Source organism: Georgenia subflava (assembly GCF_009193155.1).
Classification (GTDB): Bacteria; Actinomycetota; Actinomycetes; order Actinomycetales; family Actinomycetaceae; genus Georgenia; species Georgenia subflava.
This window is the reverse complement of record NZ_VUKD01000001.1, coordinates 229153-286823: the sequence shown is the minus strand read 5'-3', so window position 1 is coordinate 286823 and position 57671 is coordinate 229153. Positions and strand designations below refer to the sequence as shown.

The window sequence follows — 57671 nt, the reverse complement described above, 5'->3', positions numbered from 1 at the left end:
CGTCAGCGACGACCTGGCGCGGGGCGTGGCCCAGGAGGCGCTCATGATGGCGCCGGTGCGGCCGACCCTGCTGCACGCCGGCAGCCGGCCTCTCGACGGGGCGCAGGACTTCGAGACCGTGGTGGCCGCGGCCGACCCCACGGCGCCCGGCGTCGAGGTGGCCGAGTCCGACCCGAGCGTCATGCTCTACACCTCCGGCACGACGGCGAAGCCCAAGGGGGTGCCGCGCAGCCAGCGCAACGAGTTCGCGGCGTCGGCCGCGCACGTGATGCAGTGCCAGTACGGCTACGGCGAGGCGACCCTCGGCGCCATGCCGATGTATCACACCATGGGCCTGCGCTCGCTGCTGTCGATGGTCATCGTCGGCGGCAAGTTCGTCGAGATGCCCGTGTACAACGCCGAGCAGGCCGTCGAGCTGATCGAGTCCGAGGGCGTCACCGCCCTCTATCTCGTCCCGACGGCGTTCTGGGCGCTGGCGGCGACCGGGCAGCTCGACCGCGTGGGCCCCACGGTCCGCAAGCTCGCCTTCGCCGGGGCGGCGATGACGTCCACGCTGTGCGAGCAGCTCGAGCAGGAGATCCGTCCCGACGTCTTCGTCAACCACTACGGCTCGAGCGAGGTCTACACCTTCGCCATCGAGGAACGTGCGTCCCGCAAGCCGGGCAGCGCCGGCCGGCCGGGCCTCTACTCGCGGCTGCGGGTCGTCAGTCCGGACCCCGACGCCGCGCACGACCCCCTGCCCCGCGGGGTCGTGGGGGAGATCGTCGCCTCCCTCGACTCCGACGAGGCGTTCCAGGGCTACTGGAACCGGCCCGACGCCGACGCCAAGGCCATCCGGGGCCGCTGGTACCACACCGGGGACCTCGGACACCTCGACGAGGACGGCGACCTGTGGGTCGACGGTCGCGTCGACGACATGATCATCACCGGCGGCGAGAACGTCCACCCCATCGAGGTCGAGGACGTGCTCTCGCGCCACCCCGACGTCGCCGAGGTGGCGGTCGTGGGGCTCAAGGACGAGAAGTGGGGCCAGGCCGTCACCGCCTTCGTCGTGCCGGCCCGCGACGACGAGGACCCCACCGAGCTCGCCCGGCGACTGCAGGAGTGGACCCGCAACGAGGCACCGCTCTCGCAGTACAAGCGCCCGAAGAAGGTGCTCGTCATCTCCGCGATCCCGAAGAGCCCGGTGGGGAAGATCCTGCGCCGCAAGCTCATCGCCGGCGACTACACGCTGCGCGCGACCAAGGACGACGCGGGCGCCCCGGGCCGGCCGGCCGCCCCGACCGGGGAGTCCGTCGCCCGCCCCTGACGCGTCCGGCGGAGGACGCAACCCACGACGGCACTCGTACCGATTGAAACCAAAGGTGGATTCAATGAACAACAAGACAGCCGGGTCGACGCAGAGCACCACCGGAACCGGGCGGAGTCCGCTCGCCGCGGCGTTCGCGTCGGTCATGGGGTGGGCGTTCGACCTGTTCGACCTCTTCATCCTGCTGTACGTGGCCGGCCCGGTCGGCCACCAGATCTTCCCCGTGGAGAGCGAGACCCTCAGCCTCGCGCTGGTCTTCGTCTCGTTCGCCGTCAGCATCGTCATGCGGCCCGGCGGGGCGGCCATCTTCGGCGGGTTCGCCGACAAGGTCGGCCGCAAGCGGATCATGGTCGTGGTGCTGGCGGGCGTCGGTCTGTCCACGGCAGCGATGGGCCTCGTCCCCTCGTACGCGGCAGCCGGCATGCTCGCGCCGATCCTGTTCCTCGCGCTGCGCGTGGTCCAGGGCATCTTCGTCGGCGGGGTCACCGCCGTCACCCACACCCTCGGCACCGAGAGCGTCCCGCCCCGCTACCGCGGCATGATGTCCGGTCTCATCGGCGGCGGCGGCGCCGGGCTCGGCGCGGCCATGGCGAGCGTCGCGTTCATCATCATCAGCGCGATCTTCCCCGGCGACGCCTTCACCGAGACCGGTTGGCGCTACATGTTCTTCACGGGCCTGCTCGGTGCCGTGCTGAGCCTCTTCGTCCTCCGCAAGGTGGAGGAGTCGCCGGTCTGGCTCGCGGCGAAGGCGGAGAAGGCCTCCGGCAGGCAGACCACGAAGCCGCTGAGCTTCAAGGACCTCGTCACCGGCCGGTACGGCCGGATCACGATCCTCAACATCGCCGTCGCGGCAGGCGCCGGTGCGCAGTACTACCTCACCTCCGGGTTCCTGCCGACCTACCTCGACGTCGTCACCCCCGTCGACGAGGACGTGCGCGGATGGGTGCTGCTCGTGGCCAGCCTCATCGTGGTCGTCGCGGCCACGGGGGCCGGTCACCTGAGCGAGCGGCTGGGGCGGCGCCGGACGATGCTGGTGATCGGTGCCGTGAACCTGGTGGCCCTGCCGGTCATCCTTCTGGTCATCGCCCGGACGGACCCCGGCGCCACGGTGACCATCGTGCTCCTGTGCTGCCTGCTCGCGACCCTCGCCAACGCGGCCTACGCGCCGGTGATGATCTTCCTCAACGAGCGGTACCCGACCGAGATCCGCTCGCGCGGCACCGCGGTGTCGTGGAACACCGGCTTCATGCTCGGTGGTCTGCTGCCGACCTTCGTCACGCTGCTGAGCCCGACGACGGAGGACATCCCGAGCCGGCTCATGATCTTCGTCGCCGGCGCCGTCCTCGTCTTCATCATCGCGGTGGTACGGAGCCCGGAGACCCGCGGAGCCATCGAGCGGGGCTGACCCGCTCTCCCCTTTCAGCCGACCAGCAAGGAGACAACGCCATGCGCAACACCTACGAGGGCCGTTCGGTCCTGCTCACCGGGGTCGCCGGAGACATCGGCCGTACCTACCTCCACCAGTTCGTCAAGGCCGGTGCGCAGGTCGTGGCCACCGACCTCGAGAACACGACCGACACGGCGGAGTCCGCCGTCGCCGAGGCCAACACGCTCGGCGCCGGCCGGGCGGTGTTCGTGCCCGCCGACATCACGGCCGCCGGCGACATGGCCAAGGCCGTGCGCACGGCGACGGACACGTTCGGCCGCCTGGACGCGCTGGTGAACAACGCCGCGATCTACCACGGCCTCGGGCCGAAGCGCCCGCTCACGGAGCTCACCGAGCAGGACTGGGAGCGGGTGCTGCGCGTGAACGTCGTCGGCACCTGGCAGGCGATCCGCGCCGCCGCCCCGGCGCTCGCCGACGGCGGCGGAGGACGCATCGTCAACGTCGCCTCGGTCGTGACCCGGAACGGTGCGGCCGGCTTCGCCCACTACGTCGCCTCCAAGGCCGCCGTCGAGGGGCTGACCAGGTCCGCGGCACGCGAGCTCGGCGCCGCCGGCACCACGGTCAACGCCGTCTCGCCCGGCCTCGTCGACGACACCGGCTCGCGCGCCGTCAACACCGACGAGTACATGGAGCGCGTCGCCGCCACCAGGTCGATCCAGCGCGCCATGCTGCCCGACGACCTCGTCAGCGCCGTCATGTGGCTCGCGGGCCCCGACTCCGGGTTCGTCTCCGGCCAGACGGTGATCGTCGACGGCGGTGGGGTCTTCGCATGAGCACCCTGCTGCTCCCGCTCAGCCAGACCGAGGTGGAGATCCCGGCCGACGCGACCGCGGCCGAGATCGAGGCCGCCGTCACCGCCTCGGTCGGGGCCGCCGGCGGCCCGTGGCCGCGGGACCACAAGCGCCGCGCGGCGGTGATGCTCGCCTGGGCCGACCGCATCGAGGCGGAGCAGGACGACCTGGTCGAGCAGCTGGTCCGCGAGACCGGGAAGATCGTCGGCGAGGCCAGGGCCGAGATCGCCGGGAGCATCGACGCGCTGCGGTTCAACGCCGGCCTGTGCCGGCTGCCGCTGGGGCGCGCCGGGACCTTGTGGGACGGCAGCGAGTCGCACCTCGTGCGCGAGCCGGTCGGCCCCACGGTGTTTATCACGCCGTGGAACTGGCCCGTGCTCCTGCTGCTGCGCGACCTCGCCCCGGCGTTCGCCGCCGGTGTCACCGCCTTGGTGAAGCCCAGCCCGCAGACTCATCGCGTGACCGAGCGGGTGATCCGCCTCGGGCACGAGTCCGGCGTGGGCGAGGACGTCCTGCAGTGCCTGGCCGGCGGGGCCGAGGTCGGTTCCGCGCTCGTGCGTCACCCCGGGACCGCGGCGGTCGCCATCACCGGGTCGACGGCCGCGGGCCAGGCCGTGATGCGCGACGCCGCCGAGACCATGACCCGGCCGCTGCTCGAGCTCGGCGGCAAGGCCTCGATGCTCGTCCTGCCCGACGGTGACCTGGACCAGGCCCTCGGCCTCGCGGCACGCGCCTCGGTCACGACCGCCGGACAGATGTGCATGGCGTGCACACGCGTCCTCGTGCACCAGGACCAGCTGGCCGAGGCGCGCTCGCGGCTGTCCGCGCTCGTCGGTGGCCTGCGCGCCGGCGACCCGCACGACCCCGGGTCGGACCTCGGGCCCCTGATATCGGCCGACGCGTTCGACAAGGTCACCTCGTACGTCGACCTCGCGCGGCGCGACGCCACGGTCGTCGTCGGCGGCGAGCGTCTGCGGCCCGAGGGCACGGAGGGGTACTTCCTCTCGCCCGCCCTCGTGACGGACGTCGACCCGACCTCGGCGATCGTCCAGGACGACATCTTCGGCCCCGTGCTGACGGTCGAGTCCTACCGCGACGAGCCGGCCGCGCTCGACCTGGTCAACGCCACCCCGTTCGGCCTCGCGTCCTCGGTGTGGAGCCGGGACCTCGGCCGTGCCCTCGCGGTGGCCCGCGGCGTCAAGGCCGGCACGGTCTGGGTCAACGGGTACAACCGCTCCTACGCGGAGGCGCCGTCGGGCGGGTTCCGGATGTCCGGGCTCGGTCGCACGCGCGGCTTCGAGGGGGTCGAGCAGTTCACCGAGGTCAAGCACGTGCACTTCTCGCTGTAGGCGCACGAAAGAATTCCCTGGCCTCCCGGAAAAATCGTCCACGGCGGTCCATCACGAATTCTGATAACGCGTATCAGAAATCCGTGTTGGACCGCCACGACTCCTGGTTCGTAGGCTCGTGGAGCCCCTTCCGAGGGGGAGCCGCAGGGCCAACGAGGGATTCCTGCCGGTCGATCGAGGGAGAAGAGACATGAGTTTCCCCGCAATTGTTCTCGGCGTCACCGGAATCTACATCGCCGCCACAATTGTCATCAGCCTCGCCGTGCGGAGGCACTCGCAGGACGCCGAGAGCTTCACCACCGGCGGTCGTGCGTTCCCCGCGGTCCTCATCGGCATCCTGATGGCGTCGGAGTTCATCGGGACGAGCGCGAGCCTGGGGACGGCCCAGGGGGCGTACGAGTACGGCATCTCCGCCGCCTGGAACCTCGTCGCGCTCGGCGTCGGCTTCGTGCTGTTCTCGTTCTTCCTGGCGAACCGGTACAAGAAGCTCGGCCACAACACCATCTCCGCCGTCCTCAAGCACGGGTACGGCGAGCGGGTCCGCCTCGCGACGTCGGTGATCATGATCGCCGCGCTCGCCACCGTCGCCGTCGCGGTCTTCGCCGGCGGCAGCGCGGTGTTCACCAGCCTGCTCGGGATCGACAAGACCACGGCGACCGTGGTCACCGGGCTGCTGGCACTGGTGTACGTGGCCGTCGGCGGGATGCGCTCCGTCGTCTACACGAACTTCCTCCACGCCGCGATCATGCTGGTCGGGATCGCGCTCGCCGCCCTGCTGCCGATGCAGCGGATCGGCGGGTTCTCGGCGCTCCAGGACGCACTGCCCGCCACGTTCTTCGACCCGGTCGGGGTCGGTCTCGGCCAGATCGGCGCGTGGCTCGTCGCCGGTGCCGGCGCGACCTTCGCGACGCAGTACATCGTGCAGGCGATCACCTCGGTCTCGGACGAGCGCCGGGCACGCCGCTCGAGCGTCTACTCGGCGCTCCTGCTCGTCCCGTACGGCATCTTCGCCGCGATCGCCGGCATGTGCGCGCGGGTGCTCTTCCCCGAGATCGACTCCCTCCAGGCGCTGCCCGAGCTCGTCGTCAACATGAACGCCGTCACCGCCGGGATCGTCATCTCCGGGCTCGCCGCCGCGCTCTTCGGGACGATCAGCGCCATCACCCTGGCGATCTCGACCCTGCTCCTCAAGGACTTCTACCGGCCCTACTTCAACAAGGACGAGAACCCGCGCAAGGACGTGCGGTTCATCCGGCTCGCCACCGTCGTCGTCGGCATCCTGCCGATGTTCCTGGCGCTGTACGCCAGCGACGTCCTGGCCGTGACGTTCCTCGGCAAGGCGCTGCGGTCCACCCTGGCGGTGCTGGTGCTCCTCATGTTCTACGCCCCCCGCTTCGGCACCCGGTCCGGCGCCCTGGTGAGCATCATCGGCTCGCTCGTCGCCACGGTGGGATGGTTCCTCGCGGGCGACCCGCTCGGGATCGACAACGCGTACATCGCCATCATGGTGCCGATCGTGGTCATGACCGTCAGCAACCTCACGCGCCGTGCAGGCGCCCACCGGGACGACGTCCCCGACCTGGAGAAGGCAGGTGTCCGATGAGTGCACAGACCGACAGCTCACCGATCACGTCCTCGACGACGGTGCGAGAGGCGTCAGACCTGCCGCCGGGCAGCAGCCTCCGGGGCTGGCTCGACCACCTCCAGGCACGGCAGCGCCTCTCCGTCGCGCGACCCGACGTCGACCTGCGGTTCGGCGTGGCGGGGGTGGCCAACCGGCTGGACGGCACGAGCGCGTCGCTCTTCCCCCGCCCGGGCGGCCACGACGTGCCGGTGGTGTCCGGCCTGCTCTCGCAACGGGCGTGGATGGCCGAGGCGGTCGGGGTCAGCGAGAACCAGCTGATCTCCACCTTCGAGACCGCCTGCCAGGAACCCGTGCCGTGGCAGGAGACGACCACCGCAGCCTGCCAGGAGGTCGTGCACACCGACGTCGACCTCGAACGCATCCTCCCGATCCCGACGCACAACGAGCACGACTCGGGCAGCTACATCACCGCCGGCCTGCTCATCGCCAGGCAGCGCAGCACCGGCGCCCAGAACGTCTCGATCCACCGGCTCCAGGTGAGCGGGCCCGACCGGCTCGGCGCCCTGCTCCTGCCGCGGCACACGCTCGAGTTCTTCAACGAGCGCGAGGTGGCGGGGGAGGACCTGGAGATCGCCGTCGTGATCGGCGTCGACCCGCTCACCCTGATGGCGTCCCAGGCGATCGTGCCGATCGGGCAGGACGAGCTGGAGATCTCCGGCGCGCTGCGCGGGGCTCCGCTGCCGGTCGTCAAGTGCCAGACCAACGACGTCCGCGTGCCCGCCGACGCCGAGATCGTGATCGAGGGCAGGCTGCTGGCCGACCGGCGTGAGCCGGAAGGCCCGTTCGGCGAGTTCCCGCAGTACTACGGCGAGCGGGCCGAGCGCCACGTCATCGAGGTGGACCGGGTCACGCACCGCTCCGACCCGATCTACCACACCATCGTCGGCGGCGGGCTCGAGCACCTGCTGCTCGGCGGCATACCCCGCGAGGCGTCGTTCCTGTCGCACCTGCGCCGCAGCTTTCCGTGCGTCCGGGACGTCCACCTCTCGCAGGGAGGCGTGTGCCGCTACCACCTGTACGTCCAGGTCGACTCACCCCGGCCGGGGGAGGCGAAGAACGTCATCCTCGGCGCGCTCGCCACCCACTACGACATCAAGCACGTCACGGTCGTCGACACCGACGTGGACGTCCACGACCCGCGGGAGGTCGAGTGGGCCGTCGCCACCCGGTTCCAGGCGGACCGGGACCTCGTGCTGGTCGGCGCAACCCAGGGCTCCAAGCTGGACCCGTCGACGGCGGACGGGGTGGGCGCGAAGCTCGGCCTCGACGCCACCGTGCCGGTCGGGGCGCCGCCCATGAAGTTCCTCCGGATCCGGGTCCCCGGCGAGGACGAGATCGACCTCGGCAGCGTCGTCGACGAGACGGTGGACGACTGGCGCGCTGCCGTCGTCGACGTCTGAGCCACGGCCGGACCATGGAGCTCCGTCAGCTCAGCTACTTCGTGTGCCTCTACCGCGAGGGCACCGTCACCCGAGCGGCGCAGCGCCTGAACATCGTCCAGCCGGCGCTGTCGGCCCAGATCGCCAAGCTCGAGAGCGAGCTGGGCCACGAGCTCTTCGAGCGGACCGCCCGGGGGATGGTCCCGACCCGCGCCGGCGAGCGTGCCTACGCGGCGTTCGCGCCGCTGCTGGAGCAGTTCCTCCGGGCTCGCAGCGCCGTGCGGGAGAACGTGGAGGAGAACGTCGACCTGCGTGTCGGCGTCATCGCCTCCGCGACCGACTCGGCGCTGATCGACACGGTCACGCGGATGGTCGACACCCACCCCGGCATGCGGCTGAAGATCATCCCCGGCTTCAGCGCCGATCTCGTCGCGCGCCTGCGGGCCGGCGAGTTCGACACCGTGGTCATCAACCAGACGTTCCGGCACGACGGGCTGGTCGCGCGGGACCTCGTCGACGAAGAGCTCGTGCTTGCGGCCTCCCCGGTGGCGCCGGCTCCCGAGGTCGTGCCCGTCCCGCTCCACCGGCTCGCGACCACCGACCTCGTCGTCCCGTCGCAGGCGCACGGGCTGCGACGGGTCGTGGACCACGTGCTGCAGGCGCACGGCCTGGCCGTCCGCCCGCTGATCGAGATAGACGACGCGAGCATCATCGTCGACCTGCTGCGTCGACGTCCGTGGTTCTCGGTGCTGCCGGTCAGCCAGGTCAGCCGGGAGGTGGGCGGCGGGGACCTCGTCGCGTACCCCCTCGCGGCGCCGGGGATCTCGCGGCGCATCGTCAGCGTCCGTGACCCGTCGCGGCCGCCGACGCGCACGGAGACCGCCTTCGTCGACATGCTGGAGACCAGACTCAAGACGCTCGGCACCGTAGGAGCCGGGTCCGCACAGACCGACCCCGGGAGGGAACATGAAACTGCCTGACATGACGCCGAGGCTGATCGTCGGCATCTCGGGAGCCTCCGGCGCCGCGTACGGCGTGCGGATCCTCGAGGTGCTGCAGGACACGCCCGTCGAGACGCACCTGGTCATCAGCAAGGCGGGTCGACTGACCCTCGCGCAGGAGACCGGGCTGCAGCTCGGCGACCTGGAACGGATGGCGGACGTCGTCCACCCCAACCACGACATCGGGGCGACGATCTCGAGCGGGTCGTTCCGCACGATGGGCATGGTCGTCGCACCCTGCTCGGTCAAGACGATGTCGGAGATCGCCTCGGGGATGACAGCCTCGCTGATGTCGCGGGCGGCGGACGTCGTGCTCAAGGAGCGCCGGCGCCTCGTCCTCATGGTGCGTGAGACGCCCCTGCACCGGAACCACCTGCGCACGATGGGCGAGCTGAGCGAGCTCGGTGCCGTCATCGCACCCCCGGTGCCCGCCCTGTACACGCACCCCGAGTCTGTGCAGGACGTCGTCGACCACACGGTCGGGCGCGTGCTGGACCTCTTCGACATCGAGGTGGGTCTGGCGGAGCGGTGGCCGGGGATCGCGGCGGACGTCAGCGCGCGGCACCGCTGAGCTCATTGACACCCTGCTTGCCGCCCCGTAGGTTCATAGTCCAGATCAGACGATCCATGACAGATCGTTGCACCGCAGCTGGCGATCGGCCCGGACCCGAGGCGGCCGAGGCCACAGCAGGACACGGAGGGCGATCGTGCAGGACATCCTCGAGCAGGTCCGGGACTGGGCCGAGCCGTACGCGGTGGCCACCGTCGTGCGCACCTGGCGGTCCTCGCCACGCCAGCCGGGGGCCGCGATGGCCGTGGACGTGGCGGGCAAGGTGGTCGGCAGCGTCTCGGGCGGCTGCGTCGAGGGGGACCTGTACCTGCGGTGCCAGGACGTCCTCGCCACCGGCGAGGCTCAGCTGGCGCACTACGGCGTGAGCGACGACGACGCGTTCGCCGTCGGTCTCACCTGCGGGGGAGAGCTCGAGGTGCTGGTCCACCGGGTCGACCCCACCGGGCCGGTCAAGCACCTGGCGGACGCCGTCGCGCACCGGGAACCGGCGGCTCTGGCGACTGTGGTGCGCGGACCGCAGCCGGGAGCCCAGCTGCTCGTTGTCGACGGCGAGCGACGCGGCACGACCGGGAACCCGCAGCTGGACCGCGCCGTCGTCACCGACGCGCTCGGCCTCCTCGAGCACGGCAGCAACCGGATGATCCACCTCGGTCTGGACGGCGAGGGTCGCAAGGAAGAGGTGGCCGTGTTCGTGGAGTCCTACGCGCCGCCGCCGCGGATGCTGATCTTCGGGGCGATCGACTTCGCCGCCGCGCTGGCGCGGCTCGGCACCTTCCTCGGCTACCACGTCACCGTGTGCGACGCCCGGTCCGTCTTCGCGACCGCCGCGCGGTTCCCGGAGGCCGACGAGGTCGTCGTCGCCTGGCCGCACGACTACCTGGCGGCGACGGACGTCGACGCGCGGACCGTGATCTGCGTCCTCACCCACGACCCGAAGTTCGACGTCCCGGTCCTCGAGGAGGCCCTCCGCACGGACGCCGCCTACATCGGGGTGATGGGGAGCCGGCGCACCCACGACGACCGCAACGCGCGGCTGCGGGAGCGTGGCCTGGACGAGGAGCAGCTGGCGCGCCTGCGCTCGCCCATCGGGCTGGACCTCGGCGGGCGGACCCCGGAGGAGACCGCCGTCTCCATCGGCGCCGAGATCATCGCCTCGCGCTGGGGCGGCAGCGGGCTGCCGCTGTCGCAGATCGCCACCCCGATCCACGGCGACCACGTGAGGTCCCGGCGCCGGCCCATGCCGGCCGGGGCCTGAGGGCCGCGCGAGCGAGCCGTGACTGGCGCCATGTCCTCGGACCCCGAGGAAGGGCCACGGGCCTCCGAGCCGGAGGAAGCGTCTCGTGCCCACGCGGCGACCGGGCTGCTGCTGGCCGCCGGCGCCGGACGCCGGTACGGCACGCCCAAGATCCTCGTCCCCGGCTGGCTGGAGCACGGGGTGGGCGCACTGCGTGCGGGTGGTTGCGACGTCGTCCACGTCGTCACGGGAGCCGCCCGGCCACCGCTGCCGGACGACGTCAGCGAGATCCACTGCCCCGAGTGGGAGCGCGGGATCGGTGCCTCGCTGCGTCACGGGCTCGAGGTGCTGGGCACGGAGCACGCGCGGGTGGTCATCCACCTCGTCGACTATCCCGACATCGGCCCCGACGTGGTCGTGCGCGTGCTCGACCGCGCGGGCGACGCCCTGGCGCGCGCCGTGTTCGACGGTCGGCCGGGACACCCCGTCGTCGTGCCGAAGAGCCACCTGGAGCCGCTCGTCGCCTCTCTCCACGACGACGACGGCGCCGGCCCCTACCTGCGCCGGCACGGCGCGCTGCGCATCGAGTGCGGCGACCTCGCCACCGGGCTCGACATGGACGTCCCGGCTCCGGCGTAGGCCGCCTACGTCGCCGTCGGCACCAGTGCCGTGCGCGGCGTGGCCATCCGGGTCAGAGCCAGTCCTTGCGCCGGAAGATCGTGTACAGGCCCAGGCACACGCCGAGCATCAGGATGACGGCCAACGGGTAGCCCAGCGCCCAGTGGAGCTCGGGCATGACGTCGAAGTTCATCCCGTACACCGAGCTGACGACGGTCGGCGCGAACAGGATCGCCGCCCACGCAGAGATGCGCTTCATCTGCTCGCCCTGGGCCACCGAGGCCTGGGTGAGACGCTGCGTCTCCTCGTTCTGGCGCTGGGCGACCAGCGTGGCGTTGACCGTGAGGATGTTCTGCAGCAGTGCGCGCAGGGCGGTGACCCGGCCGACGACACGGGTGACGTGGTCGGCGACGTCCCGCAGCCGCCGCTGCAGCTCGGTCGGCACCTCGTGCGCCTCGAACCCCGCCCGCAGCTGCTCGAGGATGCCGATGAGCGGTTCGGTGGCCCGCTCGAACTCGATGACCTCCCGGCTGAGCGAGTAGATGCGACGCGAGACCGCCGGGTCGCCGCCGAAGACCTCGTCCTCGATCTCGTCGATGTCGTTCTGCAGACCGGCGACGACGGGCGCGTACTCGTCGACCACCTCGTCGAGGATCGCGTAGAGCACCGCCTCCGGTCCCAGCGCGAGCAGCTCGGGCTGGGCCTCGGTGCGCCGTCGGACCCGTGCCAGGTCCGGCGACTCGGCGTGCCGGACGGTGACCACGAAGTTCCTCCCGGTGAGGACGTGCAGCTCGCCGAACTCGACCCGCTCCTCGTCCTCGAGGTACCGGGCCGGCCTGAGCACGGTGAACAGGACGTCGCCGTAGCGCTCGAACTTGGGCCGCTGGTGAGCCGAGACCGTGTCCTCCACGGCGAGGTGGTGGACGTCGAACTCGTCGGCGATCGCGTCCACCTCCGCCCGGCTCGGGCGGTACAGGCCGATCCACGCCATCCCGTGGACCTCGTCCATGAGGTCGAACGTGCGGTCCAGGGACTCCGGCTCGGCGTGCCTGCGGCCGTCCACGTACACGGCGTTGTCGACGACGGTCATCCGTACCTCCCTGAGCCGATCCGAAGTGTAGGTCGCGATCAGGCCGTGGGCTGGCGCGTCGCGGCGGCCGGCGCGGCCAGCAGGAGGAACGCCCGGGCCGCGGGGGAGAGGTCGACGTGGCGGTGCACGATCAGGATCTCGAGGTGCTCGTCGGTCGTGAGGTCGTGGACCACGAGCCCGGCCTCCCGGGCGAGGCTGCGCCACGGCGCGGCCATGATGGCGACGCCGGTCCCGGCGAGGACCATCGGCAGGATCGCCTCGCGGTGCTCGGTCTCGACGACGGCGACCGTCGACCGGTTCGCGGCGATCACCTGCTCCGCGACGCGGCGCATCCCGGTGCCCGGCTGACCGATGATGAGCCGCTGCCCCTCGAGCTGGTCGTACGTCAGCGGCCCCCGCGTCGGCAGGTTCGCGTCGCGTGAGGAGACGACGACGAACCCCTGCCGCACCACGGGATGGACGACCACGTCGGACGTGTCCGGCATGGCCGTGACCGCCATGACGCCGAGCTCGACGCCGCCGGTGCGGACCAGGGCCAGCACGTCCTGCGGGGTGCCGGCCGCCCGGATCGAGATCTGCACCATCGGGTACTTCCCGACGAACGTGTCGATGACAGCAGGTATCGGGTCCACCGCCTGCGACGGCATGGTGGCGATGACCAGCCGGCCGGTCCGCAGGCCGGTGACCGCCTCGACGTGCGCGCGGGAGAGGTCCATCCAGTGCAGCACCTGACGGGCGGGCGCGATCAGCGCCTCGCCGGCCGCCGTCAGCTGCAGCCGCCTCCCGGTGCGGGTGAACAGCTCCGCGCCGAGGTCGCGCTGGAGCGCCCTCAGCGACTGCGACACCGAGGGCTGGGCGACGAACAGCTTCTCGGCAGCGGCATGCACCCCGCCCTCGTCGACGACGGCGAGGAAGTACTGCAGGTGCCGCACGTCCATGCCGGCCAGGGTAACGGGAGATAGGCCGGACCCTGCCGATCCAGCGTCCGTCCGGGGCTTACGCGCAGGTGGGGACGATGCGGCCACCTCAACACATAGGCGCCGCCTATCCGTCTCATCAGGGGTTGGTCTTAGACACCCGCCCCGCATCACCGGTTCACTCGGCTAGGCCGACAGCCCACGAACCGGAGACACACATGAGCGACCGAGTCCCCACCTTCCGCATCGCGACCATCCCCGGCGACGGCGTCGGCCGCGAGGTCGTCGACGCGGGCCGGGCCGTCCTGGACGAGGCAGCCCGCCTGACCGGTGGCGCCTTCGCCCTCGACTGGCAGGAGCTGCCCTGGGGCTCGGCGTACTACGGCGAGACGGGCCGGATGATGCCCGAGGACGGCCTGGAGGTCCTCAAGGGCTTCGACGCCGTCTACTTCGGTGCCGTCGGCTGGCCCGGCGTGCCCGACCACGTCAGCCTGTGGGGCCTGCGCCTGGCCATCTGCCAGGGGTTCGACCAGTGGGCCAACGTCCGGCCGGTGCGGTTCCACCCCGGGGTGACGAGCCCGCTGCGCAAGGCCGACGACACCGAGCTCGACTGGGTCGTGGTCCGCGAGAACAGCGAGGGCGAGTACGCCGGCCTCGGCGGGCGCAACCTCTCGGCACGCACCGGCGGTGAGGTGGCGGTCCAGTCCTCCCTGTTCACCGAGGTCGGCTGCGAGCGCATCATGCGCTTCGCCTTCGACCTGGCGCGCACCCGCACCACCAAGAAGGTCACGTCCGTGACCAAGTCCAACGCCCAGCAGTACGGCATGGTGCTGTGGGACGACGTCTTCCGCCGCGTCGCCGGCGACTACCCCGACGTCGAGACCGAGTCCGTCCTCGTCGACGCCATGGCCGCCCGGTTCGTCCTCAGCCCCGAGAACCTCTCGGTCGTCGTCGCCTCGAACCTCAACGCCGACATCCTCTCCGACCTCGGCAGCGCGCTCGCCGGCAGCCTCGGCCTCGCGGCGAGCGCCAACCTCAACCCGGAGCGGCGCTACCCGTCGATGTTCGAGCCCGTGCACGGGTCCGCTCCCGACATCGCGGGCACCGGCGTCGCCAACCCGATCGGCGCGATCCTCAGCGGCGCCCTGATGCTCGACCACCTCGGGCAGCCCGCCGCCGCCGAGGCGGTGCGCACGGCCGTCGACGCCGTCACCGCGTCCGGCACCCTGCCCAGGGACCTCGGCGGCACCGCCACGACGGCGGACGTCACCGCCGCGACCGTCGCCGCCCTGGGCGAGACCCTCAGCTCCTCGCGCCCCGAGGAGGTCCACGCCGCCCGATAGGCACGCCCCTGAAGAACCCCGGCACGAAGGACCGATCCAATGGAGGATCACCGATGAAGCGTTTCAAGACCGCACTGCCCCTCCTCGCCGCCGGCGCGATGCTCGCCGCCTGCAGCGGAGCCGGCGGGGGAGGTGGCGGCGCCACCGAGGACGCGGCCGCGAGCTACCCCGAACGACCCATCGACTACGTCGTCGCGTTCGACGCCGGTGGCGAGTCCGACATCACCGCCCGCCTGCAGCAGCAGCCCCTCCAGGAGGCGCTGGGCACGGAGGTCTCGATCTCCTACCAGCCCGGCGGCGGCGGCGCGCTCGCCTGGTCCGAGCTGACCCGCACCGAGGGCGACGGCTACACGATCATGGGGCACAACCTGCCCCACATCATCCTCCAGCCGATGATGCGCGAGGACGCCGGGTACGAGACCGAGGACCTCAAGCAGGTCTACATCTTCCAGTCCACGCCGAACATCCTCGCCGTCCGCGCCGACAGCGAGTACGAGACCCTCGACGACTTCATCGCCGCGGCGAAGGAGAACCCCGGGGCGATCTCCGTCGGCGGCAGCGGCGACTTCAGCGCCAACCACGTCGGCACGCTCCTGCTCAACGACGAGGCGGGCATCGAGACGACGTACACCCCCTTCTCCGGGACGGGTGCCGCCGTGCCGGCGCTGCTCGGCGGGCACGTCGACGCGCTGATGACCTACACCCCGATGATCGGCCAGCTCGGCGACCAGATCCGTGTCCTCGGCATCGCGACCGAGGAGCCGATGGAGGGCCTGGAGGACCACCCGACCTTCGTCGACCAGGGCATCGAGCTCGTCGACGGCGCCTACCGGGGCGTGGCCGTCCCGCCCGAGACCCCGGACGCGATCGTCGACAAGCTGGCCGAGACGATCGCCGGGATCAACGAGGACCCCGAGTTCGTCGAGCAGTTCAAGGAGCAGGCGTTCGTCGTGGAGAACATGGGCCCGGAGGAGGCGACCGAGTTCACGGCCGAGCGCAAGGAGGTCTACCAGGACCTCTTCGAGCGTCTCGGCCTGCTCTGACCGCCTCCCTCGTCTGACGACGGTGCCCCGCCCCCGCATGGGCGGGGCACCGCGGAAGGGAACCACCCATGTTCGAACTCCTCGGCAGCGGCGTCCTGGCCAACCTCGCCCCGTCCATGCTCCTGCTCGTCCTCGTCGGCACCGCGGCCGGCATGGCCATCGGCGCGATGCCCGGCCTGAGCGCGACGATGGGCCTGGCCCTCCTCGTCCCGTTCACCTTCGTGATGGACCCCACCCGGGCCCTCGTCCTTCTCGGCGCCTTCTACATGGGCGCCATCTACGGCGGCTCGTTCACCGCCATCCTCGTCAACGCCCCAGGTACCCCCTCGTCGGTCGCCACGGCGCTCGAGGGGTACCAGATGACCAAGAAGGGCAAGAGCGAGCTCGCCATCGTCGGTGCCACGTTCGGCTCCCTCGTCGGCGGCATCGTCGGCGTCGTCGCCCTGATCTTCCTCGCCCCGCCGCTGGCGGAGTTCTCGCTGCGCTTCGGTCCCCAGGAGTACTTCTGGGTCGCGATCTTCGGGCTCACGATCATCATCTCGATGGCGTCGGGCTCGCTGCTCAAGGGCCTCATCGGCGGCGTCATCGGTCTGCTGCTCGCCACCGTCGGCATCGCCCCGGTCGGCGGCGAGGTCCGGTTCACCTTCGGCGAGCCGATGCTGCAGGGCGGCGTCCCGCTCGTCCCCGCGATGGTCGGCCTGTTCACGATCCCCGAGGTCATCCGCCTCGTCGCCCGCAAGGGGCGCGGCGACGCGGAGCTGATCGACGGGCGCGAGCACCGCGAGAGCCTCGGGTCGATGGTGCGGCAGATCTTCTCCAAGCCGGTCAACCTGATCCGGTCGAGCATCATCGGCACGGTCGTCGGTATCCTGCCGGGCGCCGGCGGCAGCGTCGCGAACCTCGTCGCCTACAGCGAGGCCAAGCGCTCCTCCAAGCACCCGGAGACCTACGGCAAGGGTGAGATCGACGGCGTCGTCGCCGCCGAGTCCGCGAACAACGCCACCGTCGGCGGCGGGATGATCCCGACCCTGACGATCGGCGTCCCCGGCACCCCGCCGGACGCCATCATCATCGGGGTGCTCCTCCTGCACGGGCTGCGTCCCGGGGCAGAGCTGTTCAGCACCTCGGGCGACCTCGTCTACACGTTCATCATCGCCCTGGCCGTCTCCGCCGTGATGATGGTCCCGGTCGGCCTCATCGGCGGGCGCGCCCTCCAGCGCGGCGTCGTCGCCATGCCGGCCCGCTACCTCGCGCCGGGCATCACGGTGCTGACCATCGTCGGGGCCTACGCGGTGCGCAACTCCGTCGTGGACGTCTTCATCATGCTCGTGCTCGGCGTGCTCGCCTACTTCCTCTCCCTCGCGGGGATCAGCTCGGCGCCTATCGTGCTCGGCCTCATCCTGGGCTCGATCGCCGAGACCGGGCTCGTCCAGGGCCTGCTCACGGCGCAGGGCGAGGCGCAGCCGTGGCTGACCTTCTTCACCCGGCCGCTCAGCCTCGTCCTCATCGCGATGACGCTGATCTCGCTGCTGTGGCCGCTCGTGCGGCAGTGGCGGCAGCGGCGCTCGACCTCCGAGGAGAAGACGCCCGAGGAGCTCCTCGCCGAGACCCTGAGGAAGGACTGACATGGCCGCACCTGCCACCACAGCCGACAAGATCAACGTCGCCGTCGGCGCCCTCACCATCGCCGTCGCCGGCGTCTTCTGGGTCCAGCGCAGCTACACCACCCAGTACGGCGGGACGTTCCCCGATCCCGTCATCATCGTGCTCGCCCTCCTCGGAGCGGTCCTCCTCGTCCTCGGGCTGACCCGCAAGGCGGTCGGCCAGGGGACCGAGGAGGAGGAGCGGATGCCCGTGCGCGGGCTCCTGATCGCCGTGGTCCTCCTCGCCGCGTGGGTCGCCGCCCTGCCGTACCTGGGATACCTGGTCGGCGGCGTCATCTTCTTCGCCCTCATGGCGGTGCTGATGCGCACCGGGCGGCCGAGCCTGCGCGGCCTCCTCCTCGACGTCGTCATCGCCGTCGCCGTCGTGGCGTTCTTCTACGTGATCTTCACCGAGGTGCTGTACGTGCGCCTGCCCGAGCTCGCGTTCTGAGCGACCCAGACCAGACCTCCAGCACAGATATGCCGGACTTCCCCGGCGTCCCCACCGACTCCCCGAGGAGACGCACCCGACATGAACAGGTACCGGATCGCCACGATCCCCGGTGACGGCATCGGCAACGAGGTGGTGCCGGCCGCCCAGCAGGTCCTCGAGCGGGCCGGCAGCCACTTCGGCATCACGCTCGAGTGGAACGAGCTCGAGTGGTCGTGCGAGTACTACGCCCGCACCGGCAGGATGATGCCGGCGAACGGGCTGGACACCCTCGCCGAGCACGACCAGATCTTCCTCGGTGCCGTCGGCTACCCGGGGGTGCCGGACCACGTCTCGCTGTGGGGCCTGCTCATCCCGATCCGCCGGGCGTTCCGGCAGTACGTCAACCTCCGGCCGGTCACGCTCCTGCCTGGCATCGACAGCCCGCTGCGCGCGGTCCCCGAGGGCGGCATCGACTTCGTCGTCGTCCGGGAGAACAACGAGGGCGAGTACTCCGAGGTCGGCGGGCGGATGTACCGCGGCACCCCGGACGAGCTCGCCGTCCAGGAGGCGGTGTTCACCCGGCGGGGGATCGAGCGGGTCATGCGCTACGCGTTCGACCTCGCCGGGCGCCGCGCCGGCCGGCTCGCCTCGGCGACGAAGTCCAACGGCATCATCCACTCGATGCCGTTCTGGGACGAGATCTTCCGCGAGCTCGGCTCCGAGCACCCGGGCGTGGAGACGAGCGAGTACCACATCGACGCCCTCGCGGCCCTGTTCGTGCTCGACCCCGCCCGGTTCGACGTCGTCGTCGCCTCGAACCTCTTCGGCGACATCCTCACCGACCTCGGCGCCGCCATCATCGGCAGCATCGGGATCGCCCCCTCGGCGAACCTCAACCCCGAGGGCGACTTCCCCTCGATGTTCGAGCCGGTCCACGGCTCCGCGCCGGACATCGCCGGCACCGGCCGGGCCAACCCGCTCGGGCAGGTCTGGGCCGGGGCGATGATGCTCGAGCACCTCGGTCATGCCGACGCCGCCGACGCGGTCATGGGTGCCGTCTCCCACGTCCTCGCCGAGACCGGGGTCCGCACGCCCGACCTGGGCGGGACGGCCTCCACGAGCGAGGTCACCGACGAGCTGCTGACCGCCCTGGAGACAGAGGTGGCCGACCGATGAGGATCGTCGACATCCGGGAGCGGACCTTCCCGATCAGCTCCCCGATCCGCAACGCCTACATCGACTTCTCCAAGATGACGCTCAGCCTCGTCGCCGTCGTCACCGACGTCGTCCGGGACGGCAGGCCGGTCGTGGGGTACGGCTTCAACTCCAACGGCCGCTACGGGCAGGGGACGATGATGCGCGAGCGCTTCGTCCCGCGCGTCCTCGAGGCGGAGCCGACGAGCCTGCTCGACGAGACCGGGGACAACATCGACCCGGCCGCGGTGTGGGCGGCGATGATGACCAACGAGAAGCCCGGCGGGCACGGCGAGCGCTCGGTCGCCGTCGGGACGATCGACATGGCCGTGTGGGACGCCGTCGCCAAGATCGAGGGCAAGCCGCTGTTCCAGCTGCTCGCCGAGCGGTACGGCGACGGCGAGCCGGACCGGCGGATCTTCGTCTACGCCGCCGGCGGCTACTACTACCCGGGCCAGGACCTCGGCGCGCTGCAGGACGAGATGCGCAGCTACACCGACCGCGGGTACACGGTGGTCAAGAAGAAGATCGGCGGTGCCGGCCTCGACGCCGACCGCCGCCGGATCGAGGTCGTGCTCGACGTCCTCGAGCCCGGCCAGCGCCTGGCCGTCGACGCTAACGGCCGGTTCGACCGCGACACCGCGCTGGCCTACGCCGACGCGCTCGCCCAGTACGACCTGTTCTGGTACGAGGAGCCCGGCGACCCGCTCGACTTCGAGCTCCAGGCCGAGGTCGCGGCGGCCTACGACAAGCCCCTGGCCACCGGCGAGGACCTGTTCTCCATGCAGGACGCGCGCAACCTCATCCGCTACGGCGGCCTGCGCCGGGACAAGGACTGGCTGCAGTTCGACTGTGCCCTGAGCTACGGCCTCGTCGAGTACCTGCGCACGCTCGACATGCTCCGCGAGCACGACTGGTCGCCGAGGCGCTGCATCCCGCACGGGGGGCACCAGATGTCGCTGAACATCGCCGCGGGCCTCGGCCTCGGCGGCAACGAGTCCTACCCGGACCTGTTCCAGCCGTTCGGGGGGTTCCCCGACGGCGTGGAGGTCGCCGGCGGGTACATCACCATGCCCGACCTGCCCGGCATCGGGTTCGAGGGCAAGTGCGACCTCTACAGGCTCATGGCCGACCTGGCCGGCTGAGCCCGGTGGAGGCCGGCGAGCTCGTCGTCGTCGTGGCCGCGGTCCTGCTCGGGTGCCTGCTGCAACGCACGAGCGGGATGGGGACCGGGCTGGTCGTCTCACCGACCCTCGTGCTGGCGATCGGGCCGGTCACCGGGGTGGTGCTCACCAACATCACCACGATGGTCTCGGCGCTGCTGATGACGATCGCCGTGCGCGCCGACATCGACCGGGGCCGGCTGGTGCGGATCGCCCCGGTCGTCGTCCTCGGGTCCGTGCCGGCGGCCCTGGTCGTCCGGGCGGTCGAGCCGGGCTGGCTCGAGGTCATCATCGGGGCGGTCCTGCTGCTCGCGCTGGGCGGCTCCGGGCTCGTGCGGGACATGCCGGACCTCCCGGCGACCCCGGCGGGCCTGTTCGCGGGGGTGGCGGGCGGGTTCCTCAACACGGCCGTCGGCGTCGCCGCGCCGGCCATGCTCGTCTACGCCCGTGCGACCCGGTGGGCGCAGCGCTCCTTCGCCGCCACGCTGCAGCCGATCTTCCTCACCATGGGGTCGATGTCGCTCCTGTCGAAGTGGGCGCTCGGCGCCACCGGCCCGGGCGGCCTGCCGTCCTGGCCGGTGATCGCCGTCGTCGTGGGGACGGTGCCGGTCGGGGTCCTCCTCGGCGGGCGGGTCGCCCGCCACGTCACGGCGACGGCGGCCCGGCGGACCGCCGTCGTCGTCGTCTCGATCGGTGCCGCGGGCACCCTCGTGCGCGGCGTCGTGCAGGTCCTGCAGTCCGGCGCCGGGGGTGCCTGACGCCACACTGTTACCTGTAGTAATTAGCATTGCTAATGAGTTATGCTAACGACCGTATGACTGAGACTGCCACGACCCCGCCCCGCGCCGAGCGCCGCCCCGATCTCGCGACCAACCTGCGCATCGCCGTGCTGCGCCTGTCCCGCAAGCTGCGGAACGAGTCCGCCTACTCCGTCACCGAGGCGCAGCACTCCGTGATCTCGGCGCTCGTGCACCTGGGCCCGATGAGCCCGGGCGAGCTCGCCGAGCGCGACCACGTCCAGCGCCCCTCGATGACGCGCACCGTGGCCGCGCTCGAGGAGCTCGGCCTGGTCACCCGGCAGGCGAACCCGGACGACAAGCGCCACGTCGTCGTCGCCGCGACGGACGAGGCCCGTGAGCTGGTCAAGGAGATCAAGCGCCGGCGCAACGCGTGGCTGAACAAGGGCCTGGCACGGCTGACCCCCGCGGAGCGCGAGGTCGTCGCCCAGGCGGCCGTGATCCTGCGACGGATGGTGGAGGAATGAGCCGTACCTTCTACTCGCTGCGGTACTTCAACTACCGCCTGTGGTTCATCGGGGCGCTCGTGGCCAACGTCGGCACGTGGATGCAGCGCGTCGCCCAGGACTGGCTCGTGCTGGCCATCCTGCCCGACGGCTCGGGCTTCGCCGTCGGCATCGTCACCGGCCTGCAGTTCCTGCCGATGCTCCTGCTCAGCCCGTACGCCGGGCTGCTCGCCGACCGGCTCGACCGGCGCAAGCTGCTCATCGCGACCCAGGGCTCGATGGGTGTGCTGGCCGCCGCGCTGGGTGCGCTCGTGCTCCTCGACGCGGCCGAGCTGTGGCACGTCTACATCTTCGCGTTCCTGCTCGGGGTCGTCGCCGCCGTCGACTCGCCCGTGCGCCAGACCTTCGTGGCGGAGATGGTGCCCGCCGGGGACCTGCCCAACGCCGTCGGGCTGAACTCCACCTCGTTCAACGCCGCCCGCCTGATCGGGCCCGGCGTGGCCGGCCTGCTCATCGCCGCCGTCGGGCCGGGCTGGATCTTCATCATCAACGCGGTCTCGTTCGGCGCGACGATCTTCTCCCTCACCCTCATGCGCACCCGCGAGCTGCACGAGATGCCGCACACGGCCCGCGGCAAGGGCCAGGTGCGCGAGGGCATCGCGTACGTGCGACGGCGCAGCGACATCCTCATCATCCTGGTGGTCGTCGGCGTGGTCGGGGCCTTCGGCCTGAACTTCCAGCTCACCTCCGCCGTCATGGCCGCCGACGCCTTCGGCAAGGGCGCGGGGGAGTACGGCGTCCTCGGCTCGATCCTGGCGATCGGGTCGCTGACCGGCGCCCTCCTCGCCGCCCGGCGCAAGCACCCGCGGGTCCGTCTCGTGGTCGGTGCGGCGCTGGCGTTCGGCGTCGCGATGGGCGTCCAGGCGGTGATGCCCACCTACGAGCTGTACGCGGTCATGTGCATCCCCGTCGGGCTGTTCTCGCTGACCATGATGACGGCGGCCAACACCACCGTGCAGATGTCCACCGAGCCCGCCATGCGCGGGCGCGTGATGAGCCTGTACATGATGGTCTTCCTCGGGACCACGCCCCTCGGCGCGCCGATCGTGGGCTGGATCGCGGAGGCCTGGGGCCCGCGCTGGTCCGTCGGGGTCGGCGCGATCGCCTCGGTCCTGGTCGCCGTCGTGGCCGCGGTGTGGGCCAAGCGCTCCTGGCACGTGCGGGTGCACTACTCGCTTCTGCACCGCCCGCACTTCGTCCTCGACGGACCCACCGAGCGGCACGCCCGGGAGGCGGTGCGCATGGAGCGGGAGAACGCCAAGGCCACGCTCGCCGCCCAGGAGGCACGGCAGGGCAGCGAGACGGCATGACGGCGACGGCGACACCTCGCCACCGCCGGCGCTGACCAGAGCTTCGCACCCGCCGCCTCCGTGCGGTGCCGACGTACGTCGTGATGCAGCTTCTCCGGTGAGAGGCCGGGGACGATCGGCGGGGCGGGCCGAGCGGATGTGGCGCGCGTGCACCCGCCGCCGGGTGGACACTGTCCGACGTGGGTTGCCCTGGAGCTGGGGAGGCCCCGACCGGGACAGGCCCGCGGCCGGGAACGACCCGGCCGTGCCGGCGGCCCGGGCAGGCCCGCGCGGCCCGACGACGGCTCGTCGTCCATCTGCTGGGGAGCCTCGCGCTGCTGGCCGGGTGCGCGAACCCGGGCGGCCTGGACGGGCACCTGTCCCAGGCCGCCGCCCAGGCCGCGTCCGCCGCCGCCAGCGCCTCGCTCGGGCTGGACCTGTACCTCAAGGGACGCACGAGCGCCACGGTCGCGGACATCACGTTCGTCGACATGGCCCGCGAGGCCTCGACCGCCGAGGACGCGGCCACCCAGCAGGTCGTCGCGAACCCGGACGAGCTCGCCAGGCGTGATGACGTCGCGGAGGCCATCGCGACGGCGGCCGAGACGATCGGGCGCGCCCGCGCCCTGGTGTCCGGTGCCGTGCCCCGGGACGAGGGCGACGGTCTCGTCGACGACCTGCTCGCCCAGGCGGACGCGCTCGCCACCACGGCCGACCACCTCGAGGAGGCGGCCGGATGAAGCGCGTCCTCGGGGTCGCGCTCGGCGTCCTCACCGCCATCGGGGGCTTCCTCGACATCGGGGACCTGGTCACCAACGCCGTCGTCGGCTCCCGGTTCGGGCTGTCGCTGGCGTGGGTGGTCGTCGTCGGCGTCGTCGGCATCTGCGTCTTCGCCGAGATGGCCGGGCGCGTGGCCGCGGTGAGCGGCCGGGCCACGTTCGAGATCATCCGGGAACGGCTCAGCCCCCGGATGGCGCTGGCCAACCTGGGTGCCTCCTTCCTCATCAACCTGCTCACGCTGACCGCCGAGGTGGGCGGTATCGCGCTTGCCCTCCAGCTCGCCAGCGACGTCCATCCGCGTCTGTGGATCCCGGTCGCCGCCCTCGCCGTCTGGCTGGTGGTCTGGCGGGTGAAGTTCTCCGTGCTGGAGAACGTCACCGGCCTGGTCGGGCTCACCCTCGTGGTCTTCGCGGTCGCGCTGTTCCTGCTCGGACCCGACTGGTCGGCCCTGGCGCGCGACGCCCTGCAGCCGGCGGTGCCCGCCGCCGAGCCGGTGCCGACCTACTGGTACTACGCGATCGCGCTCTTCGGCGCGGCGATGACGCCGTACGAGGTGTTCTTCTTCTCCTCCGGCGCCGTGGAGGAGAAGTGGTCCGTGCAGGACCTCGGGCAGGAGCGCCTCAACGTCCTCGTCGGCTTCCCTCTCGGCGGGATCCTGTCGATCGCCATCGCCGCGTGCGCCGCCGTCGTCCTCCTGCCACTCGGGATCGAGGTGACCTCCCTGTCCGAGGTGGTCGGCCCGGTGGCCCTGGCCGGGGGCAAGCTCGCCCTCGCCGTCGTGATCATCGGGATCGTCGCCGCCACCTTCGGTGCGGCGCTCGAGACGGCGCTGTCCGGCGGGTACACCATCGCCCAGTTCTTCGGCTGGTCCTGGGGAAAGTTCCGCCGACCGGCCCAGGCGGCCCGGTTCCACCTCGTGGTGATCGTCTCGCTGCTCGTGGGGGTCGGGGTGCTCATGACCGGGGTGGACCCGGTCAAGGTGACCGAGTACTCGGTGGTGTTCTCCGCCGTCGCGCTGCCGCTGACCTACCTGCCCATCCTCGTCGTCGCCAACGACCCCCAGTACATGGGCGAGCACGTCAACGGCAAGGTCCTGAACGGGGTCGGCATGGTCTACCTGGTCATCATCCTGCTCGCCTCGGTGAGCGCGATCCCGCTGATGTTCGTCACGGGGGCGGGCGCATGAGCGCCGGGCTCGACGGCGAGCGTCTCCCGTCCGCCCCGCTCCCCGGCGGGCAGGTCCTCGACGCCCGCCTCCACCTGCTCGACCGGCAGGTGCTGGACGTCGACGGCGTACCGGTCACCACCGTCGACGACATCGACGTCGCCGGCATCGAGGTCAACGAGGGGACGCGGTGGCAAGGCAGGGCCACCGCGGCGGGTGGGGCGACGGCGCCGGCCGGTGGGGCCGAGCCGGCCGGCCGGACCGAGCCGCCGCACATCGCCGCGCTGCTGACCGGGCCGGTGCTGGGGGCGCGCATCTTCGGCGGCCGCCCGCCGCGCAGCCGGTGGGTCGCGATCCGGTGGGCCGACGTGCGCGACGTGGGGATCGTGGTCAGCCTCGCAGTGCGCGGCGAGGGCCTCGAGGCGACCTGGCAGGAGCGGTGGTTCCGTGACCACGTGATCGGTCGGATCCCGGGGGCAGGTCATGCTCCTGACTGAGCTCCTCGAGCTGCCGGTGCACGCCGACGACGGCGCGCGGCTCGGCTACGTCAACGACGTCCGGTTCGTCCTCGCCGGGCCGCCGGACGGCCGGCTCGCCCGGGCCGAGCTCTACGGCCTGGTCGTCAGCCCCCACCGACGGGGGTCCTTCCTGGGGTACGAGCGTCACGACGTCGACGCACCGGCCCTGATCAACGTCTTCCTCCGCCGCCGCCATGCCGGCTCCGTCCTGGTGCTGTGGACGGACGTGGTCGGCCTCGGTCCCGACGGCGTGCGACTCGCCGACGGGGCCAGACGGTACGACGCGGCGCTGTGACCATGATCTCGACAGGCGGCGCACCGTGACGGCGGTCCTCGAGGCCGGCGGGTGGGGCCTGCTCGGCGGCGCTGCACTCGTCGTCGGTGCGTCGGTCGGCTGGTTCGTCCGGGTCCCCGCCAGGGTGACCGCTAGCGTGATGGCCTTCGGTGCGGGCGTGCTGATCTCGGCGCTCGCCTTCGACCTCGTGCTGGAGGCCGCGGACGGCGGTGGGCTGATCGCGACGCTGCTCGGGTTCCTCGGCGGCGCGGTCGCCTACATGCTCGCGAACGCGGTCCTCGCGCGCCGCGGCGCGCGCCACCGCAAGCGTTCGCAGGAGCAGCAGCCCTCCGAGGCGGACCAGAGCGGCAGCGGCCTCGCCATCGCCGTCGGGGCGCTGCTCGACGGCGTCCCGGAGTCGGTCGTCCTCGGCGCCAGCCTCCTCGGCGGCGGCGGGGTCTCTGTCGCGGTCGTCGCGGCGGTCTTCATCTCCAACCTCCCCGAGGGGCTCTCCAGCGCCGTGGGCATGAAGAACGCCGGGCGCAGCGCCGGCTACGTCTTCGGGGTGTGGGGCGCCATCGCGATCGCGAGCGGCCTGGCAGCGGCCGCGGGCTACGGACTCCTCGGTGCCGCGTCACCCGAGGTGGTCGCCGCCATCACGGCGGTGGCCGCCGGCGCCATCCTCACCATGGTCGCCGACACGATGATCCCCGAGGCTTTCGAGAGGGCGCACTCCGCCACCGGGCTCATCGCCGCGGCCGGCTTCCTCGTCGCGTTCACGATCAACCGGCTGGGGTCCTGACCCTGCCGGGCCGGCACCCGAGCGCGCGGCAGATGACGGCGCGACCGCGCCTCTTCCCGGTGACCACGCCGGCACCTCGGGTAACGTAGGTCCGCCCGGTTTCACCGATCGCGGCTGTGCGGAACGGACCGCGCGGCCGGATCCTTCTCGTACAGAACGGCCCTGAATGCCCGAGACGACCGCACTGACGCTCGAACCGTCGGCACCGAGCGAGGCTGCCGTCCTGCCGGTCGAGGCTCCGGGCGGTCCATCGCCGGCCAGGAGCGTGCGGCGGGCCGTCCTTCTCCTGGCCTCCACGGCGGTCGTCGCGGTCGTCGTCGCGTACGGGCTGGAGTGGGCCCACGCCCTGAACGACCCGTGGCTGCCGACGGCCGAGCGACTGGCCCTGATGAACCGTGAGCTCTTCGCCCTAGGCGCGCTCGTGGTGTGGGCCGTGCTCGTGCTGCTCCTCGCGCTGACCGGCCGGCTGTGGATCGCCGTCTCGACGACGGTCGCCGTGGCCGCCGTCATCGGGTTCGCGGACCACCAGAAGATGCAGATCCGCGGTGAGCCGCTGTACCCCTCGGACGCGGGCTACCTCGGCCAGCTGGGTCTGCTCGTCGAGTCGGTGGGAACGGGACGTGCCCTGGCGCTCGCGGGCGCCGTCGTCCTCCTACCGGTGCTCGCATGGGCGATCGTGGCCCTGGTCCGACGGCTGAGGCCCGCCGCCGCGCCGCGCCCGCGTCGTCGCTACCGGTACGCGCTGCGCGCCGCGGCCGGTCTGCTCGCCGGCGCGGTGCTGGTCTCGGCGTCGAGCTTCAACCAGCCCGGCAGCGTGCTCCGAGGCGCCTACGACGACGCCGGGGCCACGTGGGCCCCGTGGAACCAGAGGGAGAACTACGCCGAGAACACGTTCATCGGCGGCCTGCTCTACAACCTGCCCGCGCCGCCGCCCGCACGCCCGGCGGGCTACGGCGAGGCGCGCATGGCCGAGCTCGCCGCTGAGTACCGCGCCCTCGCCGAGACGGTCAACGCCAGCCGGGACCCGTCGGCGCTGGACGACACCAACGTGGTCGTCGTCCTCTCGGAGAGCTTCTCCGACCCGGCCCGGATGCGGGGTGTGGACCTGGCGAGGGACCCCATCCCGTTCACCCGCGACCTCATGAGCCGGACGACGTCGGGCACGATGCTCAGCTCCGGGTTCGGCGGCGGCACCTCCAACGTCGAGTTCGAGGTCCTGACCGGCATGGCCGTGCGCAACTTCGGTCCGCAGCTCCACACGCCCTTCCAGATGCTGCTGCCCCGGTACGAGGAGTTCCCGTCGTTCGTGTCCGCGCTCGGCGAGCCCGGACGCGCGACCGCGACGGTGCACCCGTACCACGCCAACTTCTACCGGCGCGACGCCGTGTACCCCGCGCTCGGGTTCGCCGCCAGCACGTTCCTGCCGCAGATGAGCCACGCGGACCGCATCGGCAACGACACGCACGTCTCGGACAGCTCGACGTTCCGCGAGGTCGTCGACGAGCTGCGGGCCTCGGACCGCCCGCTGCTGCTCAACGTCGTCACGATGCAGAACCACGGGCCCATGACGGACAACTACAGCGACCCGATCGGCGTCGCGGGCCCGTTCAGCGACGCGGCGGCGGGGCGGCTGGGGCAGTACCTGCGCGGCCTCGAGCACAGCGACGAGGCGCTCGCCGAGCTCGTCGGTGAGCTCGAGGCGATGGACGAGCGCACCATCGTGCTCGTCTACGGCGACCACCTGCCCGCGACGTGGCCGGACTCGGTCCTGAACGCCAACGGGGCGACGGCGCGGTACGAGACGCCCTGGTTCGTCTACGCCAACTTCGAGACCGAGAAGATCGAGACCGGCGGTCCGCTCGGCCCGACGTTCCTCCTCGACCGGCTGCTGGCGACGGCCGACGCGCCGGTGACGCCGTACAGCGCCCTGCTGGGCGCACTCTCGCAGGAGGTGGCGGCGCTCGAGCCGCAGATGATGCTCGGGCCCGGCGGGAAGCCGGTACTCGAGGAGGATCTCTCGGCCCGGGCGGCAGAGCTCCTGGCCGACTACCGGATGGTCCAGTACGACCTGTCGGTGGGGGAGCGGTACGCCGTCGAGGAGATGTTCGAGGTGCCCGGCGCGGACAGCTGATCTCTCACGAGACGTCACCGTCTGCGACAGCTGCCCTCGACCACTGGTCGGTCCGTGCCGGGACCGGCACGGACCGACCGGAGCCCTACCGGTTCGCCGAACCGTGTCCGTGCAGCTCGACCTCGGGCTCGAGCCCGGTCTCGAACAGCCGCGGCCACGGCAGGGCGATGTCGTAGGAGGCGAGCGGGCCGACCGTGGCCGTGTGCGTGCGCGCCCCGCGCTCGGCGAGCGTGATCTCGTGCCCGGCGAAGTGCTCGGCGTGGAAGTCCTCCAGCAGCGGCCCCAGCCGGTCCGCCACGTAGGCCTGCATCGTCGCCGTCTGCGGCTCGGTGAGCCCGAAGACGTTCCATCCGTGCGAGCGCGCCTCGGCGTACGCGGCGGGCTGGACGTCGTTCTTGAACCGGTCGTCGAGCACGAGGCGGTGGAGCAGGTAGCTCGTGTGCGCCTCGGCCGGCCCGATCGCGGCGGGCACGCCGGAGCCGCGGTCGTTGCTCTCGAGGTAGGACCACCGGGAGAACCCGTGGCCGGTGGCGATACCGAGGGCGTTGCCCGCGGTGTTCCAGCCCGAGTACGCGAGCAGGCCCGGCAGGTCGACCGAGGCCTCCATCCGTTCGATCAGCGCGTGGTCGGCCCGGTTGACCTCGACGGCGTCCACCACGATCACGTCCTCGCCCCGCTCCTCGAGCTGGGCCATCCGCTCCACGAACCTGTCGAGGTCCGCGGCGCGCTCGCCGTCGGTGGCGGAGGGCGTGTTCACCAGCAGGTGGATGTCCGGGTCGTCCTCGACGACGGCGCCGCCGGCCGCGAGCACGTGCCGGTCGATGTTCTGGTCGAAGGTCGTGTCCTCGAACGGCGCCGTCCAGGCGGAGCCGTCGATGCCCGAGTACTCCACCGTGACGGTCGGCACGGTGCCGCCCAGCTGCTGCACGAACCGGCTGACGAGGGTGGCGTCCACCTCGTCCGCGCCCGGGAAGATCTGCACCGTGTCCTCGGCGCCGAGATCGGTGACGAGCTGCTTGAGCTCCTCGCGCTCGGCCCGGTGCAGCCCGTACGGGGCCGCGTCGTCCTGCGCCAGCACGAGGTGGTCGACGACGCCGTCGGCCGCCCACTCGATCAGCAGCCGGTTGATCTGGTGGTTGCGCTCCCGTGCCGCCAGGTAGTCGGCGAGGATCTCGTCCGGGATCTGGGCGCGGACCTCCTCGAGCTCGGCGCGGAGCTGCTCGTGGCCGAGGTTGTTCACCCGGTCGGTCAGGATCGCCCACCGCTGGATGAGGGAGTAGTACAGCTCGGCGTTCTCCCCGAGCGCGGACAGCGCGAGACGCTGGATGGTGTCGTAGACGTAGATCGGCGTCCCGGGGTTGTCCTCGCGCAGCTCGTGCAGCACGGCGACCCGCTCGCGGGCCTGCTCCTCCGTGGCCGCCACCCCGGTGCGCGACGCGATGAGTCCGCCGTAGGCGAGCATGCTCGCCGAGACCACGTACCCGTCGGCGTCGTCCTGCTCCAGCAGCCAGTCCCCGATCGCGTCACCGTCACCGGGCGTGGTGAACGTCCCGATCAGGTCCGACGGCGGGAACACGGTGGCCACGTCGGCGCTCGCCGCGGTCATCTCCGGGAAGTAGAGGTTCGCGGGCCGGTCGTCCAGCGGGACGACGACGAGGTCGGCCGCTGCGTCGTCCGCGGCGGGTGGGGCCGCGGTCGCGGCCGACATCGGGACGGTCAGGGCTACTCCGAGCGTGAGCACCAGACCTCGGTGCTGCCATCTGTTCCTACTCATCATCTGTTCCTCTCAGTCGCAGAGCGTGCTGGTGCGGCAGGTCGCCTCGATCTCGTACAGCCGCACCCGGGAGTCGCGCGATGCGGTCACGTCCAGGCGCAGGGCCGTGGTCTCGACCGCGTCGAACTGGTGCACCGGCGCGGTCTCGGTGTTTCCGACGACGTCGGCGACGACCTGCCAGTCGCCGTCCACGAGCGCCGAGATCGTGTAGTCGTTCAGCTCGTAGTTGCCGTACTGGTACAGCTGCACGGTGTCGACGGGCTCGGTCCCGGCGAGGGTCACCTCCAGCCAGTGCGCGCCGGCCGCGTCGGTGATCCAGCGGCTGGCCGTGCTCGCGGTGTTGCCGTCGATCACCCGCTCGGGTGCGTACTGGTTCCACCACCCGGAAGCCGCTACCGATGCACCGGCCGAGGCGAGAGCGACGTTGCGCCACACCGCGGTGATGGTGCTGGACGCCCGGGCCGGTGCCACCGCGGCTCCGCCGTCGGCGCGCTCCTGCTCGACCACCAGCTCCACGGTCTGCGTCTCCTCCGGCGCGAGCACCGCCGTGGTGACCGGGACGGGAACCTCACGCACCTCGAACGGAGCGAGCGTCAGGACCTGTGGTTCGGCGGGCGTCCAGCCGTCGGGGACGGTGGTGCTGAGCCGGACGTCGACCTCGTGGCCGGTGTCGTTGCGCAGCACGGCGGACATCGCCAGATCGAGCGACACCTCCGGCCGGATCTCGCGGTGCCAGGGCAGCAGCGCCGCGGAGACGAGCGAGGCCGGCTGGGTGGCTCGGTCCAGGACGATCTCCGGAGCGACGTCGAGCTCCTGGTACCGCGGCCAGGACAGACCCAGCTCGAGCGAGCCGAGGTCGGTGATCACCGCGGAGTGCTCGGTCCGGCCGTCGCTGCCGAGCCGTACCGGCACACCCTGGAACTCCTCGGCGAACAGGGCCTGCGCCAGCGGGCGGGTCTGCTCGACGGCGAGCTCGTTCGCCTCGTCGAAGGCGACGGTGAAGTGCTGCGGGTCGTCGCCGGCGTCGACCGCGAGCCGGCGCACCTCGTCCCGCACCTGGTGTCGGTAGAGGTCGGTGTGGACGAGCTCTTGGAAGAGCAGCTCCTGGTGGGCCGCGGCCGCGTTCTCCAGCAGCTGACGTCGTGCCTCGAGGACCGGCTCGCCCCGGGTGCTCGGCGAACCTGCCAGCAGCGGCTGGGTGCGGCTCGCCTCGGTCAGCGCGGCGCGCACCACGGACTGCGACAGCGAGATGCCGACGTTCCAGCCCGACCAGGCCCCCAGCTCGGCCACGTCGATCCGCGGCGTGAGCAGGTCGCGCAGCTCGGGGTCGACCATCCCGGCGACCGCGTCGTCCCCGACGGCGACGAGCCGGCCGCGCGCCACGGCCTCGTGGATGCGGTCGACGAACGGCTCCAGGGAACCGGCGCCGGAGGTGTTGGCCATCAGCAGAACGTCCGCGTCAGGCGCGTCGGAGCGCTCGGCTCCCAGCGTGCCGACGTAGGCGTCGACCAGCTCCGCGTAGGGGACGTCCTGGTACGGGGCCACCCAGTCCTCGCCCGGCGTGCGCGACCACTCGACGTCGACCGTGGGGGAGACGTCGAGACGCTCGACCACGTGCTTGGCGACGAGCAGCGCCCCGAGCGTGTCGGCGCCGGGGTAGATCTTGACCCGGTCCGCCACCCCGAGCTCGCTGATCAGCGCCGCCAGCGCCTCCTTCTCGGCGCGGTGCGGACCGAACTCGCTGGCGTCGTCCTGACCGAGGACCAGGTAGTCCACGGTGCCGGCTGCGGCCGCGCGGATCATGTCCTTGTTGATCTCGTGGTTGCGAGCCCGCGCACAGAGGTAGTCGTCCTTGATCTCCTGAGGGATCGAGGCGGCGACCTCCTCGTACTCGCCGCGCAGGTCCTCGTGCCCGAGGTTCTCCACCCGGTCCATCAGCTCGGCCCAGCGGCGCACCTCGCCGGAGTACATCCCCGGGTAGCTCGACGTGGGGGCGATCGTCAGCCGCTGGATGACGTCGAACGCGTACACCGGGTGGTCCGGGTCGGCGGCCTTGACGTCCTCCAGCACCTCGAGCCGCGCACGCGCCGTCTCGAGGTCCGTGTCACACACCCGGGAGGCCATCAGGCCGCCGTAGGCGAGCATCGAGACCGCCACCACCGAGCCGTCCGCCTCGGACGCTGCGGCCTGCCACCACTCACCGACGCCGTCGGCGTCGCCGTAGTCGAAGAACTCCCCGAGCATGCCGACCGGCGGCGCGAGCGCGGTGTGGCCGCCCGCCTCGGCGATGGAGATCGGTGTGGACGCCGGGAAGGGGCGGTCGTCGATCGGGACGACGGCGATCTCGCCCAGCGAGCGAGGCGGTCCGGCGTGGTCCGGCGGACCGGCCTGGTCGGCCGGCCCGGCGGCGGCCGGGACCGCCCCGAGCAGAGTGGTCGCCACCAGGCTGACGCCTGCGACGAGGGTTCCGAGAGTGCGCATCGGTTTGCCTTTCGGTAGGGAGCTTCCGGTCAGGAGGGCGCGGGTGCTCAGCGGGTGCCGAAGATCTGGACCTCGAACACCCGGGCAAGTCCGTCGGACGGGCTGGGTTCGGTGAAACGGAGACGCAGGCTGCTGACGCCGAGGGCGTCGGTGAGCGGTACCGCGACCGGGCTGGCCGCGTTCGCCTCGACCTGCCCGAGCGTGTGCCACGTGCCGTCGGTCAGCCCGTCGACGGCGAAGCTGCGTACTCGGAGCGCGTCGGACCCGGTGACCCCGCTGTGCACCACGGCGCGGAGCAGGTCGGCGGGCTCGCCAAGGTCGATGGTGAGAGTGGGGAGCGGGTCGCCGGTTCCGGAGATCCACCGTGCGCCCGTGGTCTGTCCGTCCACGGCGTTGGCCGCCACGTTGCTGGACAGCACAGACGAAGCGGTGACGTCGGCGCCCACGGCGAGGTTCTCACCGCCGACCCGAACGGTTAGCCCCCGCTCGACGGTCATCGTCCGGCCGCGGTGGGCGAAGGAGACGCTCACCGACAGATCGTGGGTGGTGCCGTGGTCGGCGTCGGCGGGTGCTGCGACCGTCAACGGGACCGTGACGCTCTGCTTCCCGTCGATCCGGCCGGGGGCCTCGGTGCGGACCCCCAGCCCGTCGGGCGAGCTGACCGTGACCTCGACATCCGCCAGCGGCCCTGGCTGGTGGTTGGTCAGCACGAGCTCGGTGGTGGTGCTCCCGTCCGGAAGTACGTTCAGCGAGGCGTCACCGGTCAACGAGATCCCGGTGGCACGCACGTCGCGCCCCGGTACGTCGATCCCGAGGTACGCGACCTCGAGCTCGGGGACCTCGCGTCCCGTCTCGACGTCGCGGACGGTCGCGCCCCAGCGGGTGTTCGCCACGTTGGTGGGACGGTAGCCGCGGGTGCCTCGGATCACGACGTCCCGGGAGTCGGTGACCCCGACCGCGTAGGGGTAGGGACCGAGGACGGTCGCGACCCGGAAGAACACGGTGTTGCCGAAGAGGACGTCCCGCACGCCGTCGAGCTCGACCGCCTGGGACTCCCACCCGTAGATGTGGTCCTCGGTCTGCAGGGCGTGCAGCTCCCACCCGCGAACATTGCGCATGACCACCTCGCGGTGGCGGTGGTGCTCGACGGAGATCTCGTACACCCGGCCCGGTACGGAGGTGTTCTCCACGAGGAAGCCGTTCTCGGCCCAGCCGGCGACCGCCCAGAGGTTGACGAACGACCCGCCACCCCCGTCGATCCAGAAGTTGTACTTGTAGTCGCCGCGGAAGTCGTAACCCGGGTCACCGAGTGCCGGATCGCCAGGGGCGGTCTCGTCCGGTGCCCACTTCACGAACTGTGTGGCGATGTCGGACAGATGGCTCTCGGCCCCGGACTGCCAGTGCACGTGGACGGATCCAGGGTTGGTGACGGCGGTGTCCAGGCCCAGGCCGGCGACGAAGTTCTGCCCGCCGTGAGGCGTGTGCAGGATGGACCGCGGCGCCTCGGGGTCGCCGAACGCGGCGGACTCGTCGGGGATGGTCAGCCAGGTCTGTCGTGGATGCAGCGCGACGAGGTTGTTCTCCCGACGGAGCTCGAGCGTGTCCGTGAGCAGGTACTCGCCCATGGGGACGTACACCGTGTTGTGCTCGGTGAGAGCCTGCTGGAAGATCGCGTGATCATCCTCCGTCCCGGTGCCGATCGTGACGCCCCGCTCGGCGGCGTACTCGGCGATGTTCACCCACGAACCGCTGTCGGGCGGCAGCGGGATGTCGCTGGCGAGGAGGCTTCGCATGGCCGGGGCCGGTCGCGCCTGGGCGTCGACGACGACGGCATCCGTGCGCTGCTCACCGTCGGTGAGGGCATCAGCCACCCGCAGTCCGAGCGTCGCATCGTTGACGAGGTAGCTGTCCTCGGGCACCGTCCAGGTGCTGCCGCTGGGCTGGGTGCGCAGCAGGGGGCCGCTGTCCACCACGCCGGTGCTCACGATGTTGAGCTGGTTCTGCGCCCGTACGAGGTCGGGCTCGTCGGTCGCCGGGACCGACTCGCTGTCGTTCAGCGTGATCACCGGGCCGTCGATCCCCTCGAAGAGGGAGTCCTGGACGTACAGGCGCTGGGTCTGCGCCGGCGTGGCCTCGATGCCACGCGGCAGGTCGGTGAACCGGGTACGGATGATGCTCAGCTTGGCATCGGTGTGCAGCCGGATCCCTGACTCGGCCTGGCCCGTGAAGCTCGAGTCGATGATCGTGGTCTGCCAGCCCGGCGAGGCCGCGAAGGCCAGCAGGCCGAACTGCCCGCCGCGGACGTTGACCCGCTGGATGAGGTTGGCGTTGTGGTCGATGCCGGCGTAGCCGTCGCCCATGTCGATGTCGACGTCCTGGAGGAGGAACATCTGGGCGCCACCGAAGCGCACGCCGACCGCGCCGGGGTTGCCCTCGTCGACGGTGATGTCGACGTTGACCAGGCCAGTGCCGAACGTGTCGTTGTTGCCGAAGGTGATCGTGCCGTTCTCCGACCACGGTCGGCGGACCGCGGCGAAGACGAACTCTGGATCGCCGGCGAAGGCGACGGTCGACGGCGGCACGTAGAACTCCGGCCGGCTCTCCCCGAACCCGATCAGCCGCACGGAGGCGTGGACGTCGATCCGGTCGGTGACCCGGTAGGTGCCCTCGGGGACGAACACGAGCCCGCCGCCGTCGCCGACCTCGACCCCGCGCGCACCGCCGACGATGTTGCCGAGCCAGTTCTCCCCACCCCGGCGCGACGCCTCGTCGATGGCTGCCTGGATCGCGGCGGTGTCGTCGCCGACGCCGCCGCCGTGGACCGGGAACTCCGCGCTGCCGAGCACCACCGCCGTCGGGTCGGTCGGCATGGTGGTGTACACAGACCGGCCGGCCGGGATCTCCGTGGGCGGGTCCGCAGCTGCCGTCGCGGCTGTGGCGGCGACAGCCGGCACTGCCAGGGTCAGGGTCGCTACGACGGCCGCGATGCGGCGTCGGACGGTTCGTTTCGATCGCACGGTCAACTCACCTCGTTGTGGGTCTGTACTGCGGGCGGGTCAGAGCTCGTGGCGCGGGACGCGGCTCACCCCTTCAGCCCGGTCTGCGCCAGGCCCTGGATGAACTGGCGCTGAGCGAAGATGAACACGACCAGCACCGGGATCACGGTCAGGGTGGTCGCGGCGAGCTGGACGTTCCAGATCGGCCCGCCGTAGGCGTCGACGTACTGGGTCAGAGCCTGCGGGAGGGTGAAGTTCTCCTGGCTGGACAGGTACACGATCGGCTCGAGGTACATGTTCCAGCTCTTCAGGAACGTGAAGATCGCGACCGCGGCGATCGCGGGCCGGGCCAGGGGGAAGGCGATCTTCCAGAAGATGCCCCACCGGCTCAGGCCGTCCATCCGGCCGGCCTCCTCCAGCTCGTACGGCAGCGCGATGAAGAACTGCCGCATGATGAACGTCGCCAGCACGCTCGGCGCGCCGAGGATCGGGATGACGATCAGCGGCCAGTGCGTATCGATCAGGCCGAGGGAGTTCACCATCCGGAACAGCGGGACGATGGTGACCTCGGAGGGGATCAGCAGCCCGGTCAGCACGAGGATGAACAGCAGGTTCGCGCCGGGGAACTGGATCCGCGCGAACGCGTAGCCGGCCAGCGAGGCGATGAGGATGGTCCCCACCGTCACCAGGGCGGCGATGTAGAGGCTGTTGAAGTACTGCTGCGCGAACGGCTGGAGCTCGAAGACCTGCGTGTACGAGGAGAGCGACGGCGACTCCGGCCACAGGCTCGGCGGCACCCGCAGGATCTCGCTCGTCGTCTTCATGCTCGACGTCGCCATCCACCAGGTGGGGAAGACGAACGGCACCGCGAGCACGAGCATCAGCACCACGAGCGCGCCGCGCACGACCTTCGGCCGCACGGGCTTCCGACGCCGGGTGCCCGACGACGGGGCGGGGCCGCCGGCGGCAGCCCGGCTCGCGCCGTCGGCCCGGACGGTACGCGCGGGACGGGTCTCGCCCGGCGCGTCGAGCTGGTCAGGCTTCATGGAAGACCCATCGCTTTCTGGTCTGCCACTGCAGGAGCGTCAGGACGAGGACGATGACGAACAGCAGCACGGCGATCGCGCTGGCGTAGCCGAACTCGTTGAACTGGAACGCCTGGCGGTAGAGGAAGTAGACGAGGACGGTGGTGGAGTTGCCCGGCCCGCCCTGGGTGAGGACGTCGATGAGAGCGAAGGTCTCCAGCGAGCCGACGACCGTGAGGATGGAGACGAGCAGGATCGTGGGGGAGATCATCGGCATGGTGATCGCCCAGAACCGCCGCCACGCCGACGCGCCGTCGATGCGGGCGGCCTCCTGGATCTCCTCGGGCACGCCCTGCAGGGCGGCGAGGAACAGGATCATGTTCAGGCCGACGTTCTTGAACACCTGCACCACGATCACCGCGATCATCGCCGTGACGTTGTTGCGCAGCCAGTTCGGCCCGTCGATGCCCAGGCCGGCGAGGAACGAGTTGACGCCGCCGTCGACCTGGAGCAGGAAGCCCCAGACGATGGTCCACGCCACCAGGGAGACCACGACCGGGGAGAAGAAGGCCACCCGGAACACGGTGGTCCCGGGCAGCTTCTGGTTCAGCAGCACCGCCAGGAAGAGCGCGAGGGAGATGTTGAGGATCACCAGGCCCACCGAGAACCATGCGCTGGCGATCAGCGAGTCGTGCAGCGCCTCGTCGGCGAGCATCCGCTCGTAGTTGGCTGCGCCCTCGAAGGTGAAGGTGCCCGCCAGGACGTTCCACTCGTGCAGGCTGTACCAGACCACCGCGATCAGCGGAGCGATGACGAACGCCAGGGCCCCGAGCACCGCCGGGGCGACGAACAGGTACCCCGTCGCGGCGTCGCGGCGCCGCCAGGCGGACCGGCGCTGACGCCGGCCCGCCCGGGGGGAGGTGGCCAGGACCGCCATCAGCCCTGCAGCAGCGGCTCGGCCGCGGCGCACACGTCGTTCAGCACGGCCTCGACGTCCGCGCCCTCGGTCCACAGCGCGTCGAGCTCGCCGCGGATCGTGGTCTCCAGCTGGGCGAAGTTGGCGTGCGCCGGCTTCGTCGTGGCGTCCTGGATGCCCTCGACGACGACCGACTGCAGCTGCTCCTCGGACAGCAGCGGGTTGGCCGTGGCGAGCACGTCGGCGGTCAGCAGCGACTCACGCGGCGGCGGGAAGTACGTGGCGAGCTTCTCGGCGCTCTCCGGCGAGGTGAAGTGCGCCAGGAAGTCGGCGGCGACGTCGGGGTTCTCGCCGTTCTCGAACACGCCGATGCCGGCCTGCCCGATGACGTTCTGCTGACCCTCGGGGCCGGCCGGCAGCGGGAGCAGGTCCCACTCGAAGGAGCCGTCCAGCGACGAGGCCCGCGAGATCTGGGTGATCGTCATGGTGACGTCCCCGGCGAAGAAGTCCGCCGAGGTCCCCGGTCCGGGGATCGCGCCGTCGGTGAACACCGCGTCGTGGAACCAGGTCATCGCCTCGACCATCTCGGGCTCGGTGAAGCCGCAGGTGGTGCCGTCCGCCGACCAGGCGGAGGCGCCCCAGCCGCCCCAGACGGTGGCGAGGTTGCTCCAGATGCTGTAGTCGAAGTCACGCACGACGAGGCCGGCGCCGCCGAGCTGCTCGGTCGTCGCGGCCGAGATCTCGCGCGCGGCGTCGTAGGTCCACTCGTCGGAGTCGACCAGGTCACCGGGGTTGGGCTGGCCGGCCTCGGCGATGCGGTCGGTGTTGACGAACATCGCGAACGGGGAGTTCGAGAACGGGTACGCGTACAGCCCGTCCTCGGCGGACCAGAGCTCGAGCGCGGACGGCAGCAGGTCGTCGTACTCGTAGCCCTCGGCGCCCTCGAGCGCGGGCTTGATGTCAGCGAGCGCGCCGGACTGGACGAACTCCGGGGCGTTGGACTCGAAGATCCAGGCCAGGTCCGGGGTGTTCCCGCCGGCGAGCTGGGTCGTCAGGGTGGTGGTGTAGTCCGCGAACGGCACGACCTCGAACTCGACCGAGGAGACGAGGTCGGGGTTCTCCTCGATGTAGTCCGCGGCGATCTCGTCGAAGAGCGCCAGCTGGTCCTCGTTGGCGGTCCACACGGTCATGCGCAGGTCGACGGGACCGTCGGCAGCGGGTTCGGGCGTGCCCGCCTCGCTGCCGTTGTCGCCGCCGGAACAGGCGGCCAGGGTGCCGGCGCCGAGCATGAGCACGGCAAGGGCGGGTACGACGGATCGACGGTGAACCACTTTCGCTCCTTTGTGGGGGATTCGACCGGTCGTCGGACGACGACGGCGGTCATTGCGGGGGACTGCGGGATCAGTAGCCACGAACACCCTCGGGCCAGCGCAGCTCGACGCCGTCGGCGACGAGGACGGACTGGAGCTTCGAGACCAGCTGCGCGTCGGCGTGCACCTGGTGCGGTGTGGTGCTCTCGGCGAGGCACTCGGCGGCGAGGACGCCGGCGACCTCGCCGATGTTCCACTCCACCGGGTGCAGCCGGTAGCAGCCGTTGGTGATGTGGGTGGTACCGATGTTCTTGCACCCGGCGAGCAGGTTGGTCGTTCGCCGGGGGATCAGGGTGCCGAGGGGGATCTCGAAGGGCTCGGCGCCGACGTCGATGTAGGTGTCGCCGCCGGTGGAGGGGTGCAGGTCGATGCGGTACATGCCGATCCCGACGCTGTCGGGGTACTTGCGGGCACCGGCGTCGCCGTTGATCGCGAGGGAGACGTCCTGCTCCCGGACCGTCTCCAGGGCCAGGATGCGCCGTCCTTCCCGGTGGTAGGGCGCCATCGCGAGGCCGTCCGCGGTGCCCATGACGTCGGGGCGCAGCCGCAGGCCGGGCCAGCCCTTGCCGCCGTCCGGCCGCGGCGCCTCGGTCTGCATCCAGTAGAGCATCGACAGGCTCAGCTGCTTGGCGTCGTGCAGGCGGGAGGCGAGGACGTCGTCGTCGACGTCGACCAGGGGAGCGTCGAAGTAGTCGATGCTCGGCCAGTTCACCAGGGTGATGTCGGAGGCGTAGGTCCCGGGCTCGAAGAGGTCCCTGGCGGCGATACGCCGGAACGACCACAGGTTGGTGTCGCCGGGGTTCAGCGACTGGTCGGCGAAGACGGCGAGGGCGTCGTCGCCGGGGTTGGGCTCGAAGTAGCGCTCGACGATCTCCAGGGTGCGCGGGTGCGGGGCGCTCCAGCTCACGAGGTTCGCGCCCCAGAAGTCCGGAGCCACGTTCGACCAGTAGTCGTACTGCTCCGGCCGGTCGATGGTGTGGTCGCCGTCGAGGTGCTCGACGGCGAAGCACACGCTGACCGCCTGGATGTTGTCCGGCTGCGCCTCCTCGGGCGCGCTGGGCTCGCCCGTCTGGGCGCGGGACTCGAAGCCGGTGACGTAGTCGGTGCCGGAGAGCGGCAGGAGCTCGCCGGTCTCGGTGGCGTCGATGACGTAGTCGGCGGTGATGGTGGTGCGCTCGCCGGTACGCACGTCCTCCAGCTCGACGGCACGCACGGTGTCACCCTCGACGTCGCAGCGGACGGGGCGCAGGTGGTGCAGCACCCGGATCCTCTCGCCGGAGCGGTAGGGGGCGAGCATCTCGTCGATGACGGCGACGCCGACCCGGGGCTCGGCGCAGAGCTTCGACACCCAGCCTGCGCCGGGGTTGAGGTCGCGCTTGGCCTGCGCCGCCTCGGTGAGCGGGTAGCTGCGGCGGTAGTAGTCGCGGATGCCGTCGCGCAGCTGGCGGTAGCTCGCGGTGCAGCCGAACTCCTCGATCCACGGGTGCTCGTCCGGCGGCACGGCCTGGGAGGTCAGCTGCCCCCCGAGCCACTCGTACTCCTCGGTGAGGATGACTGACGCGCCGTGTCGCGCGGCGCCGAGCGCCGCCGCCACTCCGCCGAGCCCGCCACCGACGACGAGCACCTGGGTCTGATCGGTCTGCACTTGCTATCGAACCTTTCCGTTGGGGACCGGCCTGGCGGCCGAAGGTTGGTGACGTGCCGCGGTCACTCCGGGGACGACGACGCACGGGATCTTGATCTGGAGCTCTTCGGGTGGGTCCGGGGTCGGGGTCAGCTGACGGATGACGATGCGCAGCGCCTCGGCGCCCATCTCCTGGCGGGGGATGAGGAAGCCCGTCCAGTCGACGTCGTCGTCGGGGTCCGGACGCTCGGGGTCTCCCAGCCGTGCGATCGACAGGTCGCCCGGCACGGCCAGCCCGCGGGCCACGGCCGCCCGCCGTAGCGGGGCGGCCAGGTCGGAGGTGACGACGACGGCACTGACGCCCGCCGACCGGAGCGCGTCGAGCAGCTCTCCGGAGGTGAGGTCCGGCTCGTCGAAGGTCACCGGCTGCAGACCGGCGCGGGTCATCGCGCGGCGGTAGCCCCTCGCGCGGTCCTCGATCGACTCGTGCCCGGTGAACTCGTTGACCAGGACGATGCGCCGGTGGCCCAGGGTCAGGAGGTTCTCCACCACCTGCTGGGTGGCGACGTCGTAGGCGGCACCGGCGTAGGGCACCTTGCCACCGGGGGCCTCCCGGCGGCCGACGAACGCGAAGGGGAAGTCCTGGCGCAGCAGCTCGGCGAGGTCCTCGGGGTAGCTGTGCCGGCCGAGCAGCACGCAGCCGTCCGCGAGCCGCAGCCGCCCCACCCCGCCGCCGCCCACGAGCTGCTGGCCGCGCGTGGCGGACATGGAGGTGAACATGAGCAGGTCGACGCCGCTGCGCTGCGCCTCGTTCTCCACGCCCTCGAGGAACGGGTGATAGAAGTCGCTGGAGTCGTGCGGGAAGACCGACTCGTAGGTGTAGACGCCGACGATGGAGGTCCGTCCGCCGGCCAGTCGCTGGGCGAACGGGTTGGCGGCGTAGCCCGTGACCTCGATGGCTCGGAGCACCCTCTCGCGGGCATCTTCACCAACGCGTCGCTGCGCAGTCCCTGTCCCGGTGAGCACCATCGAGACGGTCGTCTGGCTGACGCCCGCGATGCGAGCGACGTCCGCCTGGGTGGGACGTCGCCCGGAGCGGCGGTGCTCCGGGGCATGACCGGTCGTCGTCATGGACGCAGGTCATCAGGTTTTACGCAAAACTGCAAAGGCCTCGTCCAGTCGGGATGCGTGCGGCCGAGTGTGGTCTGCTCGAGCCGGCGCCCGCTGGAGGCGGGATTATCCGGCGCTGTATCACCGCGAGTTCGACCGAAGTGCGCCGGCTAGACCGCAACCTGCAGAGAGGGGGGTTGTGGTTTTGCGAATGACTCCCTTCCATGCGACCTGTCGCTGTCCGCCGTGCGCGGCGGTGACCCGGGAGACCGGATGGTCTCCCGGCGAGAACCGACGACGACGTCCGACTCAGGGGGATCCACATGCGTGTCCGTTCGACGAACCACCGACGACTCCTCGCCTGCGCAGTACTTCCGGCGACGGCGGCACTGATCGCCGCGGCGACGGCTCCGGCCACCGCTGCGACGGGGACCAGCACGACCACCGCGACGGCGACGGTCGCCGACGACTCGCGCTCGGTCTGGCGCGGAGACGGCCTGCCGCCCGGTCAGTCCGACCTGGGCGAGGTGGCGCTCGTCCCGCTCGACGACCGCCCCTACACCTGGTACGCCCCGCTCAAGCTCGGGGCCGGTGCGGGATACGAGGTGACCACCCCTGAGCACGAGGTCCTCGGCCGCCACTTCACTCCTGGCGACGGCGCCGCGGCGGCCGAGTGGCTCGTGCAGGCAGCCCGCCAGGCGGACGACGCCGTCGTCGCGCTGCCGATGCTCGCGTACGGCGGGCTGCTGAACTCGCGCAACAGCAGCGTGCCGCAGGAGCAGGCGCTGGCGAACCTCGAGGCCGTCCGGACCGTGAAGAAGCAGAACCCGGGGGAGCGGCTCTACGCCTTCGACACCATCATGCGCCTGACCCCCGAGGGGCCGTGGCGCACCGATCTCCGGATCTGGGCGACCCTCGTGGACGAGGTGGAGAACCTCGGACAGGAGGACAAGCGCGCCGAGCTGGAGGCCATGGAGGCGAAGATCCCGCAGGAGGTGCGAGACGACTACCTGGCAACCCGGCAACGAAACCACGAGCTGAACCTCGAGATGATCGAGTGGGCGGCCGAGGGGATCTTCGACTACCTGATCATCGGTCAGGACGACGCCTCCGGGACCGGGCTGCACCGCCCTGAGGCGGCCGCGCTGGCGGAGCGGATCCGCGAGCTCGGCGTCGAGGACCGCGTGGTGCTGTACCCGGGGGCGGACACCGTCTCGTCGCTGCTGCTGGCGAAGCTGGCGGTCGAGGACGCCGGCACCGAGCCGGCCGTCTACGTCGAGTACTCCCGGGTGCACGGCTCGGAGTGGACGGCGCCGTACCAGAACATCCCGTACGAGGACCTCATCGAGGGGTACGTCAACACCATCGGCGGCCGGATGACCACGGACATCGACGACGCCGACGTGGTCCTCATGGCCAACACCGGAGGCAGCTCGGCCTCGGTGCAGCCTTTCGCCGACCGGGTCATCGAGTATGTGGAGGACGGCCGGACGGTCGCCCTCGGCGACGATGCCATCGCCGGACGGACCGACATGCGGCTGATGGACCTGCTCGACCCGGAGATCGACCGTGGCGAGCTGGTCGCCTACTCGGGGTGGAACATCGGCATCCCGATCTCACAGTCGCTCAGCCGTGATGCCCTCCTGCACCGCGCGGAACGGGGTGACCTGCCACCGGGCAGTGCCAACGGCCGCGGCGGGCCGATCGACGAGGGGCGCACGAGCCTGCTGAGCGAGGCGGCAGAGCACACACTCGAGCTGACGCTGTCGGAGTGGGTCCAGACCAACTCCTACCGCACCTACGTCCGCAACGACACGACGGCGTATGCCTCGTCGCTCGGCGAGCCGAACCCGCAGGACCTGCAGACCTATTACGACGAGGTCGACGCCTACGCCCGCGAGCACACGCTGCCGTACGCCCAGGACCTGTTCGACGAGCACTTCGACGGTGTCGCCCGGCCCGTCGGCACGGTGGCCGGCGAGGCGCTGGAGCTGGTAGCCACCGACGTCGAGGAGTGGAACATCTACCTGCCCTGGCTGCGCACCGGCGAGATCGCGGCCGAGCCCGAGATCGCCGCGTCGGTCGGCTGACCCCAGCTGATCGCAGCCGAAGGAGAACGACGATGAGCTCACGACGCACGCTCGCCGCGGCCGCCGCCGCCCTTCTGATGGGTCTCTCGGCGGTCGCGGCAGTCGCGCCGGCCGCCGCCGCACCGCCAGCAGTCCCTGGCCCGCCGGACAGCCTCGGGAGGCTCGCGATCGTCCCGATGGACGACCGGCCCTTCCCCGCCTACACGCCCGCGGCTGTCGCCCGGGCAGGTGGGTTCGACACGGCCGTGCCCGACACAACCATGCTCGGTGAGTTCCTCACGGCCGGCGACGCCGAGGGGGTCGCGGACTGGTGGTCCGGTGCCGCCGAGGACGCCGACGGCTCGGTGGTCGCCGTGCCGATGCTCGCCTACGGCGGCCTCGTCGCCTCCCGACAGTGCCGCAGCACGATCGAGGAGGCCAGCGAGCGCCTTGACGTGTTCGAGGAGGTCCGGGCCGCCAACCCGGAGCAGCCGGTGTATGCGTTCGACGTCATCATGCGGCTGACCATCGAGCCCTACGGTTCCTACCCCGGCACGTATGCCGGGAAGATCCGAGACTGGGCCGTCCTCCACGACCGGGTGGTCACGCTCGGGCAGGAGGAGTATCGCGCCGAGTACGAGGCTCTCGCGGACGAGATCCCGCAGGAGCTCAAGGACGACTACTGGTGCACGCGCGAGCGCAACCACCAGATCAACCGCGAGATGGTCCAGCGGGTGGCCGACGGGGTGGTCGACTACCTCATCCTCGGCCAGGACGACACCACGGCGTTCGGTCCTCAGCGGGCCGAGCAGATCGCGCTGCGCGATCTGGTCGCCGAGCTTGGCGTCGAGGAGAAGGTGAAGATCTATCCCGGCGCCGATGTCGTCGGCGCGCTACTCAGCGCCAAGCACGTGACCGAACGGCTCGACGTGGAGACCACTGTCGACGTGGAGTGGTCACGGACTCCGGGTGACGAGTGGGTCGCGCCCTACCAGGACATCCCGTACGCCGAGCTTGTCGAGGAGTACGCCACGACGGTGGGTGGCACCGTCGTGGACGACCCGTACGCGGACGTCCTGCTTATGGCGAACACCGCGGGCGGCGGGAGCCTGGAGCCGTTCGCGGACAGGATCCAAGCCGCCGTCGCCGAGGGACGGACCGTCGCCGTCGGTGACGACGCCATCGCCGGCGAGGTCGACCCCGAGCTGTACCGCCTGCTCGCGCCGCGGATCCAGATCGGTCAGCTCGCGTCCTGGTCCGGCTGGAACGTCGGAATCTCCCTGGCGCAGTCCGTCGTCCACTCTGCCCTGCTCGAGGCGTCCCGGGAGGGCACGCTGCTGCCGGGGTCCCCTGCCGCGACGCCGGTTGTCGAGGCGACGGGACGGCTCCTCGAGCGTGCCGCGGTCGCCGACCGCGAGCTCCTGCTGCAGGAGCTCGCCCACACCCAGATGTTCCGCAACGAGGTCCGCGACGACATCAAGGCGTTCGCCGAGCGCAACGGCGACGACCCGATGTACATGACCGACGTCTTCGACGAGGCCAACCAGCTGGCCATCGACCGGACGCGCCCGCTCGTCGAGGACCTCTACGCGGAGGAGTTCGCTGGTGCGCCGCTGCGCCTCGGGCACGACGGGCGCACCGAGCTCACCGGATCCGTGTCGGGCCTCAGCTCGTGGCAGATGGAGCTCGCATGGTTCCGCTACCAGGAGATGGAGCTCTACCCGACCCTGCGGATCCCGCGGGACGTGGCTGACCGGTCCGCGTTGCTGTCGGTGTCGGTGCTGCCCTACGAGCTGGGGGTGCGTCCGGAGACGGAGGTGTCCGTGCCGGTCTCGGTGGTGGTGCGCAACGACGTCGGTGCCCAGGTGTCGGCGGAGGTGGCCGTCTCGGCGCCGCAGGGGTGGACGGTACCGGGGCCCGTGGTCGTGGACCTGGGTCCCTTCGAGGTGGCCGAGGTCGAGCTGGACCTGGTGACGGCACCGCTGGCGGCGGAGTCGGCAGCCGAATACTCGGTGGGGGTGACCCATACGTCGGCCGTCACTGGCGAGCGCGTGCTCGAGGCGTCGGCGGCCGGGGTGGTCTCGGCGGCCTGGCGCAACGTGCTCCTGGGGGCGTCCGGTGCGGTGGCGACGTCGTCGGGGCACTCCGGTGCGTACCAGCCGGCGTTCGCGATCGACGGCAACCGGGTGAGCAACGGCAGCCGGTGGCTGACCGGGGCCGCTGCCGCGCACTGGCTCCAGGTGGACCTGTCGCGGCCGGAGACGATCGACACCGTCGAGCTGTTCCAGTACGCGACGCCGTACCAGCTGCGTGAGTACCGGCTGCTGGGCAGCGTCGACGGGGTGTGGGAGGTGCTCGTCGAGGTTGCCGACAACGCCGAGAGCACGACGCTGCACTCCTTCGCCCCGGTCACCGTCGACGCGGTGCGCCTGGAGGTGACCGGCACGGTCGACTCCCGGGTCCGCCTGTACGAGATCGAGGCGACCTGCCGCACCAGCAGCTGCCACGCCTGACCCAGTCCGGGCGGCGGCATCTCGGCCGCAGCCCGGGCACAACGCCAGCTATGAGGCCGGTCCGCGACGGTGCGGGCCAGAAGGAGGTCACCATGCAACGACCACGACGACGTCGTGCGCTTCTCCCGATCGTGCTGCTGTGCGCTCTGTTCCTCGGCGTCGGAGGGGTCGCGACGGCCACCACCGACGGTCCGGTGGACCAGTCCGACCTGCCGGTGTTCGAGTTCCGCGGGATCATCACCGACAAGGAGCAGATGGAGTACAACCCCACGGACGAGTACATCTTCCCGGGCGTGTTCCACGCCGGCGAGCACCTGGAGGACCCGCTCGCCGAGTGGTACCTCTACCTCGCTCCGCACGACGCGCCCGGCGGCATCGTGCTCATGTACTCCGACTCGCTCGACGGCCCCTGGACCGAGCACTCCGGGAGCCCGGTCATCTCCAACACCTGGCTGCCGCACTACGACACGGTCTCCCACGTGTCGACCCCGGAGCCGTTCTGGCACCCGGAGGAGGACCAGCTCTTCCTGTACTTCCACGGGGAGAACAGCACCACCCGCGTCGCCACCTCGGACGACGGCGTGACCTTCGAGTACGGCGGTGAGGCGGTCACCAACGCGGACGGCGGACCCGGCACGTCCGAGACGTCGTACGCCCGGGTCTTCGAGCACCCGGACCCAAACTCGGCGTACCGGTACGCGATGTTCTACATGGACAACACACCGCAGAACATCCGCCGTATCCGGGTGGCGGAGTCGGTCGACGCACGTGAGTGGGACGTGCGGGCCGAACCGCTCGTCGTCCCCGGCGCGGAGGAGGGGCAGAACGTCTCGAGCGCGAACCTGTGGGAGTGGGACGGACAGCTCTTCGTGATCTACCACGCGTCGTCGGGAAAGATCCATGCCCGGACGGTCGACGAGACCCTCACCGAGACGGGCCCGACGCTGACCCTGCACGAGGCGAGCGGGGTGGGCGAGGACGTTGGCCGCACCGCCGCGCCCGAGATCGTGACGGACGACACCGGCACCTATCTCTTCTACGAGGCCGGTGACCGGCTCGGTGCCACCATCGCGTACGCCAAGCTCGACCCGGACGCGGTCCGCCCGCCCGAGCCGCAGCCGGACACGGACCCCCTCCGTGAGCAGTGCAGCGGCGTGGCGTCGGAGGAGTTCGACGGCGACACGCTCGACGATGACCTCTGGGACGCCGGGGTGCGTCAGGACGCGAGCCGGCACGAGCTGCGCGACGGCTCCCTCGTCCTGCCGACGTATCGCTCCGGCGTCAACGGTGCCCCGTTGCTGCTGCAAGAGGTTCCGGAGGGGCCGTGGGAGGTCACGACCGAGGTCGCCGTGGATCCGACGGAGAGGTATCAGCAGGCCGGTCTGCTGCTGTACGCCGACGACGCCAACTACGCCAAGCTCGACCTGGTGCACGGCTCGCAGGGCCTGCGGATGGAGTACATCTGGCGCCAGAACGGCTCGGACCGGAACACCGGCTTCGACAGCATCGCCCCCGGCCCCGAGCTGGGGGAGACGTTCTGGCTGCGGCTTGCCAGCGACGGCGCCGATGTCAGCGCCGCCGTGTCCTTCGACGGCGAGACGTTCGAGCCGTGGGGCCGGACGGTCGACCTCGAAGCCCTGCAGCCGGTCGGGATCGGACCCTTCGCGATGCGCGGGGCCACGGCCGCACCGGAGATCGAGGCGGGCTTCGCCTGGTTCCGCTGGACGCCCACCGCTGCCGAGCAGGCGGCGTGCGACGATGCCGTCGTCGTGCCGGAGGTTCCTGACGACGACGAGACGTCAGCACCCGGCCAAGCCGTCCTGCGAACCACCAGCGGCTGGGCCACCGGCCTGCACGACGGGAACTTCGAGGTCCTCGTGGACCTGTGGTGGGGAACCAACGGGAGCGTCTTCACGCTCTACGAGAACGGTGAGCTCATCGCGGCGGAGACCCTCGAGCTGGCCACCCCGGCGGCGCAGTCGCTCCGGATACCGGTGACCGGACGCGTCGACGGGACCTACACCTACACCGGCGAGCTGACCAACGCCCAGGGCACGACGGCGACCAGGTCGGTCACTGTCGAGGTCACCGACGCGGCACCGGCCGTGCCGGTGCTCAGCCACGACAACCGCGACAAGGACGGCAGCTACACCGTCACCGCCGACCTGTGGTGGGGCACGAACGCGACCGCGTACCGACTGCTCGAGAACGGTGTGCCGATCGCCGAGGGGGATCTGGCGGCCGCCAGCCCGTCGGCCCAGCGGGTCGCGGTCGACGTCACCGGCCGGACCGCGGGCACGTACGAGTACGTCGTCGAGCTCACCAACCACGCGGGCACAACGGCGAGCAGACCGCTGACAGTGTCGGTGGACACCCCGTAGCCGGACAGGAGAGGATGGCGCGCCCAGCGCGCGCCGTCCTCTCCGCATGCCGTGCCCGCGTCGCACCGCGTCGGCATCACGGTCAGCATCACGGTCGGCGGCATGGCGAGCGGTCGTGACCGGCCGGCATCGATAGGCTCCAGCACGCCATCACTCCGACGGCCCCCGCCGCAACGCTGCAGGGCGGGCCGCACCACCGAAGGACTGCCGAATGCGCCGTGCACTGACCGGTCTTGCCACGCTCGCCGCCGCCTCCCTGGCGCTCGTCCCCGCCGCATCCGCGGCCGGCGGGCCACAGGTCGGGGTCAACGTGGTCCTCAGCACCGACATCACCCCGGCCCTGGTGGCGCAGCTCGACGACCTCGGCCGGATCAACTCGCAGTACCCGGACATCGACGCGCTCACCATGAAGGTCCGCAGCTCAGACCTGCCGGCCCTGCGTGCCCTGCCATTCGTCGAGGCGGCCACCCCGGACGCGCAGCGCGTCGGCAAGCCCGTCCCGAGCTCACCGTTCACGGACACCACCAGCGGCCTCGGAACCTGGAACACGGACCAGATCGGCGTCTACGACACCCCGCTCAGCCTCGGTGCGCGCTCGGTGGAGCAGACCGGCGAGGACGTCTACGTCGCGGTCCTCGACACCGGCCTGCACTCCAGCTGGCGGCACTACTTCGGCGAGGACCGCATCGCCGCCGACCTCGGGATCTCCTTCGGTGGTGGCGGGGGTGAGCGGGGCAGCGTCTCCACCCAGCCCAACAAGTGGTCCCAGGACGTCAACGGCCACGGCACGCACGTGACCAGCACGATCCTCGGGTACAACCTCGACGGCGTCCCGGTCGGCGGCGTCGCGCCCGAGGCGACCGTCATCCCGGTGAAGGTGCTGAACCAGAACGGCTCCGGCTGGTCGTCGGTGATCGCCGCAGGCATCGACTACGTCACCGACCTCAAGGTCGACGGCGTCCTCGGTGACTCCCCGGTGGTCATCAACATGTCCCTCGGCGGCCCCGCCCTGGACGCGATGGAGAAGGCCGCCGTCGACCGCGCCATCGCCAACGGCATCATCGTCGTCGCGGCCGCCGGCAACTCCGGCGAGGCCGGGATGGGGTACCCGGGTGCCTACGCACCGGTCATCTCGGTGGCGGCGAACGGCTGGACGGGGGAGTGGGCCGGCGGCCCGAGCTGGTGGAACGGCAGCGACGTACCGGAGCACGCCACCGCGGCGGAGGCGGCCGGTGCGGCCTACATCACCGCGTTCTCCTCCCGCGCCCTCGAGGACCAGGATCTCGACGTCGCCGCGCCGGGCTCGTGGATCGTCGGGCCGATGCAGACGAACGCGCAGCTGGGCTACTACTTCCTGGGCGGCACCTCGATGGCTGCCCCGCACGTCGCCGGGACCGTGGCGCTCATGCTCGAGGCGAGCCCCGGGCTCGACCAGACTGCGGCGGAGCAGCTCCTCGAGGCGACGGCGATCCCGCTCCAGCCAGGCTCGCGCGACGTTCTCGACCCGACCGGCACCACGACGACGATCACCTGGGGCGCGAATGCCACGGGAGCGGGCCTGCTGGACGTCCCGGCCGTCATCGCGGCCGCCTCGGCCGCTCGGTAGGACACACCGCCCTGGAGATGGCGCCGAGCTCGGTCGGCGCCGCACGGCACGTCCACGGGTCACCGCGGTGGTCGTGAAGGTGTCGAACGTGTACTTGGGGTCCGGCGGTGCGGCGGCGTCGGGACCAAGGCCGGCACGACGAGGGGTGCGGCACGTTTCGGGACCAGGCGGGCGGCCCGGGTGCCACACTTCGACTCGTCGAGCGAGGGAGGCCGTGTGGAGGAGACCGGTCGGACGGGCGCGCTCCGGGACCTCCTCGACGTCCAGAGGGCGATGAACGGTGCGCTCCAGCGGCTCGCCGAGCACCCGGACGACGCCGCGTTCGAGGCCTACCTCTCGCTCGGCCGGCGCTACCTGGAGAAAGTGCTCGCCCTCGAGGAGACCAGCCCGGGCGTGGTGGACGTCGAGCTCGCCGCGCTGGCCCTCGTGCAGCAGCTCGAGATCTACGCCGACCACCGCGCGGCCGCCGGCGACCGGGCCGCGGCCGAGGAGCTGCGTGCCGAGGCCGACCGGCTCGTCGTCGCACACCTGGGCCCGGTCGCGCGGGCCGGTGTCGAGCGCGGCCGGGCGATGCGCGCCGCTACCGAGGGAAGCTTCCACGACGCACTCGTGCGCCTCGACGCGGTGCACCACACCTACCGCGAGGCCGGCCGACGGCTGGACGCCGCCCAGACCCTCGTCCAGCTCGCCGACGTGTACTCGTGGCTCGGCGCCCACGACCGGTCGTTGGAGACACTCGACGCCGCGCAGACCCTGGCGGCGGACGACCTCGCAGCCGGCCCACCCTCGCCGGCCGACGTGGCCGCCGCGATCGAGGCGCAGCAGGCGGCCGCCGGGCGTGGCGAGCCGTCGACCGCGGGACCGGACGCGCTCGCGCGGCGCCGGCTGTACTACGAGATCCGGCACAGCCAGGCCCACCAGCACCGCCACCTCGGCCGGTACGACGAGGCGGAGCGGCTCTACGAGGACGTCCGGGAGTACGTCGAGGACCTCGTGCCCGCGGCCGTCGACTTCCACCTCGCGGTCATCGCCCTCGCCAGCGGCGACCTCGTCCGCGCCGAGCGGCTCCTGGGCGCGGTCGCCCCCGCGTTCGACGACGGACTGCTCCGACCGCGGCGCGGGTCCCTGCGGATGTACCAGGCCGACCTCGAGCTCGCCCGCCTCCGTCCGGCGGAGGCCCTCGCCCGGGCCGAGTCCGGTCTGGCCGAGCAGGAGCTCCATCCCGACCTCGAGCTCGCCTGGAAGCTGCACTGGCGCCGGGCCGATGCCCTGGCAGCCCTGGGACTCGGCACCGAGGCCCTCGAGGCCTACACCGCCGCGGCCGCGGCCGCCGACACGCTGCGCGCCGCGCCGCTCGGCTACACGCTCGACACCACGTTCCTGCGCGACAAGCTCCCGATGCTCGACGCCGCGATCGACCACGCCCTCGCCGTCGGTGACGCGGCCGCAGCGGTCCGCTTCATCGAGCTCGGGAAGTCCCGGGCGCTCGCCGCCGTCCTCGCCCGCCCGGGCGGCCCGGACGGTCCCGGCGCGCGGGCGGGCGGGGAACGGGCCGACGAAGTCGCTGAACTCTTCGACGACCTCTCCCGTCGGATCGACGCCGTCGCCTACGCCATGGCCAGCGGACCGGCGGACCCGGACCTGGCCCGCGAGCACGACGCACTCCTCGTCGAGCGGGCAGCCGTCCTGGAACGGATCCGCGTGCACGACCCGCGCTGGCGAACGATCTCCGAGCCCCCCGCGGTCGATGCCGCCGCCACCGGCAGCCGGCTCGCCGCCACCGGCCGCCGCGCCCTGGTGCTGCACCGGCGCGCGAACCGCATCGTCGCCGCACTGCTCGGCGACGGCGAGCCCCGGGCCGCGGCGACTACCCTCACCGAGCCCGTCGCCGAGGCGGTGGCCGCCTACGTGACCAACCTGCACGCCGTCGAGTTCGACCCGCGCCTGCACGACCTGTCCGGCGCCTGCGGGATCGGCCTCGCCGACCTCGTGCCGGCAGAGCTCGCCCAGGCCGCCGTCGCGGCCGACGCTCTCGTGGTGGTCCCGCACGGGGACCTGCACATGCTGCCCTGGGCCGCGCTGACCCTGGACGGTCAGCGCCTGTTCGAGCGCACCGCCGTGGGCGTGCTCCCGAACCTCGCGGCGCTGACGATGCTGGACGACGTACCGCCCGCTGCGCCCGCCGTCGCCCTGCTGGGCGACCCGGACTACACGACGGTGGCGGAGGTGTACCCGCCGCTGCCCCAGGTCGGGCCGGAGCTCGCCGACGTCGCCGCCCTGTACCCCGGCGCGGTGCTCGTCGGACCCGTCACGGGGGCCGCCGCAACCCAGGAGGCGCTGCTGGCCCTGCTCGGCCGGCCCGGTGCGGACGGCGCCGTGCTGCACGTGGCCTGCCACGCGGAGATCGACGTCGACAACCCGCTCGCCGCCGGCCTGGTGCTCACGGGCGCCACCCTGGACGCGGCCGAGGTCGTCCGGCGGCGGTGCGCGTACCCGGAGGTCGTGCTCAGCGCCTGCTCCACCGGCTGGCGTCCGCAGCGCGTCGGTGACCTGGCCCTGGCGGGCGACGACGCCCTCGGCCTGACGGCGTCCTTCCTCGAGGCGGGTGCGCGGTTCCTGCTGGTGTCGGTCCCCAAGGCGCACGACGTCGCGACCCGGGCCTTCGTCGTCGCCTGGCACCGACACCGCCGGGCGGGCGCGTCACCGCTGCAGGCGCACCGGCAGGCCCAGCTCGACCTCTGGACCCGCGAGCCCGCGAAGATCCACAGGTGGGCCGGGATGACCGCCTACGGCTGCCGGTGACAGCGCGCGGAGCCGGCCGCCGACGTCAGGGACCGACTGGGCCTCCGCGACGCTGCCGTGCACAGGTCACCCGCTGAGGGATGCCAGCGTGAGCCGGACCGTCGGGCGGCCCTGGCGGCGGCCCACCTTGGTGAAGCCGGCCCGCCGGAACAGGCTGAACGAGCCGTGGAACATCGAGCTGGAGGACGCGCGGCCGGAGGGCTCGACCGGATAGCCCTCGACGTGCGCGGCGCCGTGAGCAGCCGCGTGGTCCACGGCGGCCGCGAGCAGCGCCGTCGAGAGCCCCCGCCCGCGGTGCCCGGGGCGGATGTAGAAGCACGAGACCGACCAGCAGTCCGGCACGGCGTCGTCGTAGACGACCACCGTCGAGCGTCGGAGCCGGGGGTGCTCGAGGCGTGGTGCGACAGCCACCCAGCCCACGGGCGTGCCGTCGTCGTAGGCGATCAGCCCCGGCGAGGGGGCGGTCCCGGCCCGTTCGGAGAAGGTCTCGCGGAGCTCGGCGGCACGTGTGGCGGTGAACTCCTTGGGGGTCAGCCGGAACCACATGCACCCGCAGCGCGACTGGTCGCCGGGGCGGGCGAAGAGGTCCTTCAGGTCCGGCCAGGTCGCCGTCGTGAGCGGCTTGATGGAGGTCTCCGTCGTCGGGCGCGCCATCCATCCATTCTCGCGCGCTCGTGCCGCGCGTGCGTGGCGGTGAGTCGGCCGTCGCGCTCGCGTGCGTGCGGCGGGTGTCAGCCGTGGGTTCGGGCCATGTGCTCCACCACATGGTCGATGCAGGCGGTCAGCGCCGCGACGTCGGCCGGGTCGACCGCGGGGAACATGCCCACCCGCAGCTGGTTGCGGCCGAGCTTGCGATAGGGCTCGGTGTCGACGATGCCGTTGGCGCGCAGCTGGGCCGCGAGCTCCTTGGCGTCCACCGACGCGTCGAAGTCGATCGTGCCGACCACCGGGGAGCGATGGGCCGGGTCCGTGACGAACGGCGTCGCGACGTCGCTGGCCTCCGCCCACCCGTAGAGCGTGCGCGCCGAGTCGGCCGTCCGGCTGGCCGCCCACCCGAGCCCGCCGTTCTCGTTCAGCCAGTCCACCTGCTCGGCGAGCATCACGAGGGTGGCGACCGCGGGGGTGTTGAGAGTCTGGTCCTTGCGGGAGTTCTCCACCGCGAGCCGGAGGTTGAGGAAGTCCGGCACCCACCGGCCTGCGGTGACCTCCTCGATCCGGGCCACCGCCGCGGGCGAGACGAGGGCCAGCCAGAGTCCGCCGTCGGCCGCGAACGACTTCTGCGGGGCGAAGTAGTACACGTCCGTCTGGGCGACGTCGACGGTGGTGCCGCCCGCGACGGAGGTGGCGTCGACGACGGTGAGGGCGCCGTCGCCGGCGATCCGGGTGACGGGGGAGACGACGCCGGTGGAGGTCTCGTTGTGCGGGTACGCGTAGACGTCGATGCCGTCGGCCGGTGTGCACACCGCGAGCTCGCCGGGCCCTGCGGTGCGGATGTCCGAGGCGCCCAGGAACGGCGCGCGGTCGGTGGCGGTGGCGAACTTGTGGCCGAACTCGCCGAAGTCGGCGTGCTGGGCGCGCTCGCGCACCAGGGAGAAGGTCGCCGCGTCCCAGAACGCCGTGGAGCCGCCGTTCCCGAGGACGACCTCGTACCCGTCCGGTGCGCCGAGCAGAGCGGCCAGGCCCTCGCGGACGCGACCCACCAGTGCGCGGACCGGTGCCTGCCGGTGCGACGTGCCCAGCAGCGTCGAGCCCAGGGCGGCGACCATGTCCGCCTGGGCCGGCCGGACCTTGGACGGCCCGCAGCCGAAGCGCCCGTCCGCGGGCAGCAGGTCGGTGGGGATGGGAACGGTCTCCATGGGCGCGATCATCCCACCAGCAGCCGCGACGCTGCGCCGTCGTCCAGCTGTCAGGGACGTTCCCAGGACCAGCCGGAGCCCTCGACCATCTCGCGCAGCCTGCGCCGCCGGTCGGCGCTGCGCGCCACCGCCTCGTCGATCGTGCGCTCGGCACGCAGCGGGATGCCCGCCTCGCGCAGCGGCTGGAGCGCGGGCGCGCCGGGCACCTCGGAGCCGCCGTGCACCTCGGTGGCGGCCGAGGTGCTCAGCATGCGGTCGATGATCACCCGTAGGCCGCGGGGGACGTCCCCGGGGCGGGCCTGCTCGTCCACCGCGTCCAGCAGCAGGAGCATGGCGTCGTCGAGCGCGGCGGTCGCGACGGGCAGCGCGGTGTCGCGGTGGCCGCTGTGGAACGCGACGAGCACCGGGTAGGCGAGGTGCTGCTCGGCGACGACGGCCAGCGGCGCACCCAGGTCCGCGATCTGCTGGAGGAACGTGGAGGTGAAGCGGGTGCCGTCCCACCCGGCCGTGAGGATGTCGGCCGGCTGCTGCCCGAGCGCGGAGATCTGCAGGGCGAGCGCGTTGCGGTTCACCACCGCCGAGAGCACCGACAGCAGATAGGTGATGGACAGCGTCATGACGAACAGCCCGCTGAAGGAGGCGACCACCGTGAGCAACCGCCACCCGTCGCCGGTGGCGGTGAAGTCCCCGACGCCGAGGGTCATGACGGAGAACCCGGCGTAGTAGGCGACCTGCCACACCGTGGCGTCCGCGCCGGTGCCGGAGCTGCGCACCGCGTCGCCGGAGAGGAACACCAGCGTCCAGCCGCCCCAGAGCAGCAGCACCCAGGTCACCAGCGCCATGACCAGGAGGAGCGGGCCGGTCAGCCGCAACCAGCGGCCCTCCCGGCGATGGCTCTGCCGGAGCAGGATCCACCACGTGCCGCGCAGCAGCGCACCGCTGATCGGACCGGTGCCCTCGCTCGCCGACAGCGCGGTCATCAGCACGTCCGCCGCGAGCAGGACGAGCAGAAGGGCGCCGACCACGGCCGACACGGCCATCATCGGCGGACCTCCATCCTCGCGAGGGTAGCCACGGCGGCACCGGCGTGCGCGGTCGAGCTCGCACGGGGATGACGACGACGAGCCCGCGACCACCCGTGCCGCGCCTCGTCTCGGACCCGGCCGGGCCGTCGAGCCGGCCCGGCCGCGGCGGTGGTCGCCGGGCACGGGGCCTGCGGCCGGCTGGCCGAGCCGGATGGCGCCCGCTCGACCACACTGGTCCCGGACCTGTTCGGCGGACGAGGTGGAGCGATGGCTGAGGCGACCAGGCCGGTGAGCCGGCGGACGCGGCGTGGCGTCGTCGCCGGGGCGGGCGTGCTGCTGCTCGGCGCGGCGCTCCTCGGGTTCGGCCAGCTCACCCGCACGGCGCCCGCCGAGCCACCCCTCGCGGCCCCCGTCGATCCGGCGTCGGGGGACGTGACGGCCTTCCCCGCGCCCGGCACGGTGACGATCGTGCCCGGGGCGCAGCTGAGCTTCCGCGGGGCGGACGACCTCGGCGACCTCTCCGTCGTCGGGGCCGACTCCGGCGAGCATCCCGGCTCTGTGCTCACCCACCCCGACGGCGGCGGCGTGAGCTTCGTGCCCGACGAGCCGTTCGACGAGGGCGAGGAGGTCACCGTCAGCACCGGTCTCGCCGTGCGCGGCACCGACGGCGGGACGTACACGCTGCGGGTCGCCGAGCTCGGCGACCGCCCGCGCCTCGAGGCGCCGCCGGTCACGCGGGCCGTGCCGGACGCGGGCGAGGAGGAGGTGCCGCTCGACCTGGTCCACCAGCTCGTGTCCGAACCGGCGCTCGAGCCACCGCTCGTGGAGGTCACCGGACCCGAGGCCGGGACGACGGCGCCGCCGTCGGGCGACGTCGACGCCGCCGCGACGGACGCCTCGCCGGGGCTGACCGCCGTCGGTGTCAAGAACGGGTTCGGCCAGAAGGGCCCGATGCTCGTCGACGACGCCGGCGAGCCCGTCTGGTTCCTCCCGCTGACCGGCGTCGACGCCCGGGACGTGCAGGTCCAGACCTACCGGGGCGAGCCGGTGCTGACGTGGTGGGAGGGGCTCCAGGCCACCGGGTACGGGTACGGGGAGGCCGTCGTGATGGACCAGACCTACACCGAGATCGCCCGCTTCGACATGGTCGGCTACGACTCGGACGCGCACGAGGTGCTGCTCACCGAGGACGGCACAGCCCTGCTGATGGCCTACGAGCCGGTCCGGATGGACCTGTCCGACATCGGCGGGCCGGCGTACGGCCAGGTCGTCGACAACATCATCCAGGAGGTCGACGTCGCCACCGGTGCTCTGCTGTTCGAGTGGCACAGCGTCGGGCAGGTGGGTCTCGCCGAGTCGTACCTGGAGATGGAGGGCGGCCCGTACGACTACTTCCACGCCAACTCCATCGACGTCGACGACGACGGCGACCTGCTGGTCTCCGCGCGGCACACCTGCGCGGCGTACTCGCTGGACCGCGAGACGGGGTCGGTCGAGTGGCGCCTGGGCGGGCGCGAGTCCGACTTCGCGATGGGTGAGGGCACGACCTTCCTCAAGCAGCACGACGTGCGCCGGGTGGCCGACGGTGCCCTGACCCTGCTCGACAACGGCGGCACCTGCGGCGGCACCACCCGCGAGGTGAGCCGCGGTATCGCACTCGAGCTGGACACCGACGCGATGACGGCCGAGCT

44 protein-coding genes (2 of these 44 only partly in view) are annotated in these 57671 nt (G+C 71.7%); 31 read left to right on the top strand and 13 right to left on the bottom strand.

Going from position 1 to position 57671, the window contains the following annotated elements; all coding sequences use genetic code 11:
- The 10 genes from GD748_RS01275 to GD748_RS01230 all read left to right on the top strand — a co-directional run.
- Positions 1–1309: the 3' portion of a class I adenylate-forming enzyme family protein gene (locus tag GD748_RS01275; RefSeq protein WP_152193396.1), read on the top strand. 302 nt of this gene lie to the left of the window's left edge; 1309 of the gene's 1611 nt are visible here — the last part of the coding sequence; its start codon lies beyond the left edge, outside the window; the stop codon is at positions 1307–1309.
- 64 nt (positions 1310–1373) lie between these two features.
- A complete protein-coding gene (locus GD748_RS01270) occupies positions 1374–2714 on the top strand; it encodes an MFS transporter (protein WP_152193395.1) in 1341 nt (446 codons plus the stop codon).
- A 41-nt stretch (positions 2715–2755) separates the two neighbouring features.
- Complete coding sequence (locus tag GD748_RS01265) at positions 2756–3529, top strand: SDR family NAD(P)-dependent oxidoreductase (RefSeq protein ID WP_152193394.1); 774 nt, start codon at positions 2756–2758, stop codon at positions 3527–3529.
- Complete coding sequence (locus tag GD748_RS01260; RefSeq protein ID WP_152193393.1) at positions 3526–4896, top strand: aldehyde dehydrogenase family protein; 1371 nt, start codon at positions 3526–3528, stop codon at positions 4894–4896. Before GD748_RS01265 ends, GD748_RS01260 begins: the two co-directional genes overlap by 4 nt.
- Positions 4897–5086: 190 nt before the next feature.
- Positions 5087–6499 (top strand): sodium:solute symporter family protein, encoded by a 1413-nt coding sequence (locus GD748_RS01255; protein ID WP_152193392.1) that lies wholly within the window; start codon positions 5087–5089, stop codon positions 6497–6499.
- On the top strand, positions 6496–7941 hold the full coding sequence (locus GD748_RS01250) for a UbiD family decarboxylase (protein WP_152193391.1): 1446 nt from the start codon (positions 6496–6498) through the stop codon (positions 7939–7941). Before GD748_RS01255 ends, GD748_RS01250 begins: the two co-directional genes overlap by 4 nt.
- A gap of 14 nt (positions 7942–7955) precedes the next feature.
- Positions 7956–8900 (top strand): LysR family transcriptional regulator, encoded by a 945-nt coding sequence (locus GD748_RS01245; RefSeq protein ID WP_152193390.1) that lies wholly within the window; start codon positions 7956–7958, stop codon positions 8898–8900.
- 1 nt (position 8901) lies between these two features.
- The gene (locus GD748_RS01240) at positions 8902–9492 is read left to right on the top strand and encodes a UbiX family flavin prenyltransferase (protein WP_226920624.1); all 591 of its coding nucleotides are present in this window, start codon (positions 8902–8904) and stop codon (positions 9490–9492) included.
- 136 nt (positions 9493–9628) lie between these two features.
- Positions 9629–10747, top strand: coding sequence for an XdhC family protein (locus GD748_RS01235; RefSeq protein ID WP_152193388.1), 1119 nt, complete (start codon positions 9629–9631; stop codon positions 10745–10747).
- 30 nt (positions 10748–10777) lie between these two features.
- Positions 10778–11365, top strand: coding sequence for a nucleotidyltransferase family protein (locus GD748_RS01230; protein WP_152193387.1), 588 nt, complete (start codon positions 10778–10780; stop codon positions 11363–11365).
- A 52-nt stretch (positions 11366–11417) separates the two neighbouring features.
- On the opposite strand, the gene GD748_RS01225 is transcribed toward GD748_RS01230, so the two are convergent.
- Together GD748_RS01225 and GD748_RS01220 are read right to left on the bottom strand one after the other, a co-directional pair.
- Positions 11418–12434 (bottom strand): magnesium and cobalt transport protein CorA, encoded by a 1017-nt coding sequence (locus GD748_RS01225; RefSeq protein ID WP_152193386.1) that lies wholly within the window; start codon positions 12432–12434, stop codon positions 11418–11420.
- Between the two features lie 38 nt (positions 12435–12472).
- On the bottom strand, positions 12473–13372 hold the full coding sequence (locus tag GD748_RS01220) for a LysR family transcriptional regulator (protein ID WP_152193385.1): 900 nt from the start codon (positions 13370–13372) through the stop codon (positions 12473–12475).
- A 197-nt stretch (positions 13373–13569) separates the two neighbouring features.
- On the opposite strand from GD748_RS01220, the gene GD748_RS01215 reads away from it, so the two are divergent.
- From GD748_RS01215 to GD748_RS01145, 15 genes are all read left to right on the top strand, one after another.
- A complete protein-coding gene (locus GD748_RS01215) occupies positions 13570–14694 on the top strand; it encodes a tartrate dehydrogenase (protein WP_152193384.1) in 1125 nt (374 codons plus the stop codon).
- A gap of 53 nt (positions 14695–14747) precedes the next feature.
- Positions 14748–15737, top strand: a complete 990-nt coding sequence (locus GD748_RS01210; protein WP_152193383.1) for a tripartite tricarboxylate transporter substrate binding protein — start codon at positions 14748–14750, stop codon at positions 15735–15737.
- A gap of 68 nt (positions 15738–15805) precedes the next feature.
- Positions 15806–17362 (top strand): tripartite tricarboxylate transporter permease, encoded by a 1557-nt coding sequence (locus GD748_RS01205; protein ID WP_152193382.1) that lies wholly within the window; start codon positions 15806–15808, stop codon positions 17360–17362.
- A gap of 1 nt (position 17363) precedes the next feature.
- On the top strand, positions 17364–17831 hold the full coding sequence (locus GD748_RS01200) for a tripartite tricarboxylate transporter TctB family protein (protein ID WP_152193381.1): 468 nt from the start codon (positions 17364–17366) through the stop codon (positions 17829–17831).
- Positions 17832–17912: 81 nt separating this feature from the next.
- Positions 17913–18989 (top strand): tartrate dehydrogenase, encoded by a 1077-nt coding sequence (locus GD748_RS01195; protein WP_152193380.1) that lies wholly within the window; start codon positions 17913–17915, stop codon positions 18987–18989.
- Positions 18986–20152, top strand: coding sequence for a mandelate racemase/muconate lactonizing enzyme family protein (locus tag GD748_RS01190; RefSeq protein ID WP_152193379.1), 1167 nt, complete (start codon positions 18986–18988; stop codon positions 20150–20152). The genes GD748_RS01195 and GD748_RS01190 overlap by 4 nt, the downstream gene beginning before the upstream one ends.
- Before the next feature lie 5 nt (positions 20153–20157).
- Complete coding sequence (locus GD748_RS01185; protein WP_152193378.1) at positions 20158–20928, top strand: sulfite exporter TauE/SafE family protein; 771 nt, start codon at positions 20158–20160, stop codon at positions 20926–20928.
- Positions 20929–20984: 56 nt separating this feature from the next.
- Positions 20985–21434, top strand: a complete 450-nt coding sequence (locus tag GD748_RS01180) for a MarR family winged helix-turn-helix transcriptional regulator (RefSeq protein ID WP_152193377.1) — start codon at positions 20985–20987, stop codon at positions 21432–21434.
- Entirely contained in the window at positions 21431–22783 is a 1353-nt protein-coding gene (locus GD748_RS01175) for an MFS transporter (protein WP_152193376.1), read from the top strand. The genes GD748_RS01180 and GD748_RS01175 overlap by 4 nt, the downstream gene beginning before the upstream one ends.
- A gap of 179 nt (positions 22784–22962) precedes the next feature.
- Entirely contained in the window at positions 22963–23502 is a 540-nt protein-coding gene (locus GD748_RS01170) for a hypothetical protein (protein ID WP_152193375.1), read from the top strand.
- A complete protein-coding gene (locus GD748_RS01165; RefSeq protein ID WP_152193374.1) occupies positions 23499–24728 on the top strand; it encodes an Nramp family divalent metal transporter in 1230 nt (409 codons plus the stop codon). The genes GD748_RS01170 and GD748_RS01165 overlap by 4 nt, the downstream gene beginning before the upstream one ends.
- On the top strand, positions 24725–25204 hold the full coding sequence (locus GD748_RS01160; protein WP_152193373.1) for a hypothetical protein: 480 nt from the start codon (positions 24725–24727) through the stop codon (positions 25202–25204). Before GD748_RS01165 ends, GD748_RS01160 begins: the two co-directional genes overlap by 4 nt.
- Positions 25191–25520 (top strand): PRC-barrel domain-containing protein, encoded by a 330-nt coding sequence (locus GD748_RS01155; protein WP_152193372.1) that lies wholly within the window; start codon positions 25191–25193, stop codon positions 25518–25520. Before GD748_RS01160 ends, GD748_RS01155 begins: the two co-directional genes overlap by 14 nt.
- Before the next feature lie 25 nt (positions 25521–25545).
- Positions 25546–26301: a ZIP family metal transporter gene (locus GD748_RS01150; protein WP_152193371.1), complete on the top strand. Its 756-nt coding sequence runs from the start codon at positions 25546–25548 to the stop codon at positions 26299–26301.
- A gap of 166 nt (positions 26302–26467) precedes the next feature.
- Positions 26468–28432 carry an LTA synthase family protein gene (locus GD748_RS01145; protein WP_152193370.1) on the top strand — a complete coding sequence of 655 codons (1965 nt, stop codon included), beginning with the start codon at positions 26468–26470 and terminating at the stop codon, positions 28430–28432.
- Positions 28433–28517: 85 nt separating this feature from the next.
- Here the strand turns inward: GD748_RS01145 and GD748_RS01140 are convergent, their stop codons facing one another.
- The 8 genes from GD748_RS01140 to GD748_RS01105 form a co-directional block, all read right to left on the bottom strand.
- The gene (locus GD748_RS01140; protein ID WP_193312759.1) at positions 28518–30206 is read right to left on the bottom strand and encodes a DUF4127 family protein; all 1689 of its coding nucleotides are present in this window, start codon (positions 30204–30206) and stop codon (positions 28518–28520) included.
- Between the two features lie 12 nt (positions 30207–30218).
- Positions 30219–32687 (bottom strand): DUF4127 family protein, encoded by a 2469-nt coding sequence (locus GD748_RS01135; protein ID WP_152193368.1) that lies wholly within the window; start codon positions 32685–32687, stop codon positions 30219–30221.
- Between the two features lie 47 nt (positions 32688–32734).
- Positions 32735–35704 carry a glycosyl hydrolase family 28-related protein gene (locus GD748_RS01130; RefSeq protein WP_152193367.1) on the bottom strand — a complete coding sequence of 990 codons (2970 nt, stop codon included), beginning with the start codon at positions 35702–35704 and terminating at the stop codon, positions 32735–32737.
- A gap of 65 nt (positions 35705–35769) precedes the next feature.
- Positions 35770–36564 carry a carbohydrate ABC transporter permease gene (locus GD748_RS01125; protein WP_152194317.1) on the bottom strand — a complete coding sequence of 265 codons (795 nt, stop codon included), beginning with the start codon at positions 36562–36564 and terminating at the stop codon, positions 35770–35772.
- A 154-nt stretch (positions 36565–36718) separates the two neighbouring features.
- The gene (locus GD748_RS01120; RefSeq protein ID WP_152193366.1) at positions 36719–37645 is read right to left on the bottom strand and encodes a carbohydrate ABC transporter permease; all 927 of its coding nucleotides are present in this window, start codon (positions 37643–37645) and stop codon (positions 36719–36721) included.
- Positions 37645–38913 carry an ABC transporter substrate-binding protein gene (locus GD748_RS01115; RefSeq protein ID WP_152194316.1) on the bottom strand — a complete coding sequence of 423 codons (1269 nt, stop codon included), beginning with the start codon at positions 38911–38913 and terminating at the stop codon, positions 37645–37647. The genes GD748_RS01120 and GD748_RS01115 overlap by 1 nt, the downstream gene beginning before the upstream one ends.
- Positions 38914–39025: 112 nt before the next feature.
- The gene (locus GD748_RS01110; RefSeq protein WP_152193365.1) at positions 39026–40639 is read right to left on the bottom strand and encodes an FAD-dependent oxidoreductase; all 1614 of its coding nucleotides are present in this window, start codon (positions 40637–40639) and stop codon (positions 39026–39028) included.
- Between the two features lie 3 nt (positions 40640–40642).
- Positions 40643–41749 carry a LacI family DNA-binding transcriptional regulator gene (locus tag GD748_RS01105; protein WP_152193364.1) on the bottom strand — a complete coding sequence of 369 codons (1107 nt, stop codon included), beginning with the start codon at positions 41747–41749 and terminating at the stop codon, positions 40643–40645.
- Positions 41750–42051: 302 nt separating this feature from the next.
- Between GD748_RS01105 and GD748_RS01100 the strand changes: the two genes are divergently transcribed.
- From GD748_RS01100 to GD748_RS01080, 5 genes are all read left to right on the top strand, one after another.
- Entirely contained in the window at positions 42052–43818 is a 1767-nt protein-coding gene (locus GD748_RS01100; RefSeq protein WP_152193363.1) for a DUF4127 family protein, read from the top strand.
- A gap of 32 nt (positions 43819–43850) precedes the next feature.
- Complete coding sequence (locus GD748_RS01095; RefSeq protein WP_152193362.1) at positions 43851–46310, top strand: DUF4127 family protein; 2460 nt, start codon at positions 43851–43853, stop codon at positions 46308–46310.
- Between the two features lie 92 nt (positions 46311–46402).
- Positions 46403–48691: a DUF1349 domain-containing protein gene (locus tag GD748_RS19355; protein WP_193312758.1), complete on the top strand. Its 2289-nt coding sequence runs from the start codon at positions 46403–46405 to the stop codon at positions 48689–48691.
- 211 nt (positions 48692–48902) lie between these two features.
- Positions 48903–50297, top strand: a complete 1395-nt coding sequence (locus GD748_RS01085; RefSeq protein WP_152193361.1) for a S8 family peptidase — start codon at positions 48903–48905, stop codon at positions 50295–50297.
- Positions 50298–50513: 216 nt separating this feature from the next.
- Entirely contained in the window at positions 50514–53099 is a 2586-nt protein-coding gene (locus GD748_RS01080) for a CHAT domain-containing protein (RefSeq protein ID WP_152193360.1), read from the top strand.
- 66 nt (positions 53100–53165) lie between these two features.
- Here GD748_RS01080 and GD748_RS01075 read toward each other — a convergent pair whose 3' ends face one another.
- From GD748_RS01075 to GD748_RS01065, 3 genes are all read right to left on the bottom strand, one after another.
- Positions 53166–53753, bottom strand: coding sequence for a GNAT family N-acetyltransferase (locus GD748_RS01075; RefSeq protein WP_152193359.1), 588 nt, complete (start codon positions 53751–53753; stop codon positions 53166–53168).
- Positions 53754–53830: 77 nt separating this feature from the next.
- Positions 53831–54955, bottom strand: coding sequence for a phosphoserine transaminase (gene serC, locus GD748_RS01070; protein WP_226920618.1), 1125 nt, complete (start codon positions 54953–54955; stop codon positions 53831–53833).
- Between the two features lie 50 nt (positions 54956–55005).
- A complete protein-coding gene (locus GD748_RS01065; protein WP_152193357.1) occupies positions 55006–55998 on the bottom strand; it encodes a potassium channel family protein in 993 nt (330 codons plus the stop codon).
- A gap of 249 nt (positions 55999–56247) precedes the next feature.
- Between GD748_RS01065 and GD748_RS01060 the strand changes: the two genes are divergently transcribed.
- Positions 56248–57671, top strand: partial view of an arylsulfotransferase family protein gene (locus tag GD748_RS01060; RefSeq protein WP_152193356.1) — the 5' portion only. The gene runs 457 nt beyond the window's last position; only the first 1424 of its 1881 coding nucleotides appear in the window; the start codon lies at positions 56248–56250; the stop codon falls past the right edge of the window.

Excerpts from the sequence above, each read along its gene's own strand:
- GD748_RS01270 (WP_152193395.1), top strand. The coding sequence starts at position 1,374 with ATGAACAACAAGACAGCCGGGTCGACGCAGAGCACCACCGGAACCGGG.
- GD748_RS01265 (WP_152193394.1), top strand. The coding sequence starts at position 2,756 with ATGCGCAACACCTACGAGGGCCGTTCGGTCCTGCTCACCGGGGTCGCC.
- GD748_RS01260 (WP_152193393.1), top strand. The coding sequence starts at position 3,526 with ATGAGCACCCTGCTGCTCCCGCTCAGCCAGACCGAGGTGGAGATCCCG.
- GD748_RS01255 (WP_152193392.1), top strand. The coding sequence starts at position 5,087 with ATGAGTTTCCCCGCAATTGTTCTCGGCGTCACCGGAATCTACATCGCC.
- GD748_RS01250 (WP_152193391.1), top strand. The coding sequence starts at position 6,496 with ATGAGTGCACAGACCGACAGCTCACCGATCACGTCCTCGACGACGGTG.
- GD748_RS01245 (WP_152193390.1), top strand. The coding sequence starts at position 7,956 with ATGGAGCTCCGTCAGCTCAGCTACTTCGTGTGCCTCTACCGCGAGGGC.
- GD748_RS01240 (WP_226920624.1), top strand. The coding sequence starts at position 8,902 with ATGACGCCGAGGCTGATCGTCGGCATCTCGGGAGCCTCCGGCGCCGCG.
- GD748_RS01230 (WP_152193387.1), top strand. The coding sequence starts at position 10,778 with ATGTCCTCGGACCCCGAGGAAGGGCCACGGGCCTCCGAGCCGGAGGAA.
- GD748_RS01225 (WP_152193386.1), bottom strand. The coding sequence starts at position 12,434 with ATGACCGTCGTCGACAACGCCGTGTACGTGGACGGCCGCAGGCACGCC.
- GD748_RS01220 (WP_152193385.1), bottom strand. The coding sequence starts at position 13,372 with ATGGACGTGCGGCACCTGCAGTACTTCCTCGCCGTCGTCGACGAGGGC.
- GD748_RS01215 (WP_152193384.1), top strand. The coding sequence starts at position 13,570 with ATGAGCGACCGAGTCCCCACCTTCCGCATCGCGACCATCCCCGGCGAC.
- GD748_RS01210 (WP_152193383.1), top strand. The coding sequence starts at position 14,748 with ATGAAGCGTTTCAAGACCGCACTGCCCCTCCTCGCCGCCGGCGCGATG.
- GD748_RS01205 (WP_152193382.1), top strand. The coding sequence starts at position 15,806 with ATGTTCGAACTCCTCGGCAGCGGCGTCCTGGCCAACCTCGCCCCGTCC.
- GD748_RS01200 (WP_152193381.1), top strand. The coding sequence starts at position 17,364 with ATGGCCGCACCTGCCACCACAGCCGACAAGATCAACGTCGCCGTCGGC.
- GD748_RS01195 (WP_152193380.1), top strand. The coding sequence starts at position 17,913 with ATGAACAGGTACCGGATCGCCACGATCCCCGGTGACGGCATCGGCAAC.
- GD748_RS01190 (WP_152193379.1), top strand. The coding sequence starts at position 18,986 with ATGAGGATCGTCGACATCCGGGAGCGGACCTTCCCGATCAGCTCCCCG.
- GD748_RS01180 (WP_152193377.1), top strand. The coding sequence starts at position 20,985 with ATGACTGAGACTGCCACGACCCCGCCCCGCGCCGAGCGCCGCCCCGAT.
- GD748_RS01175 (WP_152193376.1), top strand. The coding sequence starts at position 21,431 with ATGAGCCGTACCTTCTACTCGCTGCGGTACTTCAACTACCGCCTGTGG.
- GD748_RS01165 (WP_152193374.1), top strand. The coding sequence starts at position 23,499 with ATGAAGCGCGTCCTCGGGGTCGCGCTCGGCGTCCTCACCGCCATCGGG.
- GD748_RS01160 (WP_152193373.1), top strand. The coding sequence starts at position 24,725 with ATGAGCGCCGGGCTCGACGGCGAGCGTCTCCCGTCCGCCCCGCTCCCC.
- GD748_RS01155 (WP_152193372.1), top strand. The coding sequence starts at position 25,191 with ATGCTCCTGACTGAGCTCCTCGAGCTGCCGGTGCACGCCGACGACGGC.
- GD748_RS01145 (WP_152193370.1), top strand. The coding sequence starts at position 26,468 with ATGCCCGAGACGACCGCACTGACGCTCGAACCGTCGGCACCGAGCGAG.
- GD748_RS01140 (WP_193312759.1), bottom strand. The coding sequence starts at position 30,206 with ATGAGTAGGAACAGATGGCAGCACCGAGGTCTGGTGCTCACGCTCGGA.
- GD748_RS01135 (WP_152193368.1), bottom strand. The coding sequence starts at position 32,687 with ATGCGCACTCTCGGAACCCTCGTCGCAGGCGTCAGCCTGGTGGCGACC.
- GD748_RS01125 (WP_152194317.1), bottom strand. The coding sequence starts at position 36,564 with ATGCTCGTGCTCGCGGTGCCGTTCGTCTTCCCCACCTGGTGGATGGCG.
- GD748_RS01120 (WP_152193366.1), bottom strand. The coding sequence starts at position 37,645 with ATGGCGGTCCTGGCCACCTCCCCCCGGGCGGGCCGGCGTCAGCGCCGG.
- GD748_RS01115 (WP_152194316.1), bottom strand. The coding sequence starts at position 38,913 with ATGCTCGGCGCCGGCACCCTGGCCGCCTGTTCCGGCGGCGACAACGGC.
- GD748_RS01105 (WP_152193364.1), bottom strand. The coding sequence starts at position 41,749 with ATGACGACGACCGGTCATGCCCCGGAGCACCGCCGCTCCGGGCGACGT.
- GD748_RS01100 (WP_152193363.1), top strand. The coding sequence starts at position 42,052 with ATGCGTGTCCGTTCGACGAACCACCGACGACTCCTCGCCTGCGCAGTA.
- GD748_RS01095 (WP_152193362.1), top strand. The coding sequence starts at position 43,851 with ATGAGCTCACGACGCACGCTCGCCGCGGCCGCCGCCGCCCTTCTGATG.
- GD748_RS19355 (WP_193312758.1), top strand. The coding sequence starts at position 46,403 with ATGCAACGACCACGACGACGTCGTGCGCTTCTCCCGATCGTGCTGCTG.
- GD748_RS01085 (WP_152193361.1), top strand. The coding sequence starts at position 48,903 with ATGCGCCGTGCACTGACCGGTCTTGCCACGCTCGCCGCCGCCTCCCTG.
- GD748_RS01075 (WP_152193359.1), bottom strand. The coding sequence starts at position 53,753 with ATGGCGCGCCCGACGACGGAGACCTCCATCAAGCCGCTCACGACGGCG.
- serC (WP_226920618.1), bottom strand. The coding sequence starts at position 54,955 with ATGGAGACCGTTCCCATCCCCACCGACCTGCTGCCCGCGGACGGGCGC.
- GD748_RS01065 (WP_152193357.1), bottom strand. The coding sequence starts at position 55,998 with ATGATGGCCGTGTCGGCCGTGGTCGGCGCCCTTCTGCTCGTCCTGCTC.